At 37.6% G+C, this 57671-nt stretch carries 54 protein-coding genes and 1 tRNA gene; 6 read left to right on the top strand and 49 right to left on the bottom strand.

What is annotated here, in order from left to right; all coding sequences use genetic code 11:
* Nucleotides 1–51: 51 nt before the first annotated feature.
* From cydB to gnd, 11 genes are all read right to left on the bottom strand, one after another.
* Complete coding sequence (gene cydB / locus K5Q14_RS02290; protein ID WP_220734219.1) at nucleotides 52–1065, bottom strand: cytochrome d ubiquinol oxidase subunit II; 1014 nt, start codon at nucleotides 1063–1065, stop codon at nucleotides 52–54.
* On the bottom strand, nucleotides 1065–2537 hold the full coding sequence (locus K5Q14_RS02285) for a cytochrome ubiquinol oxidase subunit I (protein ID WP_220734218.1): 1473 nt from the start codon (nucleotides 2535–2537) through the stop codon (nucleotides 1065–1067). Before K5Q14_RS02285 ends, cydB begins: the two co-directional genes overlap by 1 nt.
* A gap of 189 nt (nucleotides 2538–2726) precedes the next feature.
* Nucleotides 2727–3023 (bottom strand): DUF1292 domain-containing protein, encoded by a 297-nt coding sequence (locus K5Q14_RS02280; protein ID WP_220734217.1) that lies wholly within the window; start codon nucleotides 3021–3023, stop codon nucleotides 2727–2729.
* Between the two features lie 112 nt (nucleotides 3024–3135).
* Entirely contained in the window at nucleotides 3136–3567 is a 432-nt protein-coding gene (gene ruvX, locus K5Q14_RS02275; RefSeq protein WP_220734216.1) for a Holliday junction resolvase RuvX, read from the bottom strand.
* Nucleotides 3567–3818, bottom strand: coding sequence for an IreB family regulatory phosphoprotein (locus tag K5Q14_RS02270; RefSeq protein WP_010016545.1), 252 nt, complete (start codon nucleotides 3816–3818; stop codon nucleotides 3567–3569). The genes ruvX and K5Q14_RS02270 overlap by 1 nt, the downstream gene beginning before the upstream one ends.
* A 135-nt stretch (nucleotides 3819–3953) precedes the next feature.
* Complete coding sequence (alaS, locus tag K5Q14_RS02265; RefSeq protein WP_220734215.1) at nucleotides 3954–6635, bottom strand: alanine--tRNA ligase; 2682 nt, start codon at nucleotides 6633–6635, stop codon at nucleotides 3954–3956.
* A gap of 255 nt (nucleotides 6636–6890) precedes the next feature.
* Nucleotides 6891–8225 (bottom strand): aspartate aminotransferase family protein, encoded by a 1335-nt coding sequence (locus tag K5Q14_RS02260; protein WP_220734214.1) that lies wholly within the window; start codon nucleotides 8223–8225, stop codon nucleotides 6891–6893.
* 57 nt (nucleotides 8226–8282) lie between these two features.
* Nucleotides 8283–9713 (bottom strand): APC family permease, encoded by a 1431-nt coding sequence (locus K5Q14_RS02255; RefSeq protein WP_220734213.1) that lies wholly within the window; start codon nucleotides 9711–9713, stop codon nucleotides 8283–8285.
* Between the two features lie 102 nt (nucleotides 9714–9815).
* Nucleotides 9816–11198, bottom strand: coding sequence for a gluconate:H+ symporter (locus K5Q14_RS02250; protein WP_220734212.1), 1383 nt, complete (start codon nucleotides 11196–11198; stop codon nucleotides 9816–9818).
* Between the two features lie 149 nt (nucleotides 11199–11347).
* Nucleotides 11348–12889, bottom strand: coding sequence for a gluconokinase (gene gntK / locus K5Q14_RS02245; protein WP_220734211.1), 1542 nt, complete (start codon nucleotides 12887–12889; stop codon nucleotides 11348–11350).
* A 110-nt stretch (nucleotides 12890–12999) separates the two neighbouring features.
* Nucleotides 13000–13908 (bottom strand): phosphogluconate dehydrogenase (NAD(+)-dependent, decarboxylating), encoded by a 909-nt coding sequence (gnd, locus tag K5Q14_RS02240; RefSeq protein ID WP_220734210.1) that lies wholly within the window; start codon nucleotides 13906–13908, stop codon nucleotides 13000–13002.
* Nucleotides 13909–14115: 207 nt separating this feature from the next.
* Between gnd and K5Q14_RS02235 the strand changes: the two genes are divergently transcribed.
* Nucleotides 14116–14964 carry a MurR/RpiR family transcriptional regulator gene (locus K5Q14_RS02235; RefSeq protein ID WP_220734209.1) on the top strand — a complete coding sequence of 283 codons (849 nt, stop codon included), beginning with the start codon at nucleotides 14116–14118 and terminating at the stop codon, nucleotides 14962–14964.
* A 44-nt stretch (nucleotides 14965–15008) separates the two neighbouring features.
* On the opposite strand, the gene udk is transcribed toward K5Q14_RS02235, so the two are convergent.
* The 4 genes from udk to ccpA all read right to left on the bottom strand — a co-directional run bounded on the left by udk (nucleotide 15009) and on the right by ccpA (nucleotide 19443).
* A complete protein-coding gene (udk, locus tag K5Q14_RS02230) occupies nucleotides 15009–15644 on the bottom strand; it encodes a uridine kinase (protein WP_220734208.1) in 636 nt (211 codons plus the stop codon).
* Nucleotides 15644–16357, bottom strand: coding sequence for an acetolactate decarboxylase (gene budA / locus K5Q14_RS02225; protein WP_220734207.1), 714 nt, complete (start codon nucleotides 16355–16357; stop codon nucleotides 15644–15646). Before budA ends, udk begins: the two co-directional genes overlap by 1 nt.
* Before the next feature lie 98 nt (nucleotides 16358–16455).
* Nucleotides 16456–18315: an acyltransferase family protein gene (locus K5Q14_RS02220; RefSeq protein ID WP_220734206.1), complete on the bottom strand. Its 1860-nt coding sequence runs from the start codon at nucleotides 18313–18315 to the stop codon at nucleotides 16456–16458.
* A gap of 120 nt (nucleotides 18316–18435) precedes the next feature.
* Nucleotides 18436–19443, bottom strand: coding sequence for a catabolite control protein A (ccpA, locus tag K5Q14_RS02215; protein WP_220734205.1), 1008 nt, complete (start codon nucleotides 19441–19443; stop codon nucleotides 18436–18438).
* 207 nt (nucleotides 19444–19650) lie between these two features.
* Between ccpA and K5Q14_RS02210 the strand changes: the two genes are divergently transcribed.
* Entirely contained in the window at nucleotides 19651–20748 is a 1098-nt protein-coding gene (locus tag K5Q14_RS02210) for an aminopeptidase P family protein (RefSeq protein ID WP_220734204.1), read from the top strand.
* 48 nt (nucleotides 20749–20796) lie between these two features.
* Here K5Q14_RS02210 and K5Q14_RS02205 read toward each other — a convergent pair whose 3' ends face one another.
* The 12 genes from K5Q14_RS02205 to K5Q14_RS02150 form a co-directional block, all read right to left on the bottom strand.
* Nucleotides 20797–21531 carry a CPBP family intramembrane glutamic endopeptidase gene (locus K5Q14_RS02205; RefSeq protein WP_220734258.1) on the bottom strand — a complete coding sequence of 245 codons (735 nt, stop codon included), beginning with the start codon at nucleotides 21529–21531 and terminating at the stop codon, nucleotides 20797–20799.
* A gap of 2 nt (nucleotides 21532–21533) precedes the next feature.
* A complete protein-coding gene (locus tag K5Q14_RS02200) occupies nucleotides 21534–21740 on the bottom strand; it encodes a hypothetical protein (protein WP_220734203.1) in 207 nt (68 codons plus the stop codon).
* A gap of 2 nt (nucleotides 21741–21742) precedes the next feature.
* Nucleotides 21743–22570 carry a Cof-type HAD-IIB family hydrolase gene (locus tag K5Q14_RS02195; RefSeq protein WP_220734202.1) on the bottom strand — a complete coding sequence of 276 codons (828 nt, stop codon included), beginning with the start codon at nucleotides 22568–22570 and terminating at the stop codon, nucleotides 21743–21745.
* A gap of 49 nt (nucleotides 22571–22619) precedes the next feature.
* Complete coding sequence (locus tag K5Q14_RS02190; protein WP_220734257.1) at nucleotides 22620–23063, bottom strand: SprT family protein; 444 nt, start codon at nucleotides 23061–23063, stop codon at nucleotides 22620–22622.
* Nucleotides 23063–24577 carry an ABC transporter permease/substrate-binding protein gene (locus K5Q14_RS02185; protein ID WP_220734201.1) on the bottom strand — a complete coding sequence of 505 codons (1515 nt, stop codon included), beginning with the start codon at nucleotides 24575–24577 and terminating at the stop codon, nucleotides 23063–23065. The genes K5Q14_RS02190 and K5Q14_RS02185 overlap by 1 nt, the downstream gene beginning before the upstream one ends.
* An 86-nt stretch (nucleotides 24578–24663) precedes the next feature.
* Nucleotides 24664–25149: a free L-methionine (R)-S-oxide reductase MsrC gene (msrC, locus tag K5Q14_RS02180; protein WP_220734200.1), complete on the bottom strand. Its 486-nt coding sequence runs from the start codon at nucleotides 25147–25149 to the stop codon at nucleotides 24664–24666.
* Nucleotides 25150–25426: 277 nt separating this feature from the next.
* Nucleotides 25427–25675 (bottom strand): acyl carrier protein, encoded by a 249-nt coding sequence (locus K5Q14_RS02175; RefSeq protein ID WP_220734199.1) that lies wholly within the window; start codon nucleotides 25673–25675, stop codon nucleotides 25427–25429.
* Nucleotides 25676–25728: 53 nt separating this feature from the next.
* On the bottom strand, nucleotides 25729–26775 hold the full coding sequence (gene plsX / locus K5Q14_RS02170) for a phosphate acyltransferase PlsX (protein ID WP_220734198.1): 1047 nt from the start codon (nucleotides 26773–26775) through the stop codon (nucleotides 25729–25731).
* Between the two features lie 172 nt (nucleotides 26776–26947).
* Nucleotides 26948–28330, bottom strand: a complete 1383-nt coding sequence (locus tag K5Q14_RS02165; protein ID WP_220734197.1) for an amino acid permease — start codon at nucleotides 28328–28330, stop codon at nucleotides 26948–26950.
* 415 nt (nucleotides 28331–28745) lie between these two features.
* A tRNA-Lys gene (locus tag K5Q14_RS02160) sits at nucleotides 28746–28819 on the bottom strand.
* A 161-nt stretch (nucleotides 28820–28980) separates the two neighbouring features.
* A complete protein-coding gene (gene rpoE, locus K5Q14_RS02155) occupies nucleotides 28981–29550 on the bottom strand; it encodes a DNA-directed RNA polymerase subunit delta (RefSeq protein ID WP_220734196.1) in 570 nt (189 codons plus the stop codon).
* A 25-nt stretch (nucleotides 29551–29575) separates the two neighbouring features.
* On the bottom strand, nucleotides 29576–30016 hold the full coding sequence (locus K5Q14_RS02150) for a YwiB family protein (protein ID WP_220734195.1): 441 nt from the start codon (nucleotides 30014–30016) through the stop codon (nucleotides 29576–29578).
* 151 nt (nucleotides 30017–30167) lie between these two features.
* Between K5Q14_RS02150 and K5Q14_RS02145 the strand changes: the two genes are divergently transcribed.
* Nucleotides 30168–31523, top strand: a complete 1356-nt coding sequence (locus K5Q14_RS02145) for an HD domain-containing protein (protein ID WP_220734194.1) — start codon at nucleotides 30168–30170, stop codon at nucleotides 31521–31523.
* Between the two features lie 57 nt (nucleotides 31524–31580).
* On the opposite strand, the gene K5Q14_RS02140 is transcribed toward K5Q14_RS02145, so the two are convergent.
* From K5Q14_RS02140 to K5Q14_RS02105, 8 genes are all read right to left on the bottom strand, one after another.
* Nucleotides 31581–33929, bottom strand: coding sequence for a Xaa-Pro dipeptidyl-peptidase (locus K5Q14_RS02140; protein ID WP_220734193.1), 2349 nt, complete (start codon nucleotides 33927–33929; stop codon nucleotides 31581–31583).
* Nucleotides 33930–34028: 99 nt separating this feature from the next.
* A complete protein-coding gene (locus K5Q14_RS02135) occupies nucleotides 34029–35309 on the bottom strand; it encodes an MFS transporter (RefSeq protein ID WP_220734192.1) in 1281 nt (426 codons plus the stop codon).
* Nucleotides 35310–35548: 239 nt separating this feature from the next.
* A complete protein-coding gene (locus tag K5Q14_RS02130; RefSeq protein ID WP_220734191.1) occupies nucleotides 35549–38080 on the bottom strand; it encodes a M1 family metallopeptidase in 2532 nt (843 codons plus the stop codon).
* Between the two features lie 87 nt (nucleotides 38081–38167).
* Complete coding sequence (locus K5Q14_RS02125; RefSeq protein ID WP_220734190.1) at nucleotides 38168–39109, bottom strand: phosphoglycerate dehydrogenase; 942 nt, start codon at nucleotides 39107–39109, stop codon at nucleotides 38168–38170.
* Between the two features lie 2 nt (nucleotides 39110–39111).
* Nucleotides 39112–40074 (bottom strand): sugar kinase, encoded by a 963-nt coding sequence (locus tag K5Q14_RS02120; protein WP_220734189.1) that lies wholly within the window; start codon nucleotides 40072–40074, stop codon nucleotides 39112–39114.
* Between the two features lie 24 nt (nucleotides 40075–40098).
* The gene (locus K5Q14_RS02115; RefSeq protein WP_220734256.1) at nucleotides 40099–41376 is read right to left on the bottom strand and encodes a gluconate:proton symporter; all 1278 of its coding nucleotides are present in this window, start codon (nucleotides 41374–41376) and stop codon (nucleotides 40099–40101) included.
* Nucleotides 41377–41384: 8 nt separating this feature from the next.
* Nucleotides 41385–42128, bottom strand: a complete 744-nt coding sequence (locus tag K5Q14_RS02110) for a sugar phosphate isomerase/epimerase family protein (RefSeq protein ID WP_220734188.1) — start codon at nucleotides 42126–42128, stop codon at nucleotides 41385–41387.
* 10 nt (nucleotides 42129–42138) lie between these two features.
* Nucleotides 42139–42396, bottom strand: a complete 258-nt coding sequence (locus tag K5Q14_RS02105; RefSeq protein ID WP_220734255.1) for a hypothetical protein — start codon at nucleotides 42394–42396, stop codon at nucleotides 42139–42141.
* A gap of 111 nt (nucleotides 42397–42507) precedes the next feature.
* On the opposite strand from K5Q14_RS02105, the gene K5Q14_RS02100 reads away from it, so the two are divergent.
* A complete protein-coding gene (locus tag K5Q14_RS02100; protein WP_220734187.1) occupies nucleotides 42508–43494 on the top strand; it encodes a LacI family DNA-binding transcriptional regulator in 987 nt (328 codons plus the stop codon).
* 90 nt (nucleotides 43495–43584) lie between these two features.
* A complete protein-coding gene (locus K5Q14_RS02095; protein WP_220734186.1) occupies nucleotides 43585–45717 on the top strand; it encodes a cation:proton antiporter in 2133 nt (710 codons plus the stop codon).
* A 365-nt stretch (nucleotides 45718–46082) separates the two neighbouring features.
* On the opposite strand, the gene K5Q14_RS02090 is transcribed toward K5Q14_RS02095, so the two are convergent.
* The 5 genes from K5Q14_RS02090 to K5Q14_RS02070 form a co-directional block, all read right to left on the bottom strand.
* Nucleotides 46083–46313 (bottom strand): Blp family class II bacteriocin, encoded by a 231-nt coding sequence (locus tag K5Q14_RS02090; RefSeq protein WP_220734185.1) that lies wholly within the window; start codon nucleotides 46311–46313, stop codon nucleotides 46083–46085.
* 24 nt (nucleotides 46314–46337) lie between these two features.
* Entirely contained in the window at nucleotides 46338–46562 is a 225-nt protein-coding gene (locus tag K5Q14_RS02085) for a hypothetical protein (protein ID WP_220734184.1), read from the bottom strand.
* 88 nt (nucleotides 46563–46650) lie between these two features.
* Nucleotides 46651–46944 carry a helix-turn-helix domain-containing protein gene (locus K5Q14_RS02080; RefSeq protein ID WP_246587519.1) on the bottom strand — a complete coding sequence of 98 codons (294 nt, stop codon included), beginning with the start codon at nucleotides 46942–46944 and terminating at the stop codon, nucleotides 46651–46653.
* Nucleotides 46945–47037: 93 nt separating this feature from the next.
* Complete coding sequence (miaA, locus tag K5Q14_RS02075; protein WP_220734183.1) at nucleotides 47038–47919, bottom strand: tRNA (adenosine(37)-N6)-dimethylallyltransferase MiaA; 882 nt, start codon at nucleotides 47917–47919, stop codon at nucleotides 47038–47040.
* Nucleotides 47912–48667 carry a glycerophosphodiester phosphodiesterase gene (locus K5Q14_RS02070; RefSeq protein ID WP_220734182.1) on the bottom strand — a complete coding sequence of 252 codons (756 nt, stop codon included), beginning with the start codon at nucleotides 48665–48667 and terminating at the stop codon, nucleotides 47912–47914. Before K5Q14_RS02070 ends, miaA begins: the two co-directional genes overlap by 8 nt.
* An 88-nt stretch (nucleotides 48668–48755) precedes the next feature.
* On the opposite strand from K5Q14_RS02070, the gene K5Q14_RS02065 reads away from it, so the two are divergent.
* The gene (locus tag K5Q14_RS02065; protein ID WP_220734181.1) at nucleotides 48756–48938 is read left to right on the top strand and encodes a DUF3042 family protein; all 183 of its coding nucleotides are present in this window, start codon (nucleotides 48756–48758) and stop codon (nucleotides 48936–48938) included.
* A gap of 75 nt (nucleotides 48939–49013) precedes the next feature.
* On the opposite strand, the gene K5Q14_RS02060 is transcribed toward K5Q14_RS02065, so the two are convergent.
* The 9 genes from K5Q14_RS02060 to spx form a co-directional block, all read right to left on the bottom strand.
* Complete coding sequence (locus tag K5Q14_RS02060; RefSeq protein ID WP_220734180.1) at nucleotides 49014–49796, bottom strand: alpha/beta fold hydrolase; 783 nt, start codon at nucleotides 49794–49796, stop codon at nucleotides 49014–49016.
* Nucleotides 49797–49874: 78 nt separating this feature from the next.
* Nucleotides 49875–51284 (bottom strand): dihydrolipoyl dehydrogenase, encoded by a 1410-nt coding sequence (lpdA, locus tag K5Q14_RS02055; protein ID WP_220734179.1) that lies wholly within the window; start codon nucleotides 51282–51284, stop codon nucleotides 49875–49877.
* 2 nt (nucleotides 51285–51286) lie between these two features.
* A complete protein-coding gene (locus tag K5Q14_RS02050) occupies nucleotides 51287–52594 on the bottom strand; it encodes a dihydrolipoamide acetyltransferase family protein (RefSeq protein WP_220734178.1) in 1308 nt (435 codons plus the stop codon).
* Nucleotides 52587–53567: an alpha-ketoacid dehydrogenase subunit beta gene (locus K5Q14_RS02045; RefSeq protein WP_220734177.1), complete on the bottom strand. Its 981-nt coding sequence runs from the start codon at nucleotides 53565–53567 to the stop codon at nucleotides 52587–52589. Before K5Q14_RS02045 ends, K5Q14_RS02050 begins: the two co-directional genes overlap by 8 nt.
* 1 nt (nucleotide 53568) lies before the next feature.
* Nucleotides 53569–54705, bottom strand: a complete 1137-nt coding sequence (locus tag K5Q14_RS02040; RefSeq protein ID WP_220734176.1) for a thiamine pyrophosphate-dependent dehydrogenase E1 component subunit alpha — start codon at nucleotides 54703–54705, stop codon at nucleotides 53569–53571.
* On the bottom strand, nucleotides 54698–55708 hold the full coding sequence (lplA, locus tag K5Q14_RS02035; RefSeq protein ID WP_220734175.1) for a lipoate--protein ligase: 1011 nt from the start codon (nucleotides 55706–55708) through the stop codon (nucleotides 54698–54700). The genes K5Q14_RS02040 and lplA overlap by 8 nt, the downstream gene beginning before the upstream one ends.
* Nucleotides 55709–55842: 134 nt before the next feature.
* Nucleotides 55843–56244 (bottom strand): rhodanese-like domain-containing protein, encoded by a 402-nt coding sequence (locus tag K5Q14_RS02030; RefSeq protein ID WP_220734174.1) that lies wholly within the window; start codon nucleotides 56242–56244, stop codon nucleotides 55843–55845.
* A gap of 46 nt (nucleotides 56245–56290) precedes the next feature.
* Entirely contained in the window at nucleotides 56291–56995 is a 705-nt protein-coding gene (locus K5Q14_RS02025) for an adaptor protein MecA (RefSeq protein ID WP_220734173.1), read from the bottom strand.
* 63 nt (nucleotides 56996–57058) lie between these two features.
* The gene (spx, locus tag K5Q14_RS02020; RefSeq protein WP_220734253.1) at nucleotides 57059–57493 is read right to left on the bottom strand and encodes a transcriptional regulator Spx; all 435 of its coding nucleotides are present in this window, start codon (nucleotides 57491–57493) and stop codon (nucleotides 57059–57061) included.
* Between the last annotated feature and the right edge of the window lie 178 nt (nucleotides 57494–57671).

Genomic DNA, 57671 nt, shown 5'->3' with positions numbered 1-57671 from the left:
TTTTTTAAAATAAAAAACGCCTACATACAATTGTAAACGTTTTTGTTAATTTTATTCTACCACTTTGTGTGACACAATACGTTTACGGAAAACCCAGAAACTCCAAATTTGATAAACGAGTGTGACAGGTAAAGCAATCATCACAACAATTGTCATCACCTTTAATGTATAAGCAGAAGAAGATGCTGTCACAATATTTAATGTGTGTAATGGATTATTTGCTACCATTACGCGTGGAAACAGTCCGGAAAATAGCAACACAACCACTTCAATCAATGCTAGGCCCGACAAGATAAATGGTATAATTTCCTGCCGCTTTTGCACAGCTAATACCCAGCCTATAATAGTCGTTAAAACAAGTGTTACCAAAAGGATAAGCATTAATACTGTTTTAGTTTGTATAAAATCTGTATAAAAGAATAACAATACGGCAAACAATGCCTCACCAGCTAGTAAAACCGGATACAAGTATTTTAACTGTGTCAGCGCCCGTTGTCGTAACGGTCCTTCTATACGCAACCGTGTATAATTTAATCCATGCACATAACTCATTAACGATACTGCTACGCCACCAACTAATGTAAACGGCGTCACATAATCAAAAAATCCTGCTGATAAATTACCTTGTGCATCTATTGGTGTGCCAGAAACCATAGCGGTGAAAATCATGCCTAAGAAGAATGGCACCAAAAATGATGTGAGTGCAATTAAGCGTTCCCAAAGTTGTGTCCCTTGAATCGTCGGCATTTGCTCACGAAACTCAAATGACACACCACGATAAATTAAAGCTAATAAAACAACAAATAGCATCAAATAGAATCCTGAGAACAAAGAAGCATACCAAAATGGAAATGCCGCAAACATTGACGCACCAGCACTAACTAGCCACACTTCGTTTGCATCCCAGTTCGGACCAATAGCTTGATATAAAGCCTCGCGATCTTTTTGGTCGCGGGCATTAAGAACAAACTGCATGCCAATACCGAAATCAAAACCTTCTAAAAAGAAGAAGCCTGCCCATAAAATACCAATCAAAACAAACCAAACAATTTCCAAAGTACTCATTAAGCTTCACTCCCTTCTGATAAATGACTATAAGGGTCACTTTGTGACGACTGTGCCTCTTCTTCAGCGTATGGCCCTGCATGCAATGCTCTGCGTGCTAACCAAATCATCACACCACCAATGGCTGCAAAAGTCAAAAAGTAGATAATATTAGAAATCAAGAGTGAGGCTGCCGAAACATTTGGCGAAACGGCATCACTGATTGGCATTAAGCCATAAACAACCCATGGATAACGACCTAACTCTGTTACCAACCAACCAGCAGTGTTTAATGCAAATGGCACATAAATGGCAATACCCAAAATCCATAAAAACCAGCGTTGTGTCAAAATAAGTTGAGACTTTTTACGGTTCATCCACAAAGCAACAATTGCTAACATGAGCAAACCACCGGCACCAACTGCCATGACACGAAAGGCATAAAATAACGTATTTTCGGGCACATAATAATTTTTAATATCACCATGTGTTTTACCGTATTTCTTTTGGAATTGCTTTTCAAGCTCTGTTGTACCAACTGTATCACCACCCGTTAATGAATGATGCCCCAAAATCGATAAGACATATGGTATTTCAATCTTGGCAATAACTTTATGTGTATCAGGATTTGTAACAGAGATAGCAGACCATGGCTGAGCTTTGTCTTTTCTGTCAGATGATTTAATTGTCTCATCGACACCTTCCATCGCTGCATACTTCATAGGTTGCATGGATTGCAAATCAAAAGCATGCCTATCACCTGTCACTAATGCACCAGCTATGCCAATCATACCAATAATCAAAGCAATATTAATTGATTTTCGGAAAAATAGAATTTGACTATCATTTTTTTTCAAATTTAATAGTTTAAATGCCGACATACCAGCTACTAAGAAACCAGCTGTAATTAATGTGCCAACAAGTACGTGTGGAAATTGAACCCACAATTGCTTATTTTTGAGCAATGCACTAAAACTAACTAGCTGGGCACGTCCCATATGATTATCAATGGCATAACCTACAGGATTTTGCATGAATGAGTTCGCAGCTAAAATCCAAAGCGATGATATTGCGGATCCAATGGTTGTTATCCAAATGAACAAAACATGAATACCCGGCTTAAATCGATCCCATGTAAATGACCATAAACCGATAAATGTTGATTCAGCAAAGAATGCTACTAAGGCTTCTATCGCTAACAGCGAACCAAATATATCTCCGACATATCTTGAATACGCAGACCAATTCATACCAAACTGAAACTCTTGAATTAGTCCTGTTACAACACCAACGGCAAAACTGAGTAAGAATATTTTGCCCCAAAACTGTGCCATTTTTTTGTACATCACATCTTTTTTGATGACGTACAATGTTTCCATAACCGATACCACCACACCCAAACCAATTGACATTGGTACGAAAAAGAAGTGAAATATCGTTGTCATTGCAAACTGAAATCTTGCTAAATCCAGAATGCCTACTAATGTAACCATGTGTTCCTCCAAAGTTATGACCAGCGCTTATCTTTACTGAAAAGTAACTCATCATTCATTTTTAACTCGTCAAAGATACTAAGATGCCATTATTCCCTGTATCATCTCCATTTCCTAGTTTATCACTTGATAAGCAATTAAGTTGTTAAATTTTTGTAACAAAAAAAACGCAAACTGCGTTTTCAGTCGTTATTCAAAATTATTATCATCGTCTAAAAATGTATTTAATACTTCTTCAACCATGTCCCATTCTTTATCATCTTCTATTTGAATCAGGTCTTCTTCAGTGGCATCCCCATTTTCATCAGGACTAAAGATGTAAGCTTGAATATCAACTTCTTCATCATCTTCAACACCTTCTGGAACAAGCAAAATATAATCTTTACTATACTCATCAGAGTGAAATGTGAATAGTATTTCATACAGTGTTTCATCCCCATTTTCATCAACTAATGTGATGTTTTGTATCTCGTTTTGATTTGCCATATTTATTAGCGCGTGAATAAGTTGTTAACAACTTATTCACGCATTCCCTTCAAAGTTAATAACTATATTATAACGTAAAAACAACGTTTCGTATAGAAACGTTGTTTTTACGTTATTTTGTTAATTTACCATTAGCATCTAAATAGTTTTGTAAAATAAACTCGGCAGCAATTTTATCAATGACTTGTTTTCGTTTTTTTCGCGACACATCTGCTTCTTCAATTAACATACGCTCTGCTTGTACAGTGGTAAGTCGTTCATCCTGAAAATCTGTTGGTAATTCAAAATTTTCTTCTACCATTTTGGCATAGTCACGCGCAGCTTCTGCTCGTGGCCCTTCAGAATTATTCATATTTTTTGGTAAACCAACAACGACTCCTTTAGCTTGTTTTTCCTTGATAATTTCACCAAGTCGTTTCAAACCAAATTCTTTTTCGTCCTCATTGATACGAATAATTTCAACGCCTTGTGCGGTCCATCCCATAGGATCACTAACTGATACACCAACTGTACGGCTTCCTACATCTAATCCTAATATACGCATTATTTTTTTAGATAGGCGCGCACAAGTTCTTCAATAATTTCATCACGTTCATGACGTTTAATTAAATTACGGGCATCATTAAGACGCGGGATATAGGCTGGATCTCCTGACATTAAATAACCAACAATTTGATTAATTGGATTATAACCCTTTTCTTCTAGGGCATTATAAACTATCTCTAATGTATCATGGATATCTTTTGGCATTTGATTGCCAAAATCAAATATAGCTGTTTCATCTCCTACTGACATCGTACACGCTCCTTTCCTTTTGAAAATTTATGATATCTTATCATCATATGAAAATCTTGATTTGTTGCATACCACCACTATACCTAATTATTATAACCATAACATAACAATCAGGTAAAGAATCCAACTTTTTGTTTACACTTTAGCTAAATAATTAGCGACTTCCGCAAATGCGTCAGCAATGCCTGCAGGGTTTTTACCGCCTGCTTGGGCCATATCAGGGCGTCCACCGCCACCACCACCTACTAGAGGGGCAATGGTTTTAATTAGGTCTCCTGCTTTAATACCTGCGGCATTTGCATTTGGCGATGCGGTTACAATCAGATTAACTCGACCATCAACAGTAGCCGCCAATACCAAAACATCAGATGGATAATTGGTTTTCCAATTATCGGCCACTTGTCGCAAACCATCCATGCCTGAAACTTGTAGTTGTGCGGTGATATATGAGTGTTTGTGACTTGTTTTCACATCAGAAAATACTTCCGTAGCAGCAGCATTAGCTAATTGAGATTCAAGTGACTCTAACGTGCGTTGTGTTGCCTTTAATTCTGCTTGCATATCGGTCACTTTTACAGGGGCATCTGTTAGTTTTTGTGCTTTGACAGTCACTGCGATAGCTTTTAAAGCAGTTTCTTCTTCTTTGTATAACGCAAGTGCTTGTAAACCAGTTACCGCCTCAATACGACGAACACCTGCACCAATACCTGATTCAGAAACAATTTTAAATAAACCAAGTTCTGCAGTAGATTTAGCATGTGTACCACCATCGAACTCTTTATTGAAATCACCAATGGAAACAACACGAACTAAGGTACCATATTTTTCGCCAAACACAGCCACAGCTCCCATTTTTTTAGCTGATTCAATATCAGTTTCTAACCATGACACAGGCAAATTATTAGCAATTTCACGGTTCATCAAGGTTTCAATTTTTTCTATATTTTTCTCTGAAACGGGGCCTTCATTAGTAAAATCAAAGCGTAAATATTCAGGCTCTACAAGTGACCCAGCTTGATGTATGTCACCGCCAATAATATTTCGTAAAGATTGATCCAACATGTGAGTTGCAGTGTGATTTCTTGATATTGCACTGTGACGTGCAAGATCTACTTGCAAATTCACTGTGTCAGTCAAACTAAAATCACCTAACACATTAACTGTATGAATATGCTGTCCGTTTGGCGCATTTTGCACATCAACGACATGGGCAATAACTTTACCTGAGGTCGTTGACACCTCACCGTAATCAGCTACTTGCCCCCCCATCTCAGCATAGAATGGTGTCTTATCAAAGACTAATTGTAACTTTTGGCCTGTACTAGCTGAATTTAATAAGGCATCAACACCTTGCTTATCTTGACCAATAATAGCCAAAATTTTGGCATCCTCAACCGCAGTAACTGACCACCCAACATACTGAGAGTCAACTTTCAAATCCGTCAATACTGCATTTTGGACACCCATTGATTTGTCAGTTGCGCGTGCGGCACGTGCACGCGTACGTTGTGCTTGAAGCGCATCATTAAATCCTTGAATATCAACAGTCAAGTTAGCATCAGCAGCCTGTTCCTGTGTTAATTCCAAAGGAAAACCATAGGTATCAGATAACTTAAAAGCATCAGCTCCGGATAATTGTGTCTTGTTTTCTGCCTTAGCTTGATTAATAACCTGGTTTAGTAATGCTAAACCACCAGTTAATGTTGCATTAAAACGTTTTTCCTCAGCGGCAATTGTTTTTTGAATTTTAGCTGTATTTTCCAAAATTTCCGGATAATAGCTTTGCATGATATTGCCCACAACAGGAACCAACTGTGTTAAAAATTCACCTGTTATACCTAATTTTTGGCCATGCAAAACTGCGCGACGTAGTAAACGCCGAATAACATATCCGCGCCCTTCATTGGAAGGTAATGCACCATCACCAATTGCAAATGTCACCGCACGAATATGATCGGCAATAACTTTAAAACTTGTATTACTTTCTGAGTTGATACGGCTATCATATTTAAAGCCGTCTGACATCACTTCAGTTGCTTTAATAATTGGTAAAAATAAGTCTGTATCAAAGTTAGTGCGCCCTTTTTGGAAAACAGAAACTACACGTTCAAGGCCCATACCAGTATCAATATTCTTATGTGGCAATTCTGGATATTGCGCGTTATCTGTTAAACCTGGCAGATGATTAAATTGTGAAAAGACAATGTTCCAAATTTCTAAATATCGTTCATTTTCACCACCTGGATACATTTCTGGATCATTGTCTGGCAAATCCTGAAAATCTTTACCGCGATCAAAGAAAATTTCCGAATCTGGTCCTGAAGGTCCCTCACCAATATCCCAAAAGTTATCTTCTACTTCATAAATATGCCCCTCTGGAATATCTGTTTTTTCTTGCCAGATTTTTTTAGCTTCAGTATCTTTGGGATAAACTGTGACATATAATAATTCTTTATCCAAACCATACCAATCAGGGCTTGTTAATAATTCCCATGCCCAAGGAATCCCTTCTTCTTTAAAATAATCACCAATTGAGAAATTACCCATCATTTCAAATAATGTATGATGTCGTGCTGTTTTACCAACATTTTCAATATCATTGGTTCGAATAGCCTTTTGTGCATTAGTAATTCTTGGATTTTCTGGGATAACTGAGCCATCGAAATATTTTTTTAAAGTGGCAACACCTGAATTAATCCATAATAAGGTTGGATCATCTTTTGGAATAAGATTTTTTGAAGGCACGATTTCATGCCCTTTTGATGCAAAAAAGTCTAAAAACATTTGACGTATTTGTGAGGAATTGAGTTCTTTCATAATTAATTTCTCCTTCATTTAACTATAAAAAGACCATAACAAAGTGCGGACGCGTGACCGTGGTACCACCGCAATTTGTAATGATCTTTAATCTTTACCTTTAAATCTCATAACGCTGAGGCGCGGTAACTTTTCAGTTACAAGATGACCTGAGAGCACAAAATTCGTGACGTGTGTCTCACATTAACCAACACATTTCTAACTTGACGTCTTAGAAATTTTGCATATTCAGATTTCATAAATTATTATAGCACATTACCAACCAATATGATTGTCAGTTTTTGGCAAAGTTAACTTACCAGATGCTAACTCACTAAACGCCTGTTCTATAATATTAAATGCATGGGTTAATTGCTTTTCTGTTATCACTAATGGTGGTTGAAAACGTAACGTATTGCCACGCAGGCTAATCATAATTGCGCCTAATTCAAAAATACGATAAATTAACTTTGTTGTTGCCTCATTATCGGGCATACCAGCCATGTCTACAATATCAATGCCACCATTCAAACCATATAATCTTACATCACTAATAAATGCATAGCGTTGTGCTGCTTGTTGAAAAAATGCTTGCGCTAACAGGCCTAATCTTGCAGAACGTGTTACTAGCTGTTCTTCATCTATGACATCTAGCGTTGCCAATGCCGCTGCAGCGGTAACGGGATTTCCCGCGGTTGTATAGACATTAGCTGGCGCTGACAAACTCGACATAATCTCAGTACGACCAATAACAGCACTTAATGGTAACCCGCTTGCAATTGATTTGCCAATACTCATCATATCCGGTGCAATACCAAAATGATCAATCGACCACATTTTTCCTGTCCGCCCTAGCCCTTGATTAACCTCATCAACAGCAAAAACAATCCCATTTTCTCTAGTAAACTCATATACTAATGACATATACTTTTGTGGTGCCTTAATGATGCCACCATCACCTTGAATAGGTTCAATGATTACTAGGGCCACTTCATCTGCTGGTAAATAAGTTTCAAACGGTAATTTAAATTGTTTAAATAACCGTTCGGAAAAATCATTGTCCGATTCTCCAGATAATCTCTGTGTTTGATCCGGGAAAGGGACTTTAACAGTTCCTGGTAAAAGTGGTCCAATATGACGTGCCATATTTAAACTCACGCCAGAAATAGACAACGCACCATAGGTTGATCCATGATAAGCACCGGTAAAGCTCACAATATATTGCCGACCAGTATATCCTCGAGCAAATTTAATCATTGCATCATTGGCATCTGAACCTGAATTACCAAAAGCAACTTGTTTATCAAAATTTCCAGGTGCCAGCTCAGTTAATCGCTTTGCTAAAGTAGCTGTCGTTGTATTAGCGAAATACGCCGGTGTATACTGAATCAGTTTTTTTGCTTGCGCCGTAATTGCTGCCACAACTTTTGGATGCGAATGTCCAATATTAGTTGCACTAGCACTGGCTAAAAGATCAATATAGTCGCGACCATTTGCGTCAGTAATTACTGCGCCTTGACCGTGATCAATAACTATATCAAAATATTTAACCCGAGTTGCATCGGCTAAATGTATTTTTTCTTCATTCAAAATATCTTGATTTTTTGACATACAGTCACCTTCTTTTTGCTTACAATAAAAGCCCCGATTTAACAGGACTTTCGAAGTTTATTCGCGCGATATTTTACTGTGTCTAACACCATAAACAGCGTAAATAATTAAACCAATAACAAACCATCCAAAAGCATACAATTTTGCTTGATTGTCTAATTCATAAAAAATAAATCCAGATCCTAACGCTGACAGTGCTGGCATCACTGGATAAAACGGCATTTTAAATCCTGGTTCTTGAATATCTTTGCCTTCACGGGGACGCAATGCATAAATACCAAGTGACACAATTATAAATGCAATCAAAGTACCGGCAGAAATCAGTCCAGCTAACTCGGTAAAGCTAAATACTGAACCAATCAAAATAGCAATAATTGACAATACTAATAAAGCATTGTTAGGAAGACCTTTATCATTAACTTTTCCTAAGAAAGCAGGTAGTAACCCATCTCGGCCAAAAGCATACAATAATCGTGAACCAGCAAGCATCATACCAATGATTGCGGTGAACATACCAAGCAAAGCTACAATTGATAATAAATTAGATGTAAATTCATGTCCAGAGTGCAACAATGCCCATGCAGCAGGCGCTGCGTTATTGGCATATTTTGAATAATGGAACATACCAACTAAGACCAATGCTACTGTTACAAACAGGATTGTCGCAATAATCAAGGAACCAATAATACCACGTGGCATCGTCTTTTTTGGATCTTTAGCTTCAGCTGAACTGGCTGCAATAGAATCAAAACCAATATAAGCTAAGAAAATTTGTGAGGCGCCAGCAAACACACCTGACCAACCACCAAAATTGGTACTCTCATTACGAGGTGGAATAAAGGGTACGTAGTTACCCGGGTGAATGGCCGTTAAGCCAACGCCAATGAAAATCAAAATAACTAATACTTTACCAACAACTAACACATTTTCAACGCGCGCTGTTGTGTTTGTTCCGTGCCACAATAAAACAGCTACGACTAAAACTGCAAATAATGAAGCGATATCAACCATGCCACCATGCCCAGCAGCAAATGATCCTGCTAAGGCAGGTGGTAAGACTAGATTATGAGATCCAAGAAATAGTTTGAAGTTTGCTGACCAGCCAGAAGCCACAAAAGCAACGGCAATAAAATATTCCGCTAAAAGCGCCCAGCCAGCAATCCAGCCAAACACTTCACCAAAAACAACATTTGCCCAGGTATAAGCTGAGCCAGCAAATGGTAAAGCAGACGCAAATTCAGAGTAAGCAAAGGCGGCCAGCCCCGATACAATAGCAGCAATAACAAACGAAATTGCAACCGCCGGTCCAGCATGATTAGCAGCTACAATACCAGGCAGTGTGAAGATGGCAGTTGATACGATTGTACCAATCCCTAGTGCCAACATTTCTTTAACCCCTAGTGTTTTACGTAAGTGCGCATCACTACTAGCAAAGCTCGATGGACTCGCTTTATGAAACCACCCAGTTTTTGATTTTGATTCCGACATATATTTATCCCTCCAAAGGTTACAAAAGTTACTTGACAATATTAACATTTTCTAATCTTATTGTCAATAAAAAAACAGAATCGAAATTCTGCTTTAAATATATTATGCAAATATAGCCGTCATAATTAAAATGATTATTAGACCAGTCACTGAGATAATTGTCTCAAGTACTGTCCAAATTTGAAAAGTCTGTTTAACTGATAAATCAAAGAATTCTTTAAAAATCCAAAAACCAGCATCATTAACATGTGAAGCAATAAGTGAGCCTGCACCAATAGCTAATGCCACGAACACTGGTAATAATGTATTGCCTGGATTAGCAGCTAAAATACCCGTTACAATGCCTGCAGCTGTCATACCAGCTACCGTAGCTGAACCAACTGAAATACGTAAAATGGCTGCAACGCCCCACGCAAACAGGACAATAGCCATTGGGCTCATTGCGCCACCTGACTGGAATGTTGATGCAATTTTATCTGACAAACCTGACGTAACCAATACACCACGCAAAGCGCCACCACCACCAACAATTAACAAAATACCCGCAACTGCTGCCATACCGGCATTGAGTGATTTGCCTACCTCGGTCATCGACTTATGTTGCCAAATACCCATTGTAAATATTGCGAAAATCAAAGCAATCGTCATGGCAACTGCCGGATTAGCAGCAAACTCAATAATTTGATCCATCAAATTTGGATTTTTAGGTGTCACACCACCTGTATAAATCAATTTATAAATGGTGGCAATAATCATAAATATTAATGGAAAGATCGAAGTTAGCACAGATAATCCGAAGTTAGGTGTGGTCTTCAAATCATATTCTTTCACTGGACCCACTGCGGCAATTTCAGTTTTAAATTGAAACGCGTCAGGTGCATATTTTTGTGCCAATTTTGTAAATAATGGTCCCGCAACAATAGCTGTGATAACTGAGACAACTAATCCAAAAATCAGCATCATGCCAATATTAGCACCCAATGCTGAAGCAACAGCCGTTGGCGCTGGCTGAGGTGGCAAAAATCCTTGTGCAGATGATAGTGCAGCAGTCATTGAGATACCAAGGTAAAGTAAAGGCACCCCTGATTCAATCGCAACAGCAAACACAATAGGAATTAATAATACCATACCAACGCCGAAAATCATTGAAATACCAATAATAAACGAGGCAATCAATACCGCCCATTGTAAGCGCTTAACGCCAAACCAATCAATCAAGGTCTTGGCGATACGATATGAACCACCAGCATCAGCAACTAGTCGACCAATCATGCCACCAAAAATAAAGATAACAGAATTAGGTCCCAAAATATTACCAACACCTTGTGCACCCAATACAGCATCTGGAATCTCCATAGGCTTCATACCGAGTAGTAAAGCCAAAATAAAAGCTGTAATAATTAATGAAACGAATGTATTCAATTTAAATTTAGCTATTAAAAGCAATAAAATTAAAATTGATACAATCAACATGACAAATTCCATGTTATTTATATAACGCGTATCCTTAACAACGCGTTTTCTCCTAAATAATTATTTTAATACTAACCACAATAATTTAACCATTAAGCACTTAACTGACTAATTCATTGCCTGAATGTATTAATTTTAATCCTTTTATATCATGTCGTATGTTATTTACTTGCATGCTTTCTTTGATAATTGGCAATATTCTCATATTCAGTTTGTAACTGTCGAGATAACCGAATAAAAATAGGTGCTAATTCACGATAAGCTTCAAAATTTTCTGGCATTGGTTGGTATGTATTTGAATTGCCAACATACTTTTCAATTTCATACAAGTCATCAATTTTTCCTAAGGCTTTTTGTGCCACAATTACTGCAGCTAGTGCGCCTGATTCAAATGCTTCTGGCACAGTGACAGGTTGTTCAAAAATATCAGCAAACATTTGACGCCACAATGGTGAACGCGCAAAGCCACCAGTTGCTTGAATTGATGTTAACTCGCCCACAACTTCTTCTAGCGCTAAACTAACCATATAAATATTAAAGGTAATGCCTTCCAGAACAGCACGTACCATATGAGCTCGTGTATGTCTGTGATTTAAACCAAAGAATGATCCTCGAGCGTTTGCATCCCAAATGGGTGCACGTTCTCCACCTAAATAGGGATGAAAAATCAAACCTTCAGAACCCGCAGGAACACGCGAAGCAATTTGTGTCATTAAATCATAAGCATCTGTCCCAAGTAAAGCAGCCGTTGATTTTTCGGCATCGAACATATTGTCGCGCGCCCATCGAAAGACATCCCCACCGTTGTTAACAGGGCCACCAATGACCCAATGATCCTTATCCAAGGCATAAGTAAATGTCCGCCCCTTTGGATCAATTACTGGCTGATCTGATACCACACGAATGGCACCTGATGTCCCAATTGTAATTGCTGCAACACCAGGTTTAACCGCATTAACACCTAAATTAGATAATGGACCATCACCTGCACCATAAACAAATGGTGTACTACTTGGTAATCCGGTAATCACAGTATATTCAGTCGCCATCCCGGTTTCATATTCATAGGGTTCAACCGGTGTTGGTAATTGCTCTTTATTTATACCAGTAACTTCTAAAGCTTGTTCATCCCAATCAAGATTGAAAATGTTAAATAATCCCGTACCCGAAGCTAAAGAAATATCCATTTTATTTGTACCAAACAAACGGTGGAACAAATATTCTTTAATGCCTAAGTAATGTGCCGCACGATTATAAATATCAGAATGCTCTGCTTGCAACCACAATAACTTTGATAAAGGTGCCATTGGATGAATCGGTGTACCGGTTTTTTTATAGATTTGATCACCAAGACCAGATTTTTTTAATTTTTCCGTATACTTTACAGCACGTGTATCAGCCCATGTAATAACACGAGTCAGTGGCTGCCAATCTTCATCAAAGGCTATTAATGAATGCATAGCTGATGAAAACGAAACTGCTGCAACCACATCATCCGTATTAAAGTGAGCGTCACGCACAATATCATGCAAAGCATCCATTAGCGCATCAAAAATTTCATCTAAGTCTTCTTCAGCCATGTCTGGTAAATCACGGTATAACGGATATGCTTTGCTTACAGTCGTAACAACTTGATTTTGATCGTCAAATAAAACTGCTTTTGTTGCTGTTGTACCTAAATCAACACCAATCATATATTCCATAATTTTCCCTCAACTTTTTGCTAACCGCTAAACAATATTCACTCAAGACAGAAAAAGCTCCCTTAGCGGGAGCTTCTGTTCAACAATTAAACAGTACTTATATTAATTAATTATTTAGCTGAATCCATTGCGTGACCGCCAAAGCCGTTACGCAAAGCTGAAACAACCTTACCTGTAAATGTGTCATCTTGTAATGAACGGTAACGCATTGCAAGTGACAAGTAGATAACAGGGGCTGGTACGCCAAGATCTAATGATTCTTGAACAGTCCATTGACCTTCACCAGATGAATGCATACGACCTGCAATAGCATCCAAATGTGGATCCTTAGCAAATTGTTCTTCAGCCAATTCCATCAACCATGAGCGGATAACTGAACCATGATTCCACAACTTTGAAACAGCTTCATAATCGTAATCGAATTGTGATGCTTCCAAAACTTCAAAGCCTTCAGCAATTGCTTGCATCATACCATATTCGATACCATTATGAACCATCTTCAAATAATGACCTGATCCCAAACGACCTGTGTACAAGTAACCATCTTCTTCAGCGATTGATTCAAAGAGTGGTTCGATAACTTTCCAAGCTTGGGCATCATCGCCACCAATCATGAAGTTACCACCATTACGGGCACCACTCATACCGCCAGATGTTCCAGCATCAAAGAACTTGATACCAGCAGCTGTTGTACGCTTGTTTTGTTCCAAGTTGTCCTTATAGTTAGAGTTACCACCATCAATAATGATGTCGCCCTTGTCCATCTTTTCAATCAAAGTATCGATTGTTGAGTTTGTTGGGACACCTGCAGGTACCATTACCCAAACAGCCTTAGGTGAAGGCAATTTTGACAACATATCATCGATGTCTGATGCACTTTCAACTGATGATGAATAGTCGGTTGCTTCCTTAACGAAATCAGCATTCAAATCAAATGCTACAACTTCATGACCATTATCAACAGCGTTTTTAACTAAGTTCAAGCCCATCTTACCAAGGCCGATCATCGCAAACTTCATGGTTTACTTACCTCTTATATTTTTTGTATTTTTGTTACATACTTATTATATGAAAATTATTTACATATTGCAACCTATTATTGTAAATAATTTTCTAATCTTGTATACTTAATGTATTCAAACAAGCGATACTGTATACAATTATTACGTTGAAAAAATCGTATGGCACGTCATTTTTAACTAAACTAATTTAGGAAATATTAAACTATGTCACGCAACATTATAGCGCAGCTTCGCGCTCAAAAAAAGCAATTCAATACAACTGAAAATAAATTAATTGATTATGTCATTCGAGATACTAATCTTGCGGGAGAAGCAACTATTCAAGAACTTTCTGTTGGCTCTGGTGTTTCAACTGCAACTATTTCTCGCTTTGCTAAAAAAGTGGGCTTCGATTCTTTTCGCGATTTTTCTGTTGCCTTGGCAAGCGCACCAAAATCAGCAACGTCTGATTTTTTTGGTGAGATTACTGATGAAGATGATACTGCAGCAATCGGACAAAAAGTTTTTGCTGGTGCAACTAATGCATTAAATGCTACCATTAATAATTTATCTCCTGATTTACTAGATGATGCCAGTCATTACTTGATTCATGCTAAACGTGTTGGTTTTTTTGGTATAGGCGGATCATCCATTGTTGCCTTTAATGCCTATCACAAATTTTTACGCACCCCGCTTGATGTTATAGCACATCCTGATTATGATATTCAGCTTATGCAAGCAGTCAAATTAGACGCAGATGATGCTGCAGTGGTTATTTCTCACTCAGGTCGTAACAAAGATACCTTACTGATTGCTCAAAAACTAAAAGAAAACGGCGTTAAAGTTATTGCAATAACTTCTTTTGCTGATTCACCGCTATCTAAAATAGCCGATTTGGTGTTACTGTCACTTGCTGAAGAAATCAATTTTCGAAGCGAATCTATGAGTTCTCTTATTGCCCAAATCACCATTATTGATACCTTATTTACAATTGTCGGTTCGCAATTATCTAAAAAAACACAAAACGTTGTGGATACTATGCGCAACATTATTGAGGAAACGCGTTCACACTAAAAAAAGATTGTCCATTGTTGGACAATCTTTTTTCATTAAGCCTATTATTTAGGTTGTTTAATCATCGCCTTGGCTTGATTTGTTAACATATCAATCGCTACTAAATTTTCGCCACCTTCTGGGACAATAATATTCGCATAGCGTTTCGTTGGTTCAACGAACTGATGATACATCGGCTTAACAGTCGCCAAATATTGTTCAATGACACCACGAACAGTGCGACCACGTTCTTCAATATCGCGTTCTAAACGACGCAAAAAACGAATATCATCATCTGTATCAACAAAGATTTTCATATCAAGCAAATCACGTACGCGCTCATCGTTAAATAGTAAAACACCATCAACAATCACAACATCTGCCGGTTCAACATTTTCAACTTCTTGAGAGCGTGTATGCTGTTCGTAATCATATATTGGCTTATTAATTGATTCATGTCGTAATAAGCGACGCAAGTCTGAAATAAACAAATCTGTTTCGAAAGAATCTGGATGATCATAGTTGGTTAATATACGTTCAGACATTGGTTTGTCAGATTGACTCTTATAATATGAATCTTGTTGTAACAAAATTGCAGAAGAGCCATCCGCAGTTAAACGACGTACTAGTTCACGACTGACAGTTGTCTTTCCAGAACCAGAACCACCTGTAATACCAATCACTAATGGTTTTTGAACCATTATTTTTTTCCTCCTTCGCTGGCTTCAATACCAGCATGCAAGCCATCTAAGTCCAATGACATGCCTCGGAAGTCAGCATTCTCAATTGGCAAGTGTTGCACAAATTCGTCAAATACTTGCAGCGTGCCTGTCACATGAGTTGCTGAAAAATCCAAAATATGTCCAGCAAAAGATTTGTCATCAGACAAAAAGTGTAAATGCCAACCAGCTGCCGTTGGGCCATTAAATATTTCAGGTGCATAATAGCCCATTACGGTACCGGATATATTTGTCTCTTCAAATTCTGGTTGATTCGTAGCAACTTCTAATAAACTTGGAAATGGTGTGACTTGCTTAGGCGCAATACGAACATGCATCCGCGAAAAATCAGCATGAAAATTAACAGATGAAAAAATATTTTGTAACTGTGCGGATTTTAATTGATCACTCAATGTTGTAAAATCAACCTGGTCAAAGGGTAAATTTTGAGTTGGGTTATAAAAATGAATTGATGCAAACGGCAGTAACGTGTCTAAGTCTGTAATATGATTGACTTGCCCATCACTTTGCGCCTGATAGACTTGACCTTCTAAAATAATGACCTCACCATTGAGTCCAGTCAGTGTACCAATACCTGTGTCCCCATGTTTTAAAAGTTCAGCAGCTGTTATTGTTCCCTGCATCTGTTTACCCATAAGCATTGCCAACGTACCATGTTGATATAAACTAGTCATTTTTATTTTTTACGTGTGTATCATCTACACACTTCCTCCATACTTGTATTCTCTCCCATTCTAAGCGAATATAATCAGACTGTAAAGGCCTAACTATGTTATTTAATATGATTTACTTGACTAACTTTTTCTACCAATAACCGCACATAGTTACGATCACCTACTGGGCCTGGATGCACACCATCGTCAGCAAACCAGTCAGTATGTTGTTCCGCAAGCTCAAACCAATTAATCACATGTAGATTTGGATAATGTTTTGCTGCATCAAGTAGCATTTTGTTATTTTCATCTTGCCATGAACGGCTCTGGACAAAATTATTCATCCAATAAACTTGACGCTTTTTACCAAACGTTGTCATCATTTGATCTAGATCAGCACGTTTAATATCACCATTTGTCCCTAATCCAATCAACATGTTTGGTGCCAATTTTCCATTTTTAGCCAATTGTTCAACAATTTGTGGTGTTTGATACGATTGCCGTCCAACTTCTGCATCTACTACCATATTGTTATTCACTTCTTGCAAATAAGGTGCCGCGTCTAGCATGACAGAATCACCAACTGCTTTAAACGGCAAGTCTTTAAAAGCCAAATATTGTTTGGATTTCAAACCATAAGTTGCCACAATATTTTTTTGATCATTTGTTAATGTTGTATTTTTTTGCTTTTTAGAAGCAGATGCATGCGCTTTTTTTTCGGCTATTGCATTACGTTTAGCCACTTCAACTTCATTCTTTTTTAATGTTTTTTGTAATTTTGTTTCTGGTAAAGCTATGCCTGCCCGATGATCAGTTAGCCCGTTTCCTAAAAAAAGCAGATACATTAAACTAACAACGACACCACCAAAAAAGCGATTACGTGATGCTACAAACCATTGAAATATATGCTTCAATACTGTCGTATAACTGAAAATTTTTTCAATGTATCGATAGCTCAATTCACTAACTCCAATAACTATTAACACTTCAATGATCATATTTAAGAAAGATGTTTTATAGTGTGGCACAAATTTTTCAAAAAAAACGAACACTGGTAATTGATATAGATAGATACTGTAACTGCGTTTACCAAGATAGTTTAGAAATTTGTTATCAAAGGCGCTTGAAAACCATGATGCTGGATGCACAATAACTGCAATTAAAATGGTAATCATAATAGTGAACAGATACATTAAGCCATGATAAGTCGCATCATTTTGCCCATTTAGCCATAAAAAACCACTAAGCACAATCACTAATGAAACGACGCCTATACTATTCAGCAGGTTTTTTGATGTTTTATTTGCTATTGGTCGTAATTTGGTTGACGACCAAACAAATGCTAACGCAGATCCCAACAAAATTGCAAATAATCGTGTGTCTGTGCCATAATAGGCGCGATTAATTGCATTTGGTTGGTATAAAACAGCCATTAAAATTGCGCTCATTCCTGACATAAGCACCAACGATACAAAAACATATATTTTTTTAATGCGTAATTTCAAAACACCCCATACAACAAATGGCCAAACGAGATAAAATTGCCCTTCAATAGATAGCGACCACAAATGCGTAAAAGGTGATGAACCACCAAATTGTTGAAAATAGGATTGACCATTATTAATTGCCCAAAAATTATACACATAAACCAGATTAGTGATCAAAATATGTCTTAAGTTGTAAATGAGTTGTTGATCAAACAACAAAATAATTGTCGTGCTGATTAACAGCATACCAACCAATGCCGGATAAAGACGTTTCAACCGTCGAATATAAAATTTAATCGGTGCAATATGCTGTGTATTATCATACTCTTGGATTAACAAGTCTGTTATTAAATAACCTGAAAGCACAAAAAAAAGTGGCACGCCTAGCCAACCGCCAATTATTTTAGTTGGCATCAGATGAAAAAGCATCACACCAATAACTGCAATCGCACGTAACCCATCAAAACCTGTAATGTAACGTCTTTTCCCCATTTGAAAAACAAACCTTCCCTAGTACATTTCTTCAAAATAAAAAGCAAACCACTTTTATTAGTTTACTTTTTTTACGTTTAAATGTCAATTGTTACGGATTTATTTCTTTAACATATATTTTTAATTAATTGTCGTTCCACGTCGTTCTAAAGTATGTGGTAATTTAACTTGTGTGAGTTCAATTTTTTCATTGTTCATTAACTTTGTCAGCATTCTCATAGCAACAGCGCCAATATCATACTTAGGTTGCCCAATAGAAGTAACTTGAGGTCGCGTTATAATTGTAAACTTAGTGTCGTTTGATGTGATGATTTCAAAGTCTTCAGGAATTTTTTTGCCATGATCACGCAAATAATTCATAATGCCAATAGCAATCTCGTCATCATATGTCACAACTGCTGTTGCACCTGTGGCAAGAATTCTTTCAGCAACTTGGAGGCCTGCAGCATAATCTTGATGCGTTACAAACAATAAAGAATCGTCAAATTCTATTTGCGCCTCCTCAAGTGCTTTTTTATAACCAACCAAACGATGCATACCGTTAATTGCATGCGCCACTGGTCCGGTCACAATTGCCACACGATTGTGTCCATTTTTAATGACCGCTGTGACCGCCTCTTTAATAGCTGCAACATAATCAATGTTGACACTTGGTAATTGTTCATCACTATCTAGAGAACCTGCTAAGACAACTGGTGCATTGACGCCAGAAATTGTATTCACAACTTCATGGTCCAGCTCATTACCCATAAAAATAATACCATCAACTTGCTTACTTGCCAAATTGTTCACAGCCATCGTTTCGCGAACAGGATCTTCATCGGTATTTGTTAACAAAACATCATAATGATACATATTTGCCACATCATCAATACCACGCGCTAATTCTGAATAGTAGACATCGGTTACGTCTGGCATAACAACACCAATTGTTGTTGTTTTTTTCGACGCCAATCCACGCGCAACAGCATTTGGATGATAGCCAAGTTCCTCGATTGCGTCTAACACTTTACGTTTTGTTGAGTCGCGTACATTACTGTTTCCGTTAACAACCCGAGAAACTGTTGCTAAAGACACGCCTACACGGTGTGCGACATCGTAAATTGTTGCTGAATTTTTTTTCTGCATAATTGACCTTCTTTTTTATTTTTTATTCAATTAAATTTTTTCATAATTGACCCCTTCTTATTATATCAAAGAAATAGCAAATTGCAAACGCTTACAATGCTATTTTTACAAGTTTTCATCATTGTTTCTGTTTGTTACAAGAAAAGATAATTTTTATTGTAAGTGTTAAAATGTAATTAGTAACTAATTAAAAAAGGATCTATTTTTATGAATAAGGAAAAAATAGCCACATTAACAACTTGGCTTGAAAAAAATTCACTTGCTGGCGCTATAATAACCGATTTTCATAGCGTTGCTTATCTATCAGGATTTGAATCCGATCCGATTGAACGCGTACTGGCACTCGTTCTCATATCAGGACAGTCACCATTTTTATTTGGCCCAGCCTTGGAAGTCAACAGCATGAAAGAAAGCGGTTGGCATTTTCAAGCATTTGGTTATGAAGATCAAGAGAAACCTTGGGATAAACTTACCGCTCACATCAAAAATGCGACACCAGGTCAATCTTTTGCTATCGAAGCTGATAACTTATCAGTTTCACGTTATCATGCGCTGCAATCAGCGTATCCATCAGCCTCGTTCAATATGGACATTACAGATCAAATTAACCGCCTAAGGCTTATTAAAACCCCAGCAGAAATTGCGCACATGATTGCTGCTGGCCATGATGCAGATCGTGCATTTGATATTGGATTTCACACATTAACTGAAGGTATCTCAGAATTAGCCGTTGCAGCAAAAATAGAATATGATCTCAAAAAATCTGGCGTCCCTGCTATGAGTTTTGACACCTTAGTACAATTTGGTGATCATGCCGCCGACCCCCATGGTGCAACTTCAACACGCACACTGCAGCAAGGAGATATGGCACTGTTTGATTTAGGTACAATGACAGAAGGCTATGCCTCTGACGCCACTCGCACAGTAGCTTTTGGTGAAGTGAGCAAACAGGCTAAAGAAATTCATGCAGTGACATTAGAAGCACAGCTTGCTGCACAATCACAGGCAAAAATTGGCATGACTGCAAGCGAACTAGATGCCATTGCGCGTCAGATTATTATTAAAGCAGGTTATGGTGACTATTTTGTACACCGTTTAGGACACGGTCTCGGATCCTCTGTTCATGAATTCCCCTCAATCATGGCTGGTAACGATCTAATACTACAAGAAGGTATGGTTTTTTCAATTGAACCAGGTATTTATATGCCAGGTGTTGCTGGCGTTCGACTTGAAGATTCAGGTTACATGAGCACCGATGGCTTTGTTTCCTACACGCATACATCTAAAGAATTATTACAATTTTAACTACTCAATATAAAAGATGTCGCTACACATGTAGCGACATCTTTTATATTACATAGCTTTACTAATTGCCATAATGAGCATCGGTAACATTGTAACAGCATTATTGATAAAATGAATCATGATGCTATCTTGTAAATTACCAGTTTTTTTGTATACAAAGGCCAATACCATCCCCATGAGCATATAAATCAGATAACCCAACACATCAGCTAAATTAGTTGGTATCTCATTCATATGTGGGAAAGCAAATAATAAGCCTGAAAGAATAATACTTGCCCACCACCATGATTGACGGAAAAAATAATTAATAACTAGTCCTCGAAAAATAATTTCTTCAACAACAGGTGCCAAGAAGACACCGTATATAATCATACCAACCATTGTCACATTCAAATTTGAAGTTAAATTATCAATAGCGGTTTGATTTGCCGTTGTCGACACACCAGTCAGATGTATTCGTAAAAAAATGATGACATATTCCAAGCATATCATCAGAGAAAACACGCCCATAAGATACCAAATATGCTGCCAATGCCTCATATTTGGTTTATGGAAAATAGGTTTTATTGTTGTTTTTTTTAACAAATTATAGGCATAATAACCAATCGCAGCATAGATTAAAAACATGATCAAAACACAAAGTACTTGTAGCGCAACAGATTTTTGTAATACTGCAATACCTAATAGTACCGGCGTGATCATGATTAACAACGTCACGATAATAAAATTTATTATTCTTTGAAAAAGATACTTTGGTTGCGGTTCGTGCCTTAAATCAAGCAAATTCAATTATCCTCTTCTTCGTTTAAATGTTGCTTACGCGATTGCCAAAAAAGCCAAGTAAAACTCGCATTAACAATAATCAATAAAATAACTGTCAAGCCAATTGTGATACCTTTTGGCCACTGTTGGCTATCACTTAGAAAAAATAGCCCTAAAAATAAAATGAGTGTTATCACGCCAAGCATGACACTTGCAAGCCAATTCTTCATAATTATTTCACATAATTTTCAATAAAATCAGCAACGGCAGCCTCATTGTTAGTTGTCGTTAACACAATATCAGCAATATCTTTAATTTCTTGTTTGGCATTGGCAACAGCTACACCGATACCTGCAGCTTTAATTTGTGCCGCATCATTTAAATTATCACCTAAGGCAGCTGTATTATCATGATTAATCTGTAGTATATCTGCCAATTCTAATCCAGTGACACCCTTATCGACCCCTTTAGGATTAAATTCAACATAACGATTTGAACTAAACGTCAACAAAACCGATGACGCTAACTCGTTTGTCACGTTATCAGCAATTTTTTGCCGTACCGATGGCTCACTATGTTCAAAAATAACTTTCATAATTGGTTTTTCATGAGCTAGAAAAGTTAAATCATCACTTTTTATTTCAGTATATGGTACTTGTCGTTCACTCATATATTGCTTGTCAGCGGGTGAAATATTATAAATAAATAATTTATCTAACGTATAAATGTGTGTATCGACATCAGCTTGAATTTGTCCAAGCTTAAAAATTTTTTTTGCCAAATCAAGTGACATACTATGCTGGGCAATAACTTCTTCTTTGCCATCAGGATCAATAGCGACAATCGCCCCGCCGTTATACGAAACAACATATTGTCTTGTTTGATTTAAACCTAGCGTATTTAATGTGCCAGTAACTGACTTATACGATCGACCAGTATTTGGCACAAAATAGCCACCATTTTGCGTAAATTTTTGAATGGCATCAATATTTTTTTGATGAATAGACCCATCATCGTTTAATAGTGTTTCATCAAGGTCAGATAAAATCAACTGAATCATGTTATTCTCACTTTCTAATTACGTCTACAATCATTATAACTGAAGACGGTTATTTATTGCCAGTTTGACCAACAAAGTGTATTCCCCCGCCGCACAGGCCACACCGATAATTACCTTCTTGCACACGTCGTTTTCGCATGATATTATGTTCATTTTCACAACGATATAACCAAATTTTTTGTTCCCGCTTTAGCGATGGTGCGAAGCGTGAACCGCCCACTTGTGCGAGTAATCTTTTGAAATCTAAATCTTTATGTTGATAGCCTCGTTTTTGTATGTGCAAATGATAATGTGTCAATTCATGTTTAATGATACCTTCAAATTCTGGTAAATTAGCCATTTTTAAATTAAATTCCAAATTATGGCTAGCCAGTAAATAGCGACCGCCGGTCGTTCTTAGCCGTGTATTAAAACTTGCATTATGATCAAATGATCGGCCAAAATATTTTTTTGAAATTTCCATGACAAGCGTTTGCAGTTCATATTCTGTCATCATTTGAGTAAATTATGAGTTGTTAAGTAGTGTTTCGCTACTTGGCCTGCAGATTCATGCTTAACATTGACAGCATAATTCATTTTTTGCATATCCGAGTTTGAAATTTTTCCCGTTAAGCGATTAATAGCAGCAACTATTTTGGGATTTTGGGTCGCAAAACTATTTTTCATTAGCGCAGCACCTTGATAAATTGGGAAAAAATGGCGATCATCGTTTAATGCTTGTAACTTATATTCTACTAACTGTGAATCTGTTGAATACGCATCGACAACGTTTATCTGCTTTTGATTCATAGCATGATATCGGATTGCTGGATCTAAACTCACTGTTGGTATATTAAGATTATATGTTTTCTCAATACCTGGCATACCATCAGACCTATCTAAAAATTCAGCGGTCATACCTGCTTTGGCATTTGGCAGATGTTTCAAATCCCCAATCGTTTTCAGATCGTATTGCTTGGCTACTTTTATGGGTACAGCAATAGCATAGGTGTCATTAAAACGCATTGGTTGTGTTAAAAATAGCCCTTGTTTTGCTGCCACGTCTTTTGCCGCTTCGTAAGTTGTTTTAGCATCGGCACCAGCCGGTAATTTTATAGCAGGTTTAGCAAAAGATTCTGTAATCGTTCCTGTAAATTCTGGATAAATATCAATTTTACTACTTTTTAGTGCTGAAGACAGAAAAGTTGTCACACCAAAATTTGGTCGTAACTCGATTTTTGTATTTGGTTGCGCCTGTTTAATCAATGCAGCATACATATTAATTAAAATTTCTGGTTCAGAACCGAGTTTACCAGCAATTGTAATAGTTTGCGGTGCTTGTTTTTGTGGTATTAATGGTAAAATGCTACCACCAACAAATAATAAGATCAAAATACTGACCACACTTTTTCGTAACCAACCACTTAGGTTTACTACAAAAGTAATCATCAAACCACCAACAATAGCTAACAAAGCTGACGCCAAGGCGCCAATCAAAATTAAATTCGTATTATTACGATCAATACCTAGGAGAATGAAGTCTCCCAAACCACCGGCACCAATTAATGACGCTAATGTTGCTGTGCCAATAATCAAAACAGTCGCCGTTCTAATGCCTGCAATGATACTTGGCATAGCTAACGGTATTTGAATTTTACGTAATAGTAATCGCCGTGGCAGCCCAAGCGCACGACCGCCGTCCAATACACCTGGATCAACGCCTGTTAATCCTAAGTAAGTATTTTGAAAAATAGGCAATAACGCATAAATCACCAGTGCTATTAAGGCTGCTGGTGTGCCAATGCCAACAAGTGGGATTAGCAAACCAAGTATAGCTAATGACGGTAACGTTTGAAATATGCTAGTGATTTGTAAAAGCCACTCAGCATAACGTCCATGCCTTTCAGCCCAAATAGCAAGTGGTATTGCAATCAACGCTGCAATCACAACGGCACTGACTGTCAATTGAATATGCTGCCATAGCGCAGCAAAAAATTGCGTGTGACGAGCAATTAGTGTGCCCCACATAATAAACCTCTTTTTAAATTCTATTGCTGCCGCATAGTTTTAAATACCACAACAGTCATTTGACAAAAACCAATAGTCGTACCGAATTAAGACACTTCAATATACTGTATCAAAGTCTGAACAAAATGTTCCAAATCAGCCTGTTCTTGTTTACTAAATCGATTGAGTTGCGTTGAGTCAATATCCAAAACACCAATTTTTTGACCATTTGCAGTTGTAATTGGTATCACAATTTCTGCATTTGAATCAACATCACATACAATATGACCCGAAAAAGCATGCACATCTGGCACAACAATTGTTTTCTGTGCTGTAAAAGCGTTACCCACAACACCCTTGTCAGGTGCAATCAAAGCCGTAGCCGGTTTTCCTAAAAATGGTCCCAAAGCTAACGTATTTGTTTCTGCATGATACAAATAAAATCCTGCCCAATTCACTGCAGTCATATTTTGAAATAGGATTGCGGCAGCATTAGCATAATTAGCAAGCGTGTAAGACTCACTGTTTTCACCTTTAATCCAGGTTGCCAATAACTGCGAAATTAAAGGCGCATTTTTTTGAATTTCTGACATCTGTTAATCCTCCAATTTTATTAAGGCGCTATCACTGAGCTTCAATTTATCAAAAAAGCATTTCCGCACAAATATTTTATTTGTACAGAAATGCTAAACATGACATAGCGTTAATGATTAGCATTGCCATGACAGCACAACCCTAAAGTTTACATCATTCAAACGGACAATGTTTTGTTTAAATCACATACTTTTTTGACACGATAGCTTTGGTTAACTAACTTTTAAATCAGTATAAGCTTATTTTTAGTAAGTGTCAATCGCACTATATTCTCTTTTAATTTTGATGTGCCGCAATATAGTCAACAGTCTGTTGTAGTGTGATTAAGTTTTCTGAATCTTCATCTGAAATACTAATGTTAAACATATCTTCCACTTCCAAAATCAACTCAACAAAATCAATAGAATCTGCGTCAATGTCAGTTAAAAAATTCAAATCCGGTGTTACTGCAGAACGTTCCACATTGAAACGTTCTGCAATCTCGTCAGCCATCATATTATAGATTGCTTCTTTTTCCATAGCCATTGTTGGTTCTCCAATATTTATTTAATCAATTATCTCAAGTGATTAGTATACCACTAATCATTGAATTGTGCATGTAGCACTTCTTTACCAGATTGGAGTTCTTCTTTATGTGCTGTGATATAAGTCTGTACGTCTAGCACTAATTGATTATCAATCATTGTTTTAATCTGTCCCATAGTATTAGCCACGGCATTAGCCTTTGCTGAACCATGTGTTTTAACTACAGGCGCTTTGACACCCAAAATAACAGCCCCACCGCCTTCATTATAATCCAACTTTTTTTGAACCTCACGAAAGGCTGGTTTGAGTAGCGCCCCACCAATTTTGCCCTTAAGTCCAGATGACATGATAGCATTTTTGATTTGTTTTAGCATCATCAAAGCTGTACCTTCTGTGGCTTTCAAAGCAGCATTACCTGAAAAGCCATCAGCGACAACAACATCGGCAGTACCTTCAAGTAATTCACGTGCTTCGATATTACCAATAAAATTAAATGATGGTGCATCCTTCATTAGCATATGTGCTGTTTTATGAACTTCATCACCTTTATCTTCTTCCGCCCCATTATTAAGTAGTCGCACACGCGGATTTTTTATACCTAAAACATGCGTTGCGTAGAAACTACCCAAGATACCATATTGATATAGATGTGATGGTTTATTTTCAGCATTTGCGCCTAAATCCATGAAAACAAATTGATCATGCGGGCCATTAAAGCTTGGCAATGCTGTTGCGAGTGCAGGACGATCAACGCCTTTGATACGACCAATCAAGAAAATTGCACTTGATAATAACGCACCCGTATTGCCGGCACTAAATAATGCGTCTGCACGACCTTCTTTAACAGCCATAGCAGCTTGTACCATTGATGAGTCTTTCTTACGTCGCATCGCCTTTACAGGCTCGTCACCCATCTCTATGACCTCAGTCGTTGGAATCAATTCAATGCGCTCCCAATTTTGAACTAAAGGTTTAACTTTATTTTCTGTGCCATAAAGTTGAAATGAAATGTCTTTATAACGATCACGTGCCTGTTCAATACCTTTAACTATCTCTAGTGGCGCAAAATCGCCACCCATTGCATCTATTGCTATTTTCATAATTTTAGAAATGTTTGTCATCGCTTAACGTAACAGCTATCTCTTAATTTTTGGATATCATTTGTTATGATAAACAGAAAATAAAGTGTTCCGTTTTTATATACAGCGCCAAACATATTTCCTCCGTGTTTAATATTTACTTATTTTATCATTTATAGTCATAACGTGCTGTTTATTTTCTAGCATGTCTTTTACGTGTTAACAAAAAAATAATCGACATGATAAACAGAAATCCCAAACCAATAACTAGTGGTATGCGTGTATTTGGATTAATAACCATGTATATCAGCGTAATCAGTAACATGATCATGGCAAAGTAGTTCGTATAAGGCGATAAAGGCATTTTGAACGGATGTTCAGCCATATGTTGCTCGTTTTCACGTCTGAACTTTATTTGACTCCACAAGATGACAAACCATGGCACCATACCAGGTAATGTACTAGCAGAATAAACTAATACGAAAATATTTGAACTGCCACGCCAGAAAAACGGTAATATTGCGTTGAGTATGATTCCCAATAAGATACCGCCTGAAACGGCCAAAATTGGCAGTGTTGGCACATGATGTTTTGATAATCCCAAAAACTTTGGGGGCAGCTCCTTATTTAGTGCCAAAGTGTATAACATACGACTCGAGCTAAAAATACCAGAATTTAACGCCGACATCGCTGCAGTCAACATCACAAAATTAATGATTTCAGCTGCTGCTGTAATGCCAACACGTGAAAAAGTTTCCACAAACGGTGATCCAACTTGATCTAATTGATTCCATGGATATATTGTAATAATAACAAAAATTGCGCCAATGTAGAAAATTAAAATTCGTGCGACAATTGATCTAATCGAGGCAACAATGGCATGTTTTGGATTCTCTGTCTCTCCAGCAGTGATACCAATTACTTCAATACCCTGATATGAGGTAATAACAATTGATAAGGCAAACATAAAGCCCTTAAAACCACCTGCAAAAAAAGGACCATGACGCCAAAGGTTAGAAAAACCAACAGGTTGCCAATGATTACCCAAACCGAACAAAATAACCATCAAGCCTAGAATAATCATCAGAATAATTGTCACAACCTTAATCATCGAAAACCATGATTCCAGATTGCCATAAGCCTTGACAGTGGTCAGATTAGCTAATGTTAGTGTTGCTAACACAACAACGCCTGTTACCCAACTTGGAACGCCTGGAAACCAGAAGTCTAGATACAAACCAACTGCAATTGTTTCTGATATACCAACCGTAACCCACTGAAATACATTCGCCCAAACTGTTAAGTAACCAGCAAGTGGATGAATATATTTTGTAGCATAGTTGGCAAATGATCCGACAGACGGATCAACATATAACATCTCGCCTAGCGCACGCATGACTAGATAAAGTACAAACCCTGCAAGTGCATACGCTAATATAACAGAAACACCTGTCCACTTAATTGTTGCGGCTGACCCCATAAATAGGCCAACGCCAATCGTCCCACCAAGGGCTATCATCTGCATTTGGTGAGATGATAAGTCTCTATTTAATTCTCTGTTCTTTTTTTCTGCCATTAGCAGCACTCCTCCAACATGTTTCTCTATAATTAAATATTATCGGCGTAAAAAAAGCGCCTCTAGAACTTAATCTAGGGGCGCTTTTGCGCGGTACCAACCCAATTTTAGACGTAAAATATACGTACTTCTTAAAACAATTAGGTTAACGACCAATTACTCCGATGGTAATTTCAACTTTTAGTTTACTCATACCAAACCTCAACGGTAGTCTTTGCTAGTTCCCCTCATCATTCTCACCGTCCATGATGTCTCTTATTCAAGGGTAATCACACAAAATGTCCGTCTCAACGTCTGTATCTAATAATACTATGTTTTATCTTTTTGTGCAAATTTTTAAAGACAAAAAAAAGCAAGTAACCGAAGTTACTTGCTTTTAATGGAATATCCCAAGGTCTCCTGATTGTGAAATCAGTGCTCCCTCTCGGACTCGAACCGAGGACCTTGGGATTAAAAATCCCCTACTCTAACCAACTGAGTTAAAGGAGCAAACAATGCCGTAGCACATTTATATATATTACAGACATTCTTCTAAAAAAGCAACCCTTTTTAGAAAGTTTGTTGATTACATTTGTAATCACTTTAAAATTCGTTGATATACCAGCGTTTCAGTGCAAAAAAAAAATCGCTTTCGCGAATTTTTAATAGGATTATTTTTCAATATCACCGTCACTCAAATCATCTAAATCGTTTGTGCCGGTCAGTTCTGTCAAATTGTCATCAATCGACTCATCGTCACCAACAGCAATATCTTCGTCATCGTCATCTGCAACTTCTGAACCATTAGCATTGTTTTCATCATTACTAACTTCACCGAAATCTTCATCTTCTGGATCATCATCATTATAATCAATGACATCATCATCTGTAGAAGCATCTGCAAAAACGTTAACTTTCTTTGCAACTTTTTTACGCTTTGGTGTATCGTCGTCATCATCAATTTCATGAATTGATTCATCAATCGCATCGACTGGATACCAAGCACGTAGTCCCCATTCATTGTTTCCAAGGGAAATAAATGAGCCATCTGTGTTTAAATCTGTATAAAATTGTGAGAGACGTGACTTGAACGTCTCGGCATCAACTGCCAAAAAATCCTGAATTTCTTGTACTAATGAGCTAAACGGCATAACGTTCTTATGTTCCGCCAAAATTTCAGAAGCAATTTCAACCAATGCTAATTCTTCTTTTGGGTGACTGCTTAATTGTGTGAGTGCCATAGTGCCCGTCCTTTCGAGTTTCTAACTAATTAAGTTTACTAGATTTTTGACTAAATTGCAACAAAATATCATATTGCCCGACAATTGCATCATTTGCATAAAGTTCATAGCTAATATTTGCTAAACCGGATAGTTGTGTTAAATCAAATTGACTTGATAAAGTTGTTGTATAAGTTTCTAATTGCATCTGTCCTGCCGGTGTTTGATAATGCGCCGGCAATCTTTGACCTTCTGTAAAAGCAAGTTTAGTTGACCCCTCACCACTGCGATTTAATCGCGCATGATCGCCTGCTATTTTGAACAATACTTTTGTCTGACTTTGACCAGCAATGACTTCAGTATAACGCAAAAAAACCACCCCATCTTTAATTAACACTTCACCTGTTGTGTCAAATTCAAAAACTTCAGATTCACCCGCTTGATTAATTGTTGTTTTTAAATATATAGTCACATTATCATTTGCCATTCTTTTTCTCATTTCAATTATGTTAACGTAAAATTAATTATTAATGTGTCAAGTAACCGTATTATTTTACTCATTTGGCGCATTAATACAACTTTGTTATTATTTTCTTTAGAAATCAATTATAATATAAGAAAGACTAAAAGGGCAGAATATGTTACAAGATAAATTATTAAACGAAAAAGTACTCCGTGATCCTATTCACAACTTTATCCATATTCAAGATCGCGTCATTCTTGATTTAATTAACACAAGTGAATTTCAACGCCTTCGACGGGTCCAACAGCTAGGTATCACTAGTTCTGTATTTCACGGTGCTGAACATTCACGATTTGGTCATTCAGTTGGCGCTTATGAGATTGCCAGACGAATCACTGAACACTTTGAACAGTACTATCTGTCTCAAACACCTAATGATGGCTTATGGCAAAAAGACGAACGTTTAGTGACCTTAGTGGCAGCGTTATTGCATGACATTGGCCATGGTGCATTTTCACATACTTTTGAACACTTATTCGGTACAGATCACGAAGCTATTACCCGTGAAATTATCACCGGCAATACAGAAATACATGCTGTATTAGCAAGTGTGGCACCAGATTTCCCAAATAAAGTTGCCAGTGTCATTGCTAAAACCTATGATAACCCACAAGTTGTGCAGTTAATTTCTAGCCAACTAGATGTTGATCGTATGGACTATTTGTTGCGGGATGCTTATTTTACTGGCACGAAGTATGGCGAGTTTGATATTGATCGTATATTGCGGACAATGAAACCGACCAAAAATGGTATTGCCTTTGACATTGCTGGTATGCACGCCGTTGAAGATTATGTTGTCAGTCGTTATCAAATGTATCTACAGGTTTATTTCCATCCAGTATCTCGTGGTATGGAAGTACTGCTTGAGCATTTATTGCACCGTGCACGTGAATTATATCGCGCCAGTGAGACACATGAAAAAGATTTTGTCGGTCCGCTACTCACGCCATTATTTAATGACGCACCACTCACTATTTATGATTATTTACAAATTGACGACCATGTGTTTATGACTTATATTTCTATGTGGCGCCATCATCCAGATCCGATTTTATCTGACTTGTCACAACGTTTCTTAGATCGACGGCCATTAAAATCTATCATTATTAATGATGAAACAGCGCCGTTACTAGAAGATCTCGACAAATTGGTTGGCATTGCCGGCTATAATGCCGAGTACTACACAGCACGAAATGATGCGTTTGATCTACCATATGACGATTACAAGCCTAACGTCGCCAAGCCACGCACACAAATAGACTTTGTGTTAGATGATGGTTCACATAGAGAACTATCAGAATTATCGCCACTTGTTGCAGCAATCAAAGGACAAGTGTCGTTTGATAAGCGATTTTATTTTCCAAAAGAAATGTTAAACATCGAACCTGACGAATTATTTGCGGATACTTTTAAAACATTTCGTAGTTATATTCATAATAATTCACTCACGACGCCAAATCCCGAAAGTTGAGCAATAACTGATGGCCTAGCATTTACTACGACGATAAAAAGTCGAGTTAATGCTTTTTTATTGTGGTAGCGTTAAATTACTATTTTCATAATCAATTGTATAAGTGATCGCCTGATTGCCACGTATCGTCATCTCAAAATCAGTGGCATAAATAATTAATCCTAATTGATGTCCTGCACGTAATTTGTACAACGTTGGTTGCAATTTAAGGGTTATTGATACATAATCATTGGCAATTAACGCATCATTTTGCCAAGCATTTGTGCGATTTTGTAAATTAATATGTCCAATTGTAATCATTTTGCTACTCGCTTTTTGCAACTCAAATTCTTGTAACGCGACTTTAGCAAAATTAACACCGCGATCAATCATGACATTTTGATTAGTGGTATGCGGTTTGAGATAATCATCTTCGCCGTAATCAATTAACATCGCGCTGATCAGTCCAATATTTTTCGATGATTTAACGCGTAACTGTAAGACACTTTCTCCGTTAATTACCTGTGCTTTTGTGATCCTTTCACTTCTAAAATGTTGTTGCGTATGCAGTAATTCTGGCACTTGTTTCAACGTTTGAGCACGCCAATGATTAAAATTTGTTGTATATTTTTTAAATAGTCTCTCAGGCAAATAATCCGTAAAAGCGCCTTCACCAGTTGCAGGCGCTAAGGTCAGTTGATTTGTTGCTAAATAATATGTCGTCTTTTTTGACGCTGCACCCCAATCTTCTAATTTATACCAAGTTTGCGTTTTGGTGTTATCTTGCCAAGTTACTGTTGGCAAAATTGTTGTAGCGCTAGTATCAAGATCTAGTAACTTATCAGAAAACCATAAATTGATTTGGTCAGCAAAATCGAGTGAACGATTATTATTAATGTTAATATGTTGGCCTTGATGCAAAATCAGTTTATGATGAGCGGTTCCTCGTAATGCTTGCCACAAACGATAAACTTGACGTGGCTTGACATTCCAATCGTTTAACCCATGCACAGAAATAATGTCCACTTTGATGTTTTTAGCTTGATTAAGATAATTTCGTGCAGCCCAATAAGTATCATAATTACCATTTTGACGATCTTGCAACCGTGCCGTGTTCTGTTGATAAATTTGCCAAGCTGATTTTGTACGAGCCCAATCAGCAGGATCCTGCATACGACTATAAACTAACTCAGCTAACACATCCATGTCTTCACCTGGAAACCCGCCTGGTGCAATCACTAAGCCATTATCACGATAATATTGATACCAATCAGAAATAGCCGCTTCAGAAATAACTGTTTTCAAGCCTTCAACACCAGTTGTTGCCACTGCTGTGGCTAACGTGCCTAAATAAGAACGACCCGTCATGGCGATTTTGTGATTAGACCAGTCAGCAGTAATTGCAATTTGGCTTGTCCTGTCTGTAAAAGCCACACGATTGCCTGCTAGCCATTCTACAACGTTCTTCATAGATTCAACCTGTTCTGGTGAACCAGTGTCTTGCATGCCATCAGAATGCCTTGTACCCACGCCAGCGGCATATGCTACCGCAAAACCACGTGATAAAAAATAATTGTTCAAATCCCAAGCGCGACCTGCAAGATCCGTAAAGGTTTTTGTTGCTGTGGTTGTTTCATCGGCAATCACCCGCGGTGAGATTGCCTTCATATCATGATGAGCAGTGGGCGCATTAGCCACTTTTGTCGGTATTTTATACGTTAATAGCTGATTAACATCATGTATCTTTGCATCGTTTTCTTTCAACATCATACCTTGATAATACGGCGACGCCGTAAACAAGACTGGTAATTTTTCCAGTGATTTAGGCCGTTGAATATCAACTTGTACAAGATCTGGTTTGCCATCATTATCCGAATCAACTGCTGTTTCAACCCAAACCGTTTCTTGAATTAAATCTCTCGTATCGTAAGTGACCAAAGATTTGCCATTAAATATGAGACGTTGATTGGTTGCTTTAAAATAACCATGGCTCGCCAATTCGTCAACGAACAATAGACCATTCTTCGTATGCGTGTTTAAAAGGACATACCACGCGTGATAAATATCTGATACATCAGTTATGGCGAGCCCCACATTTTTAAAAACCTGTTGTCCATCAAAATTAGCTTCCTGCAATTCGTCCTCAAAACCTAATAATTGTGTCGCAATTGTGTAAAAAATCGCTGTCGTTAAGGGTTGTTTGTTTTGTAAAAATTCTAATATCGTTAACTCTGCTGTGGCTAAATGATCCGTTAACCAGTCATTTTCTAGAGCATAGCTATGATACTCAGGTAATGCTCGACGTAGCAAATGATTTAAAATATCTGCTTTTACCCATGTCTCATTATAAAATCCAATGGTTGATAACTCAGTTATTTCAGTTGTTTTATCCACTGTTTTTTTACCAAATTGTTGTATTTTTGTCATCTCAGCGTACCTTTCAATAATTATTCTCATTATACACCCATTAAGTTGACATCAAAAAAGTTCACAAATCATAGTTTGATTTGTGAACTTGCAGATTTATTAATTTGTTTCTTGATATTGACTATTTGCTCCAAGTTTTTTAAAGTCTGGAATCGTTAACATGAATACCAAACTAATCAAGTACATCACTGTCAAACTCAACATGACTGTGGCGACATCATAGTTGTCCATAATCCAACCAATAACAACGGACGAGAAGGCACCTAAGGCGCGTCCTGAGCCCATGAGCGTGTTAGCAGCCGTTGCTCTAATTTCGGCTGGATACAGACGGCTAATGACAGCACCAAAGCCACCATACATACCATTAGAGAAAAAACCAACGACAGCGCCCAATATGGTTAACGTCCACATGTTATAAGCAAAGGTAAACGTATAAATCATAATCGCTGAACCCACTAAGAAAATAGCAAACGCCTGTCGTGGTCCAATTCTATCTAAAATAGTCCCAAATGTCATCATCCCAACTGCCATCCCCATAATAATTGGAATCATGCCTAAGTTCACATAACCGGCTGTCACAGTTGACGTTATCCCCAACTGTTTACGCATAATTGTTGGTAACCAGTTCATCAAGCCATAATAGCCAGATGTTTGGATGGTTAGCATAATGATCAACACGAATGATGTGTAAGCACGCTTTGGTGTGTTAGCGATAAATTTAAAGCTGAATTTCTTTCGACCTGATTTGTAGTCTGATTTCAATTGTTCAAATGCCGGTGTTTCTTTCAAATGCCGACGAACAATATAAACAACAATTAATGGTAAGAAACCAATCATGAACAAACCACGCCAACCAAAGGCTGGCATAATCAACGTTGCCAAGATGGCTGCTAGAATAGCACCCACTTGACCGCCAATTGCTGTAATTGAACTCATTCTACCGACACGGTTAGCTCGGAAACTTTCAGCAATCAACGCCATGCTGACACCATATTCACCACCAGTTACCATACCTAATAAGAAACGAGAAGCATAAATCGTATGTGCATTATCAAGAAATGCTAGAATGACCGTCGCAAATGTCACTAACATCACTGTATATGACAAAACACGTACACGGCCAATGCGATCAGCTAATATGCCAAACAGGACACTACCAAGTAAGGCACCCCAGTTAGACATGGCAGCAATAATACCACCTTGCGCCCCAGTAATGTGCAATTCTGCAATCATCGGTGCCAAAGCAAATGACAAAAATGTTGCATCCATGTGGTCTAATGTAAAGCCTAACGTTGTCGATCCAAGGACCACTTTTTGTTCGCTAGTCATCTTGCTCGACATTAAATTTTCTTCGGTGTTACTAGACTGACTCTGTGACATTATAATTCCCCTTCAAAATGATTGCTCACTGGCAACCTTTATTTTGTCCGTTAAATATTAAACCATAAATAACGATAAGAAGCAATTAAACGTTTAACATTTTTATTAAAATACAGACATCTGTTTCTTTTTAACTTAAACTAAAGCGGCTAAGTGCTTCATAACTTTATCATTATCTTGATTTTCTAATTTTTTTACTACAACAAAAAAGGAACCCTAGCTATGGTTCCCCTTAGTGCTTAAATATTATCAGCAATCACTTGATTCACTGCGTCTTTTTCTGATGCGATTAGTGCCACACGACTACTAATTACACGTGTATCCATTTTAATTTCACGAGTTAAGCCCGGTTGATCAATTTTTGGATTAAAGAAATTTTTAAATTCTTCTAGGCGTTGGTCTGTTTTCAAAACACTAGCAGCCACGGTAATGTAAGTCGTAAATTCCATATCACCACCAACTTTAGCTTCTAGCCAAGCCCAGTCTTGTCGTAGCCAATCCCAAGCAGCCTGTTCGCCATGTGCGTTACGCAAAGTATTACCAAACCATCCCCGCAAATCTTGTGGCTTAATCACATCCGTGTTTTTAAATGTTGCCACCAACTGACTGACAAGTTTTGGATCCGTGACACTCGTAATCGCTGCACGCAAATCTTGTTTGTACCCCGCGTCAGAAGTTTGGCGATAATTTAAGAGCAAGTCATCAAATAACGTTTGATTGCCATAATTTTGAACTTCATTACGAATAATGAACACACGTATTTCTGCTGGTAACTGCTTCAAATCACCCTCATGCGTTTTGAATAGGTCATGCGCCTGTGTCGTTGCAACACTATTCTCTGCGTACAATGAAGCTGAAACAATGTAACGACGCGTTAATTCATCATCTAATGATTCATTTTCCTTGGCATGCCAACCTAATCGTTCAAATTGCTGATGACTCAATTTATCATAGAACTGCTTCAAATTCTTTTCTTTATCAGAATCAGGTGTTACAAATTGACGTAGGTCTTGTGCAACAGTGTATAAAGCATCATTAACAATCTTAGAGTCACTGTTAGCAAAACGTACAAGTAACGGTACAATTTCTGCAAATGCGATTTGTCGTCCCTGCGCAAGTATATGCAAATCTTGAATAATTTGACGTTGCGTAATCGCGTCTAGTTGATCAACATTGACTAATATATCTTGTAAGAGCGTCGCGTCATAGTTGACAATAAAATGCGAATCATTGCTCATGTTGAGATAAAATGCTTCGCCAGCATCTCGTCGTAACGTCACATAATCACCTAAAACAACTTTTTGTTCAGTCATTATTTTAGGCACTGCCTCATAGTTACTGTTAACAGGTATTTGCCACAAACGATTAGCGTCTTTACCTTCACCAATGAAGAATTGTTGCTGTGTTAAAGTTAACTGCCCATTAATCACTTCAGCAGAAACAACTGGATAGCCTGGTTGTTCTAACCACGAGTTCATAATAGCTGAAACGTCTTGACCAGAGGCATCACCCAATGCTTGCCACAAGTCAGATCCAGTGGCGTTGCCATATTTGTGCGCAGCAAAATAATTTTTTAAGCCTTGACGCAAAGCATCATCGCCAATTAACGCACGCACCATCACCAACATACGTGCACCCTTTGCATAAACAATTGCGGCATCAAACAGCGAATCAATCTCAGCTGGGTGGTTAACTTGAACATGCACAGCTTGCACACCATCGGTTGCATCGCGGTGTAAGGCTGCTGGTACGTCAGATGTTTGGAACAATTCCCAAATGTGCCAATCAGGCTCAAGCGCATCAATAGCAACATATTCCATCATGTTGGCAAAACTCTCATTTAGCCACAAATCATCCCACCATTTCATCGTCACCAAATCACCAAACCATTGATGGGCGAGTTCGTGAGCAATCACTGTGGCAACAACCTGTTTAGCTTCCAAAGCCGTATTGTCTGGATCAAGCACTAAATATGCTTCACGATAAGTCACCAATCCCCAGTTTTCCATGGCGCCAGCTGAAAAGTCAGGTAATGCCAGTTGATTTGATTGTGCTAATGGATAAGGTGTTTGATAGAAATCTTCGAAAAATTCAATCGAACGTTTAGCGATATCTAATGCAAAATCAAGTGTTTTAGGGTCATGTGCCTTTGTCGCATAAACACCCACTTTAACCCCACTATCTGTTTGTGTTTGTTTGTTTTGTAACTCACCGAACGCAAAAGCAACTAAATAAGTTGACATTTTTACTGTGGTATCAAAATAATGGATATTATTTTCAACACGTAATTCCGGTGTGTTAGCCAATACTGTTTCGTCTGACTGTTCATCAAACTTAATGGCTAAATCAAATGTTGCCTTAGCCTCTGGCTCATCAATACAAGGAAATGCTTGGCGTGCAAAATTAGTTTCAAACTGTGTACCAATAATTTGCTTCTTTTCGCCATCAATCTCATAGTAAGACGGATAAATACCCATCATCGTATCCGTTAAAGGTGCTGTATAGTCAACGGTTACCTTTGTTTCCCCAGATTTTGGCAATGTGATGTTAAGCGCGTCTAGTTCATGGTCAATCAAAAATGGCACTGACTGGCCATCAACTTGTACAGCATGAACAGACAAATCTTTTTGATGCAACGCAATTTTTGACTTTTGCGCTATCCCTGAAATTGTCGTTGTTCCAGTAATTATTTTTGACGATCGATCAATATCCAAATATATATCATAATGATTTGGTTGGAATGTATTATAAAATCGTGTTAATTCAGCCATAATTTCTCCTTCAAATTGTTAGAATACTTCTATTATACACGTTTAAAATAAAAACGTCCCTCATCAGGAACGTTTAAAAAATAAGCATTAATTTAACTGATTCACAGCTGATTCTGGTTTTTCTCCCTGCAATACACGCACAATATCGCGTGTTGCATCAATTGCCATCCGTGCCTTTGTTTCAATCGTGTTAGACGCAATATGTGGTGTTAGTAAAACATTATCTAAGCCAACCAATGGGTTGGTTACTGGCAATGGCTCTTCTTCAAAAACATCCAGAGCAGCGCCACCAATGTCATCGTTTTTTAAAGCGGTCACTAATTCTGATTCAACAATAATCGCCCCACGCGCCATGTTAATTAAATACGCATCGTTTTTCATCATTTTAAATTCAGCTGTACCAATCGTGTGTATTGTTTCAGGTATTGCTGGTAAATGGATCATAACATAATCAGCTGTTTTAAAAATTGTCTCACGATCAACTATGTTAACGGTATCTGTCGATTTTGCAAATGGATCATAGGCGATTATTTTAACATCAAAGCCACTTAACTTTTTAGCGACCTGTTGCCCAATACGACCAAATCCAAGAATACCCACTGTTTTGCCTGCAATATCACGACCTGGATGTGCCTTACGATAATGCCAATTATCTTCATGAATTGCTGTTGCATTTTGATACAAATTTTTACTAATCGCTAATAATTCAGAGACGGCTGTTTCAGCAACTGAGCCAGACAAGGCTTTAGGTGTATTTACCACGTAAATACCACGCTTTGTTGCTGCATCAACATCAACCGCATCATAACCAACACCATTACGGGCAATTACTTTTAAATTAGGCATGCTGTCCATCATATTGCCATCAAAAGGCTGCGTACCAATCAAAACTGCAGATGCTTGAGCCCCTTCATTTTTCATTGTTTGACGTTCACGACCAGAACCAACACTCACCTCAAGGCCGGCATCAGTTAAAATTGTCTTGCCAACTGCCGGAATATCATCTGGTAAATATACTTGCTTTGTCATGTTTAATCCTCTTTCTGTTCTGATATTAAATATTGTGTCAACTCATCTGGTGTTGGATAGCCATCATTGTCACCCGTTGTTTGCACCTGTAATGCACCAACCGCATTACCACGTGCAACTGCTTTAGCCATTGGTAATCCTTCAATGAGTGCAGTAATCAATCCTAATGCAAAGCCATCCCCTGCACCAACCGTATCGACTACCTTTTTAACATGAAATCCTTTAACTGTATAGCTGTCGCCAGATTTATTTTTAACATATGCACCTTCTGGCCCAAGTTTTACCACAACAGTCTGCGTTCTGTCACTATTTTCCAAGTAAAAGTCAGCAATTTTTTCAGGATCACGTGATCCCATCAGAATTTCCCCTTCGTTAATACCAGGCAACACAATTTCACCATATTTAGCTAGATCATTAATGGTTTCAATCATCACCGCCTGTGATTCCCATAGTGCTGGACGTAAATTGGGATCAAATGTCGTTTGAATGCCTCGTGTAATAAGTTGCTCAGCAAAGTAACGAAATGCTTCTCGTGCCTGCATTGAAATAGCTGGAAAAATACCTGATAGGTGGGCCATTTTAACATCAGTAAAGTCAATATGATCAATATTTGATTTATCAAAATGTGCCGCTGCCGACCGACGTCGGAAATTAAACGTGGTTGGATCCCCTTGATCAACTAACTCTTTTAACTGAAAAGCGGTCCAGTTATTATCATCAGTTGAAATATATTGATTGCCCACATGATATTTCGATATTTCTTTGATGGCAAACTGCCCTAAGGGGTCAGCACCCACTTGAGAAATATATTCAGTGCTATGTCCTAAACGCGTGGCACCAATCATAACGTTAAGTTCTGCACCACCCAAAAATTTATAGTAATTAATGCTATCAACTAATCCTGCATTCAAATCAGTTGATGTAAAGGTAACAATTGGTTCACCTAATGTCAAAATTTCACTCATTTTATTCTCCTTAAACTGTTCGTTTTAATGTCCAAAGAAAGCAAACACTAATAATTCATTCACAATCGAGACTGCCCACATCACTGGAATACCCATTTTCAAATACTCTTTGGTTTCAAGTTTAGAATACGTCAATGCCCATGTGTTCCATGACTGAGTCAAGTCGATAGAAACCGCCATAATACTTGCTGTGTATAAGAGTGGTAACAAAAAGATTGGTGGGAATGTGCCAGTTGCTGCTAAAACTGCTGCCGTTGCTGCACCAGCACCCCAAACATGCAATGGTCCACGGAATAAGGCTAATGGTGCTAAAATACCCACGGCAATAGCCAAAACTAACGGGCTATGTGGCAAAATCACTTCAATAATGCCCTTAAAATGAGGCACATTAACAGTTGCTGCACCGGCAAACATAACCAATGCCATCAAAAAGATGATCAAACCAGAAATATCATTAATTGCTTGCGACACAGTTTTATTAATAAACGCAACTAAGCCAGTATAGGATTTCATTTGACCAGTTAACAGTAAAGCAATAATTGTTGCTAACAATAACGCCGGAATCGCATCCCAGTGAAAAAACATGTTTAGGGCAACTGGTATGATTGGTACAATGAATGTCACTGGATGTGTCCGCTTGAATGCAACTTGGTCATTGGTAGCAATCGTTTCAATTTTACCGTTTTTAATACTTTTGCTATGCACTAAAATAAAAATAATCACACCAATCAATTGGACACTCATGGCTGTTAAACCAAAAACCAAATAGTTACCAGAAAAGTTAACTGAAGGAAAAAAAGCTTTAATTTGATTAAATAGTACCACGTTGATATACATTGGCGCACCAATGGCCATTGTAAATGCTGGAATAGCGACTTTTTTAGGGACACCAATTGATAACAGAATCGGAATCAAAATAACACCGATTGCAATAACTGACCCCACGCCATAAGCTGATGAAAAAATCAAAGCCGTAACTAATACAACCAAAATAGCTGCAAGAATTGGCGCCTTACGACCAACTTTTTCGGTTTGAGCAGAGATGGACCCAGCAATACCAGAATCCACTAATACGCGACCAAACCACGAACCAAACACAATATATATAATTGTTGGCCCATAATTGAGTGCTGGTTTCGCGATAACATCTTGGATTACGACATTAAAGGGAATCAAGCCAATGACTGACCATAGTAGCGCCATAATGAAGAACCCGATGACTAAATTGCCACCTTTAACAATATAATAGATAAATCCGACAAACGTCAGTAACAGTAAAATACTAATAATAATATTGGTCATCATATACCTCAATTAAACACTTTAAGTGCTTGAATACCATCAAGAATGGTCTGTTCATTTGCAGTTGGATACTCGATAGCTACTGGGACATCTTGTGGTAATATATGCATAATTTCATGCCATGCAATGTCACCATCGTTTAATGGCACAGTAACTAACTGATCGCCAACACCTTTATCGTCTTTGACATGAATGTATTTGACATATGATGATAATTGTTTTGCTGCTGTCATCTCGTCTTCCCCTACATATCGCCAATTCCCCATATCATAAACATAACCAATAGCAAGATTTGCGGCATGAGCTGCGACCATAAATTTTTCAATGGCGCGCATTTTACCAGATGTCTGCGTCTGGTCGTTTTCAATATTTGTTTGAATCCCCATTTGCAATAACTTTTCTAATGTCGCAATATCTTCTGGCAATAAAATATCAAAGTCTCCCGTATTGAACTTGATGACAGTCACACCTAGCTGAATGGCCTCATCATAATATTGACTCAACTTTGGATTAACGCGATGATTAACAAACACGTCATCAGGTACCGAGTAAAAAAGACGTAGATTTTTAATTTTAGCATATGCTGATATTGCCGGTGCTTCTGCAATGATGTTGTCGAAGTATTCACGCCGTAACTCAGCAGAATTAACACCAAAACCAACGACTTTTTTTAACATATCTAATTGTTGTTCACCCTTTTCGCGGTCGGATGCAAATACTAAATGGTTCAAAACAATTTGTGATTTTTCCATGATACACTCCTTAATATTTATTTAAATCTGCAACATGTTTCAATAACGCATCAAAGCCTAAGTCTGATAAATCAGGTGATTGTGATTTATCAAAATTTTTGCTTTCAATTTTATTGAATTTTTCAGCAAGAAAATAAGCAGACAGATAAGCTGCTAACTCTTTTTTAGCCATGCTCTCGAGTTCTTTTTCATCAAAGTCAAAATTGACAGATGCAATAAACTGTAGGGCAAATTTCTCAGGATTAATACTCATTTTTTCTTTTGTCATCATTTATCCTTTTTTAGTTTAACGTTTTCGGAAACCGGTTTACAAAGTCTATTGTAAACGCTTCCAGATTTTTGTCAAGCCCTTGTTTTTAATTTGGCGTATAATATCTTCATGGATAAAAAAATCACAATTAACGATATTGCTGCAAAAGCTGGCGTTTCAAAAACAACAATTTCTCGTTATTTAAATGATAAATTCGACAATATGTCAAAAGCAACAAAAGTTCGTATTGAACAAACAATTGCTGAACTTGATTATCGTCCCAACAGACAAGCCCAAGCCTTGAAAGCCCGTAATTCTTTTTTAATTGGCGTCTCCGTGGCTGATATTTCGAATATGTACACCTCTCGTTTGCTAAAAGGTATTGGTGATTATTTTCAAAAAACACATTATCAAGTTTTAATCATGGATGCTGATAACAATATTGATCGCGAATTAAGTAATTTAGAAAAAATGATGACAGAGCAAGTAGATGGTATTATTTTGCAACCATTAGTTCATCAACCTGATCATTATCAATTTTTGATCAATAATAAAACACCAGTGGTACAAGTCGATCGTTACACCGAACCGTTTACTTGGCCAGCTGTTGTATCTGATAATTTTCAAAAATCAGTTGATCTCGCCAAAATATTTAAGACAAAGCATTACGATACAGTCATCGTATTAGCCAATAAGATTACTGGTGTGTCAAGTCGTATGAATCGCTACAATGGTCTAAAAGCTGGGCTGACTGGAAGCCAGATAACAGTTCATTTAATTGAAATTGATGATTCCAATTGGCAATCAATTTTAACCGCTACCCTAAATGCTAATCAACGGACAGCTATTTTTGCACTTAATGGTCAAGTACTATGGTCTGCTGTTCGTTTCTTAAAATTACAGCAGCTACGTGTGCCAGAAGATATCGGCTTGATTGGCTACGATGATGACCAATTTGCAGACATGATTTCACCAGCAATTGCTTCTATTTCACAAAATCCGCAAGAAATTGGGCGTACCGCTGCTGAAAAATTAACTATGATTATGAATGAACATGGCCTGTTGCCTAAAAACATCCGCATTCCGTCTACGATTCAATTGCGCGATTCCTTATGATGAACTAAACAACGTTTTCATGTCAAAAAAGCGTCCTTTTGTGGTGGCTATTTAATATAATAGACCGTATAAAAATTAACAAGGAGTAACATGACTACTTTATATACCTTAGCTTTATTATTGATTGGTGTCATTGCGACCAATATTATTAAAGAATTTGTTCCTAAAATACCTGAGGCTTTTATTTTAATTGCTGTTGGTGTTGCCATGTCATTGACACCAATTTTTAAAAATTTTGAACTTGAACCTGAATTTTTTATGTTAATGATTATCGCCCCAATCATGTTTATTGATGGTCAAAAACAATCATTTGCTAAAATAAAAAAACGTTTTGAAGGTATTTGGCTATTATCGGTCGTTTTAGCCGTCGTGACGACGCTTGTGGTTGGTATCATTACCAATCACATTGAAGTCACTTGGACACTACCTTTAGCTATTACCTTAGCTGCTATTGTCACGCCTACCGATGCAGTCGCTGTTAAATCATTAACAGCAGGCACTGACATGCCTGAAGGCGTTGGCGAGGCATTAGAACTCGAGTCACTTTTTAATGATGCTACCGGCCTGGTCATGTTAGATTTGGCGCTATCAGTTTTATCACAAGGTACTTTTTCCGTTGTTCATGGCTTAGAACATTTTTTCTTCGTGGCAGTTGGCGGTGTTCTTGTTGGTACAATTCTTGGATTTCTTATTGTGGCATTACGTGTTAATTTACAACAGCGCGCATCAAACCCAGAAACAACCATCATTCCTATTAGTTTGTTAACCCCATTCGCTGTCTATTTACTCGCTGAACACTTAGGAACGTCTGGCATTTTAGCAGTCGTGGCAACTGGCATGGTGCATAATTGGGAGTCAAGTCGCTTACGTTTGACTTCGACAACTGTACAATTAACCTCGCGTACGATTTGGCAAACCATTGCAGATGTGTTAAATGCTGTTGTTTTCTTAATTTTAGGTGTTTCTTTACCTGGCGTTTGGTTATCAATCACAAAAATTGGTTTGTCTGGCACATTACAACTCGTGGCATTGAGTGTTTTGATTTATGTCATTATGCTGGTTTTACGATACTTTTGGGCTTTACGCGACAGTAATGATAGACAAAATCATCATAAACCAAGCAGCTTTGCATTATTTTTTGGCGATCGTAATGATAAACAACACAAATTTTATGCCCGTATTTTCGCTATTAGTGGTGTTCATGGCACTGTAACGTTAGCCATGGCTTTTTCTTTACCTTACAAAATTGCAGGTCATGCATTTCCCTACCGTGAAACACTCATTATTGTGGCAACCTTAGTCATTTTAATCAGTATGCTTGTTAGTGCCATTGTTTTGCCATTACAATTACCTGCAAAAATCGAATCATATACAACAGTTGATTTCAACCAAACACGTGATAAAATGATAGATTACGCCTCACTAAAAATTCTTGATCATGTATCAGATCATGATATCCGTGAAACCCTGTCAACGCAACTTCAATCACAAAAAAATAAATTGTTCATGATGGATGATAGAAAAAGCGCTTCATCTCAATTTCTTGACTTACTAGCAGATACACAAGATTTTGCTTTGATGTACATTCGCAATGATTCCGTCACTAAGATTTACAGCGCCAACACAATTAATATCTATGCTAAGATTTTACAACACACTCGCAATATTGGTCCCAAGCAAACGAGATCGTTCAAGCACCAACTTAAACGCACTTTACGTCGATACGCTCGCGAATCAACTTGGCACCTTGCAAATGGCGTTATTACACGTGCGCAACGCAATCGTTTCCGAAAAAATAAATTAAAGACTGATCCCACATTTGCTGCCAACATCAAAAAATGGACTGACACACGTGATGGGCTCATAGCACTCAATATCGACCTGACTCATGCTACAGATACCTATTTGGATGATACATTACGTGACCGCCTTGCCAGCCAGCAAAGTGATAATGACCACATTTATTTCGTTCGTGAAACAATGAATCGCTTCTTTAATCGCGTAAAACGTGACTATAAGCACGAATCTGTCCCCGTTAATAGTTCCCTTTATATTCAAGCATTCCAATATGAATACGACTTTGTACAACAAGGTGTTTCCGAAGGTACTATTGTCCAACCCATGGCAAGTGCGCTTTACAAAGAAATTAATCAGGCACAAATGTTACAATTAGATCAAACTGAACAATTGGCTACAGATGAGTACGTAGAATCGAAAGTATAATGTTTCGTCAATAAAAAATAAGGACATTCATGTTTGATTATCATGAATGTCCTTATTTTTGTTAAGATCATATAGTTCTTTATACGCAATCATTATTTTCTATCAGAATAAAAATATCTATTGATTACAATTGACATCACGGTCATAATAATTGTAAAAATCAAACTATCAATTACCGTGTCATGAAAGTTGAACTTTTGTTTAAACAGCAAAGAAAATACAAAAATACCTATAAAATATACAATTGCCATCACCATACTGCCTATGGTTTCTCTTAGAAATATTTTTTTCATATTAATTTTCCTATACATTATTGTTAGATATCAATAGATATCAATAAATATCTAATAATATTAAATTTTAAATTAATGATGCGTTGCAAAATAACCTGCTGTACTGATATAAAATCCACCTACAGCACCAATGCCTGCTCCTACAACAACTCCTTCTCCTGTCCACCAAGATCCCAAAGCCCCCTTAGTAGCACCTCCAGCTGTACCGGCAGCAACCGTCGATAAATATCCTCCCATATTTGGCTTAGCACCCCCATGTATCAAAGATAAATTTTGTTCACTGATAAAGTTAACATTGTTCATGGCATTTTCTCCCTTGTTAAATAATTAATTGTGTGATCCCAAATAGGTAATCGTTGAGCCATAAAATCCAGCAGTTCCCCAAATTCCCGCTCCAATAACCATACCTTCTGGTCCAGCTAAACGACCATTCCAAGCACCTTTTAGCATTCCAGTAGCAGTTCCAATAGACGTAGATGCAAGATACCCTCCTATACTACCCTTAGCTCCTCCAAAAATTTGTGATAATTCTTGTTCTGACAACTTATTCATAAATATCCATTACTCCTTCTATAGGTTATCTTATATTATATACAAGATAACTTATAAAATTTCGGACAATATGTCCGAAATTTCACTTTCAAAAAATCAAGTTATCAACATCTGTGTTCAGAATTTCAGCTAATTTGATTATTGTATCAATGTCAGGCACCCTAGAGCCTTTTTCATACTTCGTAATTGTTGATAAACTAACATTTAACATGTCCGCTAAATCTACCCTTTTAAATCCAGCAGTTAGTCTTAGTACTTTAAGGTTAACTGCTATATCTTCAGAGCTGCCACCACAAATGTTTGCTAGGTCTCTTTCAGTCAGTTCACAAAAAACAGAGTTGTCAATCATGTTAATCCCCCTAATATTTTTAGAATATGCCATATACAATTCTATTTCCTATATTGAAGTTTTGGTACATTCAGTCTTTCTAAAAAGTACAGCAAACCTTAATATTATCCACCTAAACCATCATTTTTATACCCAAGATTCAATACGCGTCGCCAATTCTGCCTGCGATTGCGCGCCATCAAGCCAGATTAATCCTGGAATTTGATGTCTCAGATACGTTAACTGGCGCTTGGCATACCGCCTAGAGTCTTGCTGCATTTTTGTTATAGCTTCATCCAGCGTTATGTCACCATATAAATATGGAAAAAATTCTTTATAACCGATTGCTTTTCCCGCTTGAATATTTTCACCGCCAGCATTTAAAATGCGGTTTGCCTCTGTTAGCAAACCAGCATCAATCATCGTTTGCGCGCGTGAATTAATTCGCTCGTATAATATATCACGTGACCAATCAATGCCAACAACTAACGCATCGTATTTAGGGCGCATCGTTTTTTTGACATGCGCCCCATGACGAGCAATTTCAATTGCTCGAATGATCCGCTGTTTATTATGTTGATCAACTTTATTTGCTAACGTGCTATCAAGCCTCTGTAATTCACTCATAAGATCAGACAAGTCACGTTGTTTTAAGTCAATCACTTCTTGTGCGTCACTTGCGACAAAATCAAGCGGTTGCTCGCCTAGCAATGCTTTGACATAAAAGCCTGTTCCTCCTGCGATAATCGGCAATTTACCACGTGACACAATATCCACAATCGCCGCATCAGCACGAGCAACAAAATCAGCCACCGAAAATTGGTCGGTCATACCAATAATATCTATCAAATGATGGGGTACTAGTTTTCGTTCAGTCAAGGTGACTTTTGCTGTGCCAATGTCTAACTCACGATAAATTTGCATCGCGTCAGCTGAAATGATTTCACCGTTAAATTTTTGTGCCATGGCAATGGCTAGGTCACTTTTCCCCGATGCAGTCGGTCCCGCAATAACGACTAGTTTAGTCATGTTCATCCCCTTGAATTTCTTGACGTATTTTAGTAGCTAATGCCACTTGGTTTGTGATTATTCCCCGTAAACCAGCCTTAAAAATACGACGCATATCTGCCTCGTTATCAACCGTCCAGGTTCTCATGTGCACGTTAGGTCGCCAAAAAATATTTGGTTTATTTTTTAAGACACGAATATCTGAATGAATATAATCAAAGACACCTCGCCACTTCAGCCAATAAACTATTGGCGTTGCCCAATATACCAACGCCGCAATGTCCGCATTTGGCTGTAATTTTCGGACAATTTTTAACGAATTTAAATTAAAACTTTGATATAGCACATGGTATTTTGGTTGATAGGCGTCCACTTTATCCAATATTTCTTTTTCAATACCTGGGTAAGCAACATGATCTGTTTTTATTTCTAACATTAATGTCTGCTCAAAATTTTGTGTACGCAAAAAAGCCAAAAACTCATCAAAAGTTGGAATTGTCACACCAATCATTTTTGGTTCTTTATAACTACCAGCATCTAACGATTTAATTTCAGCTAACGTCATATCTTTGACAAATCCAGTCCCATTAGTTGTGCGATCAACTTTTTCATCGTGAATCACTACCAGATGCCCATCTTTAGTCCGGTGAACATCCATTTCCAACATATCTGGTTGATAAGCTAAAGCTGCTTCGAAAGCTGGCAAGGTATTTTCCGGTGCTACGGCACGGTAGCCACGATGCGCAATAATTTGTGTTTTATTCATCATAACTTAATTATACTAAATTCATTTACAAATGCGTCAAAATAGTTGATAATAGACTTTAAGAAAACTTAAGAAAGAGGTTGTTACTATTATGAAATCATTTAAGTCAGGTATTATTGTTGGTATTTTAAGTTCAGTTGCTGTCGCTGCTGCCACAGCACTAAGCTACCGCCATACAGTGATTAAGCCAGCACAAGAAGCCGAAGAACATCATGAAGAAGTATCAAAACAAGCAATTCGTCGTAGTGTTGCAGCACATCAATCACGCTACTAAAATCAACCATAAAACCTGTGACTTACCAATAAATTTTGATAAGTCACAGGTTTTTTTGAGTAGTCATTTATTCTTTTACAACTGATTAATAAATTCTAACACAACTTGATTAAACATCTCTGGCACTTCAATATGCGGTATATGTCCTGCACCATCAAAAATAACATACTGCCCATGTTTGGTCATTTTGGCCGCTAATTCAGCATGCTTAGCAGGCCATAATGGGGACTCACCACCGGCTAAATAAAGATGTGGTGTACGTTCACGACGCACCACATCCCGCCAATCTTGTACAGCACTATTTAACAATAATGGCATGTTAAATTGGAAATCAAAAGGTTGATAATTTTCACCGATTGCCCGTTTGATGTCATCTGAAATTTTCAACCGCGTCAATTTTGTATGTGGTAACTTTTCAATTGCCTGCATAAGTGTCCCCATGTCAGCATCAAAAAGTCCAAAGGGCCATGTATCATCCTGTAACATCGTTGGAACTTGATCTTCAGTAATCACAGCGCTAACACCTTCATCACCAAATAACGACAAATAAGCCCAAATCGTGCTTGCTCCCATGGAATGGCCTAACAATATTGGCTTTTTTAACTGAAGTACGGATATCAATTCTGCTAAATCTTTGCCATGCCGTGACAGACGCATCCCGTAATTAACCGTATCACTTTTACCATGATTACGGCGGTCATAGGTAATAACCTGTAACCCATTGGCTACTAAAACGTCAATTTGTGCTACCCATGTTGCCTGATTACCAGAATAACCTGCAACGAGAATTATCGGCTGTCCCAGCCCATATATATTATAGTCAATCGTAACATCATCAGTTGTTGTAAATTTTGCCATGTTTATTCCTATCTAAATAAAGTTGCCACAATTGTGACAACTTTATTTTATCATGATTATTTAAAAGAGCATTGTGATTTAAATATGAATTGGTAAACCATCAGCCAATTCCGCAGTGTCCATAATTGCTTCTCCCAATGTTGGATGTGGATGAATTGTTAATGCTATATCATTCGTAGTTAACCCATTTTCAATTGCAAGTGACAATTCAGAAATCAAATCTGATGCACTTGGTCCAACAATTTGACCACCCAGTAGCGCATGTGTCTCCTTATCACTAATGAGTCGAATAAAGCCAACTGTTTCATCCATGGAAATAGCACGTCCGTTACCGGCAAACGGAAATTTTGAAATTTTAACATTCAGTTTTTTGTCTTTTACTGAATCTGGTGTTTCACCAGTTGTTGCTAATTCAAAATTAGTGTACGCCACAGCTGGTAATGAATAATGTAAATCATGGGCTTGTGGGTCTTCTGCAATTGCACCAGCCGCAATTTTTGCTTGAAAGCTCGCTTTATGCGCAAGCTGTGGGCCAGCAGTAATATCTCCAATCGCATAAATATGTGCAACGCTTGTTTGCATATTATCAGCTATTTCAATCACACCACGATCTGACAACTTAATATCCGTGTTATTCAGTCCGACATCATCCGTGTTCACACGACGTCCAACTGCCACTAGCAAATATTCACCAGTAACTGTTTGTTCTTTACCGTCAACCTCATAAGTCAATGTCACATCATCTACTGTTTGTTCTGCTGATTTAGCAACTGCAGATGTCACAATCACACCACCACGACTTGTGAAGTCGTCTAATACTGGCTTCGTCATTTCGTGATCAAAGCCGTTTAATGTGTGATCTAAACCTTCAATAATTGTCACTTGTGTCCCTAAATTAGCATAGGCCCCGCCTAACTCGGAACCAATCACGCCACCACCTACAATGATCAATTTTTTTGGTATAGCAGTTAAATTCAAAGCCCCCGTTGAATCAATAATACGACCGCCAAAAGGCATGTTAGCTAATTCTACTGGGCGAGAGCCAGTTGCTATAATCGCATTATTAAACTGTAGTAATTCATGTCCATCTTCTTGTAACACATTGAGTGTCGCATTATCGTTAAATCTTGCTTCACCTTTAATAACTTCTACATGATGCTTTTTGAGTAACATATCAACACCACTAGTCAACGTATGAACAACCTTATTTTGTTTCCAATCTTGAACTTGATGCCAATCAAGTGCCGTTCCAGTCGTCGTTAAACCAAAAGGTGTTGGCGACATTGATTTACGATAATGATGTCCTACATTAATTAAAGCCTTTGAAGGTATACACCCGACATTCAAACAAACACCGCCAATCGTATCGCGTTCAATAATAGTAACTTTTTGGCCTAACTCAGCTGCACGAATTGCAGCCACATAACCACCAGGTCCAGAACCAATCACTACAGTATCAATTTCACGTGCTTGTGCACCGACAACCATGATTAAACCTCCATTAACATATAAGCAGGATCAGCCAATAATTGCTTCAAATAATTCAAGGCTGATTGCCCTAACATACCATCAATTAAACGATGATCATAACTGAGAGATAACTTCATATTTTGACCAATCGCAAGATCACCCGCTTCATTGACAATAGGTTCCTTCAAAATCGAACCCAGTCCCAAGATAGCAACTTCTTTACCGCTAATAATTGGGGTAAACAACGTGCCACGTGCTGACCCTAAGTTAGAAATAGTAATCGTCCCACCTTGCATTTGCTGAGGTCGAATAGTCCCAGTACGAACCGCCTCGGCGAGTTCAGCAATTTCTGCAGCAATAGTTAAAATTGACTTCTGATCCGCATGTGCAATCACTGGTACATACAGTCCTGATGGTGCACTAACTGCTATCCCCATATTAACATCATCATGATAGATGACTTCTTGTGTTGCCATATCTAGACTCGCATTCAATTCTGGGAACTTTTTAGCTGTGGCAGCTAACGCCTTCACAACATATGCTAAATACGTCAATCGAATGTCATCATTAGCAGCTTGCGCTTTAAATGCTTGACGATGCGCCACCAACTTACTAACCTCAACAGAATCAAAATTAGTAACCGTTGGAATTGTCGTATTTTGTGTGCTCATTGCTTTAGCAATTGCCTTACGTACTGCTGTTAATGGTTGACGTCCCTCTCGCAATGGTTCAGGTGCAGCAGCCAGAGGCGCATCATTCTTTGTGGCGATCGCTTCTTTTGGCTTAATAGTTGGTTGTACGTTAATTTCCGTTGTTTCATCAATATCTTGGAAATTTTCAACATCGGACAAAGTAACATGACCATGTCGACCACTAGGTATAACTTTTGTCAGATCAATTCCTTTTTCATGAGCCAAATGACGAACCGATGGCATGGCCAAAACATGGCCATTAACAACTTGTACGGTTGTTTCTGCTTGTGTACTTGTCACAGTTGGCATTTGTGCGATTTTATTTTCTGGCACTGTTTCAGAAACTGGCTTTTTTTCCACCGTGTCGGGTTGCTCTTCACTGACAGAATCACCACTACCATCGCCATCAAATTCAATTAAGGAATCACCCACTTCAACAGTTGTACCCGCTTCAACAAATAACTTAGTCACTTTACCACCATAAGGTGATAAAATTTCCTGAATCAATTTATCATTTTGAACTTCAGCAACGGGATCATCCATAGCAACAACATCTCCGACCTTAATAAGCCATGTTGTAATATCTCCTTCAGCCATACCTTCGCCAATATCAGGCATCTTAAAAATCTCAGTCATAATTCACAACCTCCATTACCTTGGCCACAACATCATCAGATTTAATCATCCAATCATTTTCTGCCTGTCCAAAAGGATACACTGAATCTGGTGCTGCAATACGCCCAATTGGCGCTTTTAAACTCAAAATAAATCGTTCCGAAATTTCACTCATAATACTTGCACCAATACCAGCCATACGTTGTGCCTCTTGAACAACAACAACTCGACCAGTTTTAGTAACCGTATCACCAATACTTTGAATATCCAATGGCGACACCGTACGTAAATCTAACACTTCGGCCGAAATACCATTTTTATTTAATTCATCTGCCGCTTTCAAAGCAACTGGTACACCACCACCGTAAGAAATAATTGACACATCTGTACCTTCATGAACAATTGCTGCCTTATCTAGCGGTGTTGTATAGTATCCTTCAGGTACCTCACCTTTCATTGAACGATACAAATGTATATTTTCCAAAAAAACAACAGGGTCGTTAGATTCAATGGCACTCAAGAGTAACCCTTTTGCATCTGCAGGATTAGCTGGCATAACCACACGAATACCAGGAACCTGAGCCACCATACCTTCAAGATTATCTGCATGCATTTCAGGTGTTTTAGTACCACCACCATAAGGTGATCGTACAACAATAGGCATATTACGTGTACCATTAAACCGGTATCGATTACGAGCCATCTGACCAGCAATAGAATCCATCACTTCAAACACAAAACCAAAAAATTGAATTTCCATAATTGGCCGATAATCTTGTGTCGTTAATCCAATGGCTAATCCGCCTATACCTGATTCTGCCAAAGGCGTATTGAAAACACGGTCTTCACCATATTTTGCTTGTAAACCATCTGTCGCTCGAAATACACCACCATTTTTACCAACATCTTCACCAAAAACCAAAACATTATTGTCTTTTTCTAACGCTAAGTCCATCGCTTCACGAACCGCATCAATATAACTTTTAACAGCCATGTTACTTTCCCTCGCTTTCAAACTTGGTAATTTGCTCAACCATTGCATAGCTTGGTACTTCAAGTGTATTTTTGATAAAGTCAGAAATTTTTTGTTTAGAAACCTTATCAGCTATCTTAATTTGGTCATCAATCAGGGCATTGACTTCAGTGATGTAAGCTGTTTCTTTATCTTCATCCCAAATACCTTGGCTGGTCATATATTGACGCATGCGAATTAATGGCTCTTTTTTCCAAGCAGCATCAATATCAGCTTGTGTGCGATAACGTAATGGATCATCACCAGCAGTTGAATGCGCCTCTAAGCGGTTAGTGAGCGTTTCAATCAAGACAGGTCCTTTGCCGCTCGTTGCCCATGCTCTTGCTTCCTTTGAAGCCAAATAAACCGCAATAGGATCGTTGCCATCAACAACAATACTAGGTACACCTGCAGCCCAACCTTTTGCAGCCAAATGCGATGCAGCCGTCTGCATCGCACGGGGTGTTGAAATAGCGAAACCATTATTTTGTATAAAGAAAACGGCATTCGCCTTATAAGCACCAGCAAAATTAACGCCTTCATAAAAATCACCTTGTGATGAACCACCTTCACCTGTATAGGCATAAGCAACAGCGTCCTTTTGACGCTTTTTCATGCCAAGTGCAATACCTGCCGCCTCCACATACTGTGCACCGATAATAATTTGTGGCATCCATGAATTAACTGGTTTTCCTTCTTCAGTTGTAAACACATTACCCAATGCATGCCCGCGCGACCATAAAATCGCTTTCCAAATTGGCCATCCTTTAACAACAATTTGAGGAATGTCACGATAGCCTGGCATTAACCAATCATCATCTTTAAAAGCATATGATGACGCCATTTGAGAAGCTTCTTGTCCAGCAGTTGGTGCAAAAAATCCAAAACGTCCTTGCTTTGCCAACTTAGTTGAACGAATATCTAGTTGCCGACTTAATAACATACGCTTGATTATAGTTATAAAATCTTCTTCGGTTAACTGTGCCCTTTTCAGTGATTCATTATCAACAATTTCACCATCACTGTCTAAAATATGCAATATTGGAAACACATCATCTTGTATCTGTATTTGATTATCGAAATCAAGAATTTCCTTATTTGCTACAACGACATCACGCATTAGTCTCTACCTCATCTTTCTGAAAGAACGTTTTTAGCAACTCATCATTGGTAATGCTACCAAAATATTGACCATCCTTATTTTTCTCTAAAATATCAGCAATATATTCATATGTGAACGGTACATCAATCAATTGTGACTTCATCTCTCGCCAGTCACGAACTCCTAAAAAATCACCTGTAAAATTAATGTCTGTTATCTTACCATCATGAACATCAACTTGAACATCAATACTACCACCATTGAATTTGGCATGATTATTATACATAAATTCTGGACTTTGACCATAATTCCATGACCACTGAGAAAACTTTTCATCCCGCAACGTTAAAATATCGGATTTTTGTTTAGCATTTAATTTATATTCATCGTCTTGTCCCTCATTCGTCAAATAATAAGTCAACTGTTCAATAAATTTGTCAATCGTCAAATCTTTTGGCGCATAGTCCTTAATGTTACCAACACGTGATCGAACCGATTTAGCAGCCTTAGATATAAATTTTTCATCGGCAACGTTCAATGAGCGAACCATAGCATCCACATCAGTGTCCCAAAGTAACGTACCATGGTGCATCAAATAGCCACCAGCATAACGCTGTGCATTACCTGACACTTTTTTTCCTTCAATTTCCAAATCATTTCTGCCAGATATATCTACATGGATACCAAGCGACTCCAGTGCATCAGCCATAGGCTGAACAAATTGATGAAAATCAACGCGTGCACTGCTAGAAACAGGGACAAAGAATGTAAAGCAAATATTTCCTAAATCATGATAAACCGCACCACCTCCAGATACGCGTCGTACAACCTGCACGTTATGTGCATCAACATAGTCAGCATTAACTTCAGAAAATGTATTTTGATTCTCACCAACGATAACAGCACGTTTATTTTGCCACAAAGAGAATACAGGCTCTTTCGGTTTTAAATTTTTTAACAACCAAGCGTCCATGGCAATATTTGTGTAGGCATCTTGATTAAAATAATTAATATATCGCATAAATAACACTCCTTAAATTGTAACCGCTTACATATTACACCTTTTATTATACACGCTTTTGATAAAAAATAACTATAATTTTTTAGACAAAAAAACACTTAGAAAAATCTAAGTGTTTTTTACTTCAATATCAGTTATTTTGTAGTTTTACCATCATATCGACTAAAACCACCGCGTAAAATAAATATGTTACTTTTATGATAACCTTGCTTTTTCAAAGACTTACCAACACGAGCCACATCACGTAATCGTTCGTCATATAAGAAAATGTCACGGTCTTTTCGTAACCCAGATTTTCCCTGTAAAAAATTGGTCATTGGTATATTCCGCGCACCCATTATATGCGAACGCTTATATGCAGCAGACTCTCTCACATCAATAATTTGGCCGTTTTCATTTGATATTTTGTCTGTAAAATCAACAGGTTTAAGCAATACAGCACTATTTTTTGCAGATAAAAACACCCACAACCAACTTCCTAAAGCAATTAAACCCCACACAACAACAACTATAATGACAGTTGTTAATAAATTCATAACTCACCTCTTCTAATCACGCCAATTTCTATATTATACGACACACTCATTTAAAAATATTTTTTATTTGGGCAAGTGCATCTTCACGCATAACTATTTCGCCATGCTCACTTAGCACATCTTTTTTAATAGCACTTTCTGAAGCAAATTCAATCGCAAAAGATTTTTGATCTTTAATTTTTTCCAGTGTCATTTTATCAATTGGAAATGTCAATACAAGATAAAATGTATCATTATATCGATATAAATCAGACAACGTATTTTTTATTTGATTTATTTTTGAAATTGCAATAATTGACTCAAAATCTAAAAGTTTTAAAACTAATTCAGAATTCATAGCACTATCAGAATTTGTTGCTACTTTGTTTGATTCAGGGCCATTCGAACTAACTATACTATCGTCAGTTTGTTGTAATTCAACACGTCTTTCATCGCTAACATCGTCAATGTTTTCCGATTTATTTTTTGCATAACTCATTAAGTTGTTAATAACATCGCCTACTTGGTTATCATTATCTAATCTTGAAATAAATAATTCCAATCCATTACGATTAGGTAAAATTTGAAAACTAACTTGATCATCATCACTAAAATCATGATCAACATCAACCTCAGATAAAATATTATAAAAAAAAGACTCTATTTTATCGTGATCCCCTAGCAATTCCATAACAGAAATACCACGTTCCTTTAAATCAGTATTTTCAATCATGACACGAATTGTATTATCATTAATTCTTTCCATTTCCATAATTTAATAGCCGCCTTTCATATCAATTTTAAAAATTATTATGGCAAAACTAGCTGAAGCTAATTATTCTCTCTCAACTACTAAATCTTTTGCCTTTTCTTCAAAGTCCGCCTTAAATGTTGCACGAATAAGTTCACGCTGACGTATATCACGAGGTAGAAAACGACGTATTTCATCATCATTATATCCAACTTGCATGCGATGATCGTCCATAATAATTGGTCTCTTCAGCAAAGAAGGGTTAGCCACTATCAGTTCAATAAATGTATTAGTAGAAATACTATCAAGGTCTATATTCAATTTAGAAAATATTTTTGAGCGCTTAGAAATAAGCTCTTCTGTCCCATCTTCAGTTAATCTAAGTATTTCTTTAACTTCTTCAGCACGCAGTGGTTCTTTATTCACATCACGCTCAATATAAGGAATATCATGATTGCTTAACCACAATTTTGCTTTTCGGCAAGAGGTACAACTTGGTGATGAAAATAGTGTAACCATAGCCATAGAATAATGCCTCCTTAAATACTAATAAGCTAATTATAACAAATTTTCTTAAGAAAGTATATGGCCTTAAATTACCAACAAAAAAAGCACTCTTTTCAGAGTACTCCCTATGTACGGCACCGCATCTTCCTATCCTCGCAGCCAGCGATCCGGCAACTACTTTCGGCGTGAT

It is taken from the genome of Leuconostoc inhae (genome assembly GCF_019656015.1).
Taxonomy (GTDB): Bacteria; Bacillota; Bacilli; order Lactobacillales; family Lactobacillaceae; genus Leuconostoc; species Leuconostoc inhae_A.
The sequence above is the reverse complement of the archived record's forward strand: the minus strand, read 5'-3'. Positions and strand labels throughout refer to the sequence as shown.

Coding starts and splice junctions, on each gene's coding strand:
- K5Q14_RS02085 (WP_220734184.1), bottom strand. CDS start 46,562: ATGAATAAGTTGTCAGAACAAGAATTATCACAAATTTTTGGAGGAGCT.
- K5Q14_RS02115 (WP_220734256.1), bottom strand. CDS start 41,376: ATGACCAATATTATTATTAGTATTTTACTGTTACTGACGTTTGTCGGA.
- K5Q14_RS02100 (WP_220734187.1), top strand. CDS start 42,508: ATGGATAAAAAAATCACAATTAACGATATTGCTGCAAAAGCTGGCGTT.
- K5Q14_RS02195 (WP_220734202.1), bottom strand. CDS start 22,570: ATGATTCAGTTGATTTTATCTGACCTTGATGAAACACTATTAAACGAT.
- K5Q14_RS02135 (WP_220734192.1), bottom strand. CDS start 35,309: ATGTCACAGAGTCAGTCTAGTAACACCGAAGAAAATTTAATGTCGAGC.
- rpoE (WP_220734196.1), bottom strand. CDS start 29,550: ATGGCACTCACACAATTAAGCAGTCACCCAAAAGAAGAATTAGCATTG.
- K5Q14_RS02050 (WP_220734178.1), bottom strand. CDS start 52,594: ATGACTGAGATTTTTAAGATGCCTGATATTGGCGAAGGTATGGCTGAA.
- K5Q14_RS02105 (WP_220734255.1), bottom strand. CDS start 42,396: ATGACAAAAGAAAAAATGAGTATTAATCCTGAGAAATTTGCCCTACAG.
- K5Q14_RS02025 (WP_220734173.1), bottom strand. CDS start 56,995: ATGGAAATGGAAAGAATTAATGATAATACAATTCGTGTCATGATTGAA.
- K5Q14_RS02185 (WP_220734201.1), bottom strand. CDS start 24,577: ATGTGGGGCACACTAATTGCTCGTCACACGCAATTTTTTGCTGCGCTA.
- spx (WP_220734253.1), bottom strand. CDS start 57,493: ATGGTTACACTATTTTCATCACCAAGTTGTACCTCTTGCCGAAAAGCA.
- K5Q14_RS02045 (WP_220734177.1), bottom strand. CDS start 53,567: ATGGCTGTTAAAAGTTATATTGATGCGGTTCGTGAAGCGATGGACTTA.
- K5Q14_RS02190 (WP_220734257.1), bottom strand. CDS start 23,063: ATGACAGAATATGAACTGCAAACGCTTGTCATGGAAATTTCAAAAAAA.
- K5Q14_RS02165 (WP_220734197.1), bottom strand. CDS start 28,330: ATGGCAGAAAAAAAGAACAGAGAATTAAATAGAGACTTATCATCTCAC.
- K5Q14_RS02145 (WP_220734194.1), top strand. CDS start 30,168: ATGTTACAAGATAAATTATTAAACGAAAAAGTACTCCGTGATCCTATT.
- gnd (WP_220734210.1), bottom strand. CDS start 13,908: ATGAAGTTTGCGATGATCGGCCTTGGTAAGATGGGCTTGAACTTAGTT.
- K5Q14_RS02280 (WP_220734217.1), bottom strand. CDS start 3,023: ATGGCAAATCAAAACGAGATACAAAACATCACATTAGTTGATGAAAAT.
- K5Q14_RS02130 (WP_220734191.1), bottom strand. CDS start 38,080: ATGGCTGAATTAACACGATTTTATAATACATTCCAACCAAATCATTAT.
- K5Q14_RS02250 (WP_220734212.1), bottom strand. CDS start 11,198: ATGGAATTTGTCATGTTGATTGTATCAATTTTAATTTTATTGCTTTTA.
- K5Q14_RS02175 (WP_220734199.1), bottom strand. CDS start 25,675: ATGGCTATGGAAAAAGAAGCAATCTATAATATGATGGCTGACGAGATT.
- lpdA (WP_220734179.1), bottom strand. CDS start 51,284: ATGGTTGTCGGTGCACAAGCACGTGAAATTGATACTGTAGTGATTGGT.
- budA (WP_220734207.1), bottom strand. CDS start 16,357: ATGACTAGTTTATATCAACATGGTACGTTGGCAATGCTTATGGGTAAA.
- K5Q14_RS02220 (WP_220734206.1), bottom strand. CDS start 18,315: ATGGGGAAAAGACGTTACATTACAGGTTTTGATGGGTTACGTGCGATT.
- cydB (WP_220734219.1), bottom strand. CDS start 1,065: ATGAGTACTTTGGAAATTGTTTGGTTTGTTTTGATTGGTATTTTATGG.
- plsX (WP_220734198.1), bottom strand. CDS start 26,775: ATGAAAATAGCAATAGATGCAATGGGTGGCGATTTTGCGCCACTAGAG.
- alaS (WP_220734215.1), bottom strand. CDS start 6,635: ATGAAAGAACTCAATTCCTCACAAATACGTCAAATGTTTTTAGACTTT.
- miaA (WP_220734183.1), bottom strand. CDS start 47,919: ATGACTAAACTAGTCGTTATTGCGGGACCGACTGCATCGGGGAAAAGT.
- lplA (WP_220734175.1), bottom strand. CDS start 55,708: ATGCGATATATTAATTATTTTAATCAAGATGCCTACACAAATATTGCC.
- ccpA (WP_220734205.1), bottom strand. CDS start 19,443: ATGCAGAAAAAAAATTCAGCAACAATTTACGATGTCGCACACCGTGTA.
- gntK (WP_220734211.1), bottom strand. CDS start 12,889: ATGGAATATATGATTGGTGTTGATTTAGGTACAACAGCAACAAAAGCA.
- K5Q14_RS02040 (WP_220734176.1), bottom strand. CDS start 54,705: ATGCGTGATGTCGTTGTAGCAAATAAGGAAATTCTTGATTTCGATAAT.
- K5Q14_RS02080 (WP_246587519.1), bottom strand. CDS start 46,944: ATGGCATATTCTAAAAATATTAGGGGGATTAACATGATTGACAACTCT.
- K5Q14_RS02200 (WP_220734203.1), bottom strand. CDS start 21,740: ATGAAGAATTGGCTTGCAAGTGTCATGCTTGGCGTGATAACACTCATT.
- K5Q14_RS02270 (WP_010016545.1), bottom strand. CDS start 3,818: ATGTCAGTAGGAGATGAAACAGCTATATTTGATTTTGGCAATCAAATG.
- K5Q14_RS02235 (WP_220734209.1), top strand. CDS start 14,116: ATGTCACGCAACATTATAGCGCAGCTTCGCGCTCAAAAAAAGCAATTC.
- K5Q14_RS02030 (WP_220734174.1), bottom strand. CDS start 56,244: ATGAATTTATTAACAACTGTCATTATAGTTGTTGTTGTGTGGGGTTTA.
- K5Q14_RS02260 (WP_220734214.1), bottom strand. CDS start 8,225: ATGTCAAAAAATCAAGATATTTTGAATGAAGAAAAAATACATTTAGCC.
- K5Q14_RS02070 (WP_220734182.1), bottom strand. CDS start 48,667: ATGATGAATAAAACACAAATTATTGCGCATCGTGGCTACCGTGCCGTA.
- K5Q14_RS02095 (WP_220734186.1), top strand. CDS start 43,585: ATGACTACTTTATATACCTTAGCTTTATTATTGATTGGTGTCATTGCG.
- K5Q14_RS02060 (WP_220734180.1), bottom strand. CDS start 49,796: ATGGCAAAATTTACAACAACTGATGATGTTACGATTGACTATAATATA.
- msrC (WP_220734200.1), bottom strand. CDS start 25,149: ATGTCAGAAATTCAAAAAAATGCGCCTTTAATTTCGCAGTTATTGGCA.
- udk (WP_220734208.1), bottom strand. CDS start 15,644: ATGGTTCAAAAACCATTAGTGATTGGTATTACAGGTGGTTCTGGTTCT.
- K5Q14_RS02065 (WP_220734181.1), top strand. CDS start 48,756: ATGAAATCATTTAAGTCAGGTATTATTGTTGGTATTTTAAGTTCAGTT.
- K5Q14_RS02140 (WP_220734193.1), bottom strand. CDS start 33,929: ATGACAAAAATACAACAATTTGGTAAAAAAACAGTGGATAAAACAACT.
- K5Q14_RS02255 (WP_220734213.1), bottom strand. CDS start 9,713: ATGTCGGAATCAAAATCAAAAACTGGGTGGTTTCATAAAGCGAGTCCA.
- K5Q14_RS02285 (WP_220734218.1), bottom strand. CDS start 2,537: ATGGTTACATTAGTAGGCATTCTGGATTTAGCAAGATTTCAGTTTGCA.
- K5Q14_RS02090 (WP_220734185.1), bottom strand. CDS start 46,313: ATGAACAATGTTAACTTTATCAGTGAACAAAATTTATCTTTGATACAT.
- K5Q14_RS02110 (WP_220734188.1), bottom strand. CDS start 42,128: ATGGAAAAATCACAAATTGTTTTGAACCATTTAGTATTTGCATCCGAC.
- K5Q14_RS02120 (WP_220734189.1), bottom strand. CDS start 40,074: ATGAGTGAAATTTTGACATTAGGTGAACCAATTGTTACCTTTACATCA.
- K5Q14_RS02125 (WP_220734190.1), bottom strand. CDS start 39,109: ATGACAAAGCAAGTATATTTACCAGATGATATTCCGGCAGTTGGCAAG.
- K5Q14_RS02150 (WP_220734195.1), bottom strand. CDS start 30,016: ATGGCAAATGATAATGTGACTATATATTTAAAAACAACAATTAATCAA.
- K5Q14_RS02210 (WP_220734204.1), top strand. CDS start 19,651: ATGAATAAGGAAAAAATAGCCACATTAACAACTTGGCTTGAAAAAAAT.
- ruvX (WP_220734216.1), bottom strand. CDS start 3,567: ATGCGTATATTAGGATTAGATGTAGGAAGCCGTACAGTTGGTGTATCA.